This window comes from Stenotrophomonas sp. AG209 (genome assembly GCF_003550055.1).
In the GTDB taxonomy this organism is placed as follows: Bacteria; Pseudomonadota; Gammaproteobacteria; order Xanthomonadales; family Xanthomonadaceae; genus Stenotrophomonas.
The window spans coordinates 397,121-450,698 of record NZ_QXDB01000002.1 but is presented as its reverse complement, the minus strand read 5'-3'; the positions used below and the strand labels follow the sequence as shown (position 1 = coordinate 450,698).

Annotated in this window: 59 protein-coding genes (2 of these 59 cut by a window edge); 18 read left to right on the top strand and 41 right to left on the bottom strand. The window is 67.8% G+C overall.

Annotated features, from left to right (window positions below; genetic code table 11):
• The 5 genes from lptB to DFO63_RS13665 all read right to left on the bottom strand — a co-directional run.
• Positions 1-403, bottom strand: the 5' portion of a protein-coding gene (gene lptB, locus DFO63_RS13685) for an LPS export ABC transporter ATP-binding protein (protein ID WP_005415558.1). It extends 317 nt beyond the left edge of the window; 403 of the gene's 720 nt are visible here — the first part of the coding sequence; it begins with the start codon at positions 401-403; the stop codon falls past the left edge of the window.
• Complete coding sequence (lptA, locus tag DFO63_RS13680) at positions 403-969, bottom strand: lipopolysaccharide transport periplasmic protein LptA (protein ID WP_075675157.1); 567 nt, start codon at positions 967-969, stop codon at positions 403-405. The genes lptB and lptA overlap by 1 nt, the downstream gene beginning before the upstream one ends.
• A gap of 101 nt (positions 970-1,070) precedes the next feature.
• Complete coding sequence (gene lptC, locus DFO63_RS13675; protein WP_049442963.1) at positions 1,071-1,646, bottom strand: LPS export ABC transporter periplasmic protein LptC; 576 nt, start codon at positions 1,644-1,646, stop codon at positions 1,071-1,073.
• A complete protein-coding gene (locus DFO63_RS13670) occupies positions 1,643-2,191 on the bottom strand; it encodes an HAD hydrolase family protein (RefSeq protein WP_014036245.1) in 549 nt (182 codons plus the stop codon). Before DFO63_RS13670 ends, lptC begins: the two co-directional genes overlap by 4 nt.
• Positions 2,192-2,257: 66 nt before the next feature.
• The gene (locus DFO63_RS13665) at positions 2,258-3,259 is read right to left on the bottom strand and encodes a KpsF/GutQ family sugar-phosphate isomerase (RefSeq protein ID WP_049442962.1); all 1,002 of its coding nucleotides are present in this window, start codon (positions 3,257-3,259) and stop codon (positions 2,258-2,260) included.
• Between the two features lie 54 nt (positions 3,260-3,313).
• On the opposite strand from DFO63_RS13665, the gene DFO63_RS13660 reads away from it, so the two are divergent.
• The 3 genes from DFO63_RS13660 to DFO63_RS13650 are packed head-to-tail and all read left to right on the top strand — an operon-like array spanning position 3,314 to position 5,163.
• Complete coding sequence (locus DFO63_RS13660) at positions 3,314-3,544, top strand: BolA family protein (RefSeq protein ID WP_005408396.1); 231 nt, start codon at positions 3,314-3,316, stop codon at positions 3,542-3,544.
• Between the two features lie 21 nt (positions 3,545-3,565).
• Positions 3,566-4,837, top strand: a complete 1,272-nt coding sequence (murA, locus tag DFO63_RS13655) for a UDP-N-acetylglucosamine 1-carboxyvinyltransferase (RefSeq protein ID WP_014036247.1) — start codon at positions 3,566-3,568, stop codon at positions 4,835-4,837.
• Complete coding sequence (locus DFO63_RS13650) at positions 4,834-5,163, top strand: hypothetical protein (protein ID WP_014036248.1); 330 nt, start codon at positions 4,834-4,836, stop codon at positions 5,161-5,163. The genes murA and DFO63_RS13650 overlap by 4 nt, the downstream gene beginning before the upstream one ends.
• Before the next feature lie 115 nt (positions 5,164-5,278).
• On the opposite strand, the gene DFO63_RS13645 is transcribed toward DFO63_RS13650, so the two are convergent.
• The 7 genes from DFO63_RS13645 to purM all read right to left on the bottom strand — a co-directional run bounded on the left by DFO63_RS13645 (position 5,279) and on the right by purM (position 10,201).
• Positions 5,279-5,962 (bottom strand): DUF3108 domain-containing protein, encoded by a 684-nt coding sequence (locus DFO63_RS13645; RefSeq protein ID WP_014036249.1) that lies wholly within the window; start codon positions 5,960-5,962, stop codon positions 5,279-5,281.
• A 2-nt stretch (positions 5,963-5,964) separates the two neighbouring features.
• Positions 5,965-6,786 carry a DUF3108 domain-containing protein gene (locus DFO63_RS13640; RefSeq protein WP_049442960.1) on the bottom strand — a complete coding sequence of 274 codons (822 nt, stop codon included), beginning with the start codon at positions 6,784-6,786 and terminating at the stop codon, positions 5,965-5,967.
• A 67-nt stretch (positions 6,787-6,853) separates the two neighbouring features.
• Positions 6,854-7,513 (bottom strand): phosphoribosylglycinamide formyltransferase, encoded by a 660-nt coding sequence (gene purN, locus DFO63_RS13635; RefSeq protein ID WP_119007193.1) that lies wholly within the window; start codon positions 7,511-7,513, stop codon positions 6,854-6,856.
• Positions 7,510-8,172, bottom strand: a complete 663-nt coding sequence (locus DFO63_RS13630; protein WP_119007192.1) for a DUF2238 domain-containing protein — start codon at positions 8,170-8,172, stop codon at positions 7,510-7,512. Before DFO63_RS13630 ends, purN begins: the two co-directional genes overlap by 4 nt.
• A gap of 41 nt (positions 8,173-8,213) precedes the next feature.
• Positions 8,214-8,636 (bottom strand): hypothetical protein, encoded by a 423-nt coding sequence (locus DFO63_RS13625; RefSeq protein ID WP_087921762.1) that lies wholly within the window; start codon positions 8,634-8,636, stop codon positions 8,214-8,216.
• The gene (locus DFO63_RS13620; protein WP_049442956.1) at positions 8,633-9,121 is read right to left on the bottom strand and encodes a hypothetical protein; all 489 of its coding nucleotides are present in this window, start codon (positions 9,119-9,121) and stop codon (positions 8,633-8,635) included. The genes DFO63_RS13625 and DFO63_RS13620 overlap by 4 nt, the downstream gene beginning before the upstream one ends.
• A gap of 21 nt (positions 9,122-9,142) precedes the next feature.
• On the bottom strand, positions 9,143-10,201 hold the full coding sequence (gene purM, locus DFO63_RS13615) for a phosphoribosylformylglycinamidine cyclo-ligase (protein ID WP_049442955.1): 1,059 nt from the start codon (positions 10,199-10,201) through the stop codon (positions 9,143-9,145).
• Positions 10,202-10,300: 99 nt separating this feature from the next.
• Here purM and DFO63_RS13610 point away from each other — a divergent pair, with 99 nt between their 5' ends.
• Genes DFO63_RS13610 through hda form a run of 3 tightly spaced genes read left to right on the top strand, consistent with a single transcriptional unit; the run spans position 10,301 to position 13,313 of the window.
• Complete coding sequence (locus tag DFO63_RS13610; protein ID WP_049442954.1) at positions 10,301-11,440, top strand: DUF2066 domain-containing protein; 1,140 nt, start codon at positions 10,301-10,303, stop codon at positions 11,438-11,440.
• Positions 11,437-12,606: an AI-2E family transporter gene (locus tag DFO63_RS13605; RefSeq protein ID WP_049442953.1), complete on the top strand. Its 1,170-nt coding sequence runs from the start codon at positions 11,437-11,439 to the stop codon at positions 12,604-12,606. Before DFO63_RS13610 ends, DFO63_RS13605 begins: the two co-directional genes overlap by 4 nt.
• Positions 12,606-13,313 (top strand): DnaA regulatory inactivator Hda, encoded by a 708-nt coding sequence (gene hda / locus DFO63_RS13600; protein ID WP_014036258.1) that lies wholly within the window; start codon positions 12,606-12,608, stop codon positions 13,311-13,313. The genes DFO63_RS13605 and hda overlap by 1 nt, the downstream gene beginning before the upstream one ends.
• A gap of 529 nt (positions 13,314-13,842) precedes the next feature.
• Here the strand turns inward: hda and murU are convergent.
• The 4 genes from murU to DFO63_RS13575 all read right to left on the bottom strand — a co-directional run bounded on the left by murU (position 13,843) and on the right by DFO63_RS13575 (position 17,472).
• Positions 13,843-14,553: an N-acetylmuramate alpha-1-phosphate uridylyltransferase MurU gene (gene murU / locus DFO63_RS13590; protein ID WP_119007191.1), complete on the bottom strand. Its 711-nt coding sequence runs from the start codon at positions 14,551-14,553 to the stop codon at positions 13,843-13,845.
• Complete coding sequence (locus tag DFO63_RS13585) at positions 14,550-15,575, bottom strand: phosphotransferase (RefSeq protein ID WP_119007190.1); 1,026 nt, start codon at positions 15,573-15,575, stop codon at positions 14,550-14,552. The genes murU and DFO63_RS13585 overlap by 4 nt, the downstream gene beginning before the upstream one ends.
• A gap of 64 nt (positions 15,576-15,639) precedes the next feature.
• On the bottom strand, positions 15,640-15,909 hold the full coding sequence (locus DFO63_RS13580) for a GlsB/YeaQ/YmgE family stress response membrane protein (RefSeq protein WP_005415577.1): 270 nt from the start codon (positions 15,907-15,909) through the stop codon (positions 15,640-15,642).
• A gap of 69 nt (positions 15,910-15,978) precedes the next feature.
• Positions 15,979-17,472: a M20 family metallopeptidase gene (locus DFO63_RS13575; protein ID WP_101765060.1), complete on the bottom strand. Its 1,494-nt coding sequence runs from the start codon at positions 17,470-17,472 to the stop codon at positions 15,979-15,981.
• 199 nt (positions 17,473-17,671) lie between these two features.
• On the opposite strand from DFO63_RS13575, the gene DFO63_RS13570 reads away from it, so the two are divergent.
• From DFO63_RS13570 to DFO63_RS13555, 4 genes are all read left to right on the top strand, one after another.
• Positions 17,672-17,998 carry a helix-hairpin-helix domain-containing protein gene (locus DFO63_RS13570; RefSeq protein WP_014036262.1) on the top strand — a complete coding sequence of 109 codons (327 nt, stop codon included), beginning with the start codon at positions 17,672-17,674 and terminating at the stop codon, positions 17,996-17,998.
• A gap of 351 nt (positions 17,999-18,349) precedes the next feature.
• Positions 18,350-19,435, top strand: a complete 1,086-nt coding sequence (locus tag DFO63_RS13565) for a L,D-transpeptidase (RefSeq protein WP_049442949.1) — start codon at positions 18,350-18,352, stop codon at positions 19,433-19,435.
• A 17-nt stretch (positions 19,436-19,452) separates the two neighbouring features.
• Complete coding sequence (locus DFO63_RS13560; RefSeq protein WP_049442948.1) at positions 19,453-20,178, top strand: murein L,D-transpeptidase catalytic domain family protein; 726 nt, start codon at positions 19,453-19,455, stop codon at positions 20,176-20,178.
• Between the two features lie 34 nt (positions 20,179-20,212).
• Positions 20,213-20,818, top strand: a complete 606-nt coding sequence (locus DFO63_RS13555; protein ID WP_049442947.1) for a HutD family protein — start codon at positions 20,213-20,215, stop codon at positions 20,816-20,818.
• A 156-nt stretch (positions 20,819-20,974) separates the two neighbouring features.
• On the opposite strand, the gene DFO63_RS13550 is transcribed toward DFO63_RS13555, so the two are convergent.
• The 13 genes from DFO63_RS13550 to DFO63_RS13490 form a co-directional block, all read right to left on the bottom strand.
• Positions 20,975-22,579: a sulfite reductase subunit alpha gene (locus tag DFO63_RS13550; protein WP_101765061.1), complete on the bottom strand. Its 1,605-nt coding sequence runs from the start codon at positions 22,577-22,579 to the stop codon at positions 20,975-20,977.
• Complete coding sequence (locus tag DFO63_RS13545; RefSeq protein ID WP_101766382.1) at positions 22,576-23,547, bottom strand: FAD:protein FMN transferase; 972 nt, start codon at positions 23,545-23,547, stop codon at positions 22,576-22,578. Before DFO63_RS13545 ends, DFO63_RS13550 begins: the two co-directional genes overlap by 4 nt.
• 52 nt (positions 23,548-23,599) lie before the next feature.
• A complete protein-coding gene (locus DFO63_RS13540) occupies positions 23,600-24,403 on the bottom strand; it encodes a DUF4198 domain-containing protein (RefSeq protein WP_119007189.1) in 804 nt (267 codons plus the stop codon).
• Positions 24,404-24,525: 122 nt separating this feature from the next.
• Positions 24,526-25,044, bottom strand: coding sequence for a DUF2271 domain-containing protein (locus tag DFO63_RS13535; RefSeq protein WP_004147429.1), 519 nt, complete (start codon positions 25,042-25,044; stop codon positions 24,526-24,528).
• Between the two features lie 40 nt (positions 25,045-25,084).
• Entirely contained in the window at positions 25,085-25,723 is a 639-nt protein-coding gene (locus tag DFO63_RS13530; protein WP_101765062.1) for a PepSY-associated TM helix domain-containing protein, read from the bottom strand.
• A gap of 210 nt (positions 25,724-25,933) precedes the next feature.
• Complete coding sequence (locus DFO63_RS13525; RefSeq protein ID WP_119007188.1) at positions 25,934-28,354, bottom strand: TonB-dependent receptor; 2,421 nt, start codon at positions 28,352-28,354, stop codon at positions 25,934-25,936.
• A 145-nt stretch (positions 28,355-28,499) separates the two neighbouring features.
• Positions 28,500-28,901 (bottom strand): hypothetical protein, encoded by a 402-nt coding sequence (locus DFO63_RS13520; RefSeq protein ID WP_049442942.1) that lies wholly within the window; start codon positions 28,899-28,901, stop codon positions 28,500-28,502.
• 164 nt (positions 28,902-29,065) lie between these two features.
• Positions 29,066-29,743, bottom strand: coding sequence for a Fe2+-dependent dioxygenase (locus DFO63_RS13515; protein WP_119007187.1), 678 nt, complete (start codon positions 29,741-29,743; stop codon positions 29,066-29,068).
• Between the two features lie 10 nt (positions 29,744-29,753).
• Complete coding sequence (locus DFO63_RS13510; protein WP_101765066.1) at positions 29,754-30,473, bottom strand: tetratricopeptide repeat protein; 720 nt, start codon at positions 30,471-30,473, stop codon at positions 29,754-29,756.
• Positions 30,474-30,541: 68 nt separating this feature from the next.
• On the bottom strand, positions 30,542-32,830 hold the full coding sequence (locus DFO63_RS13505) for a TonB-dependent siderophore receptor (protein WP_119007186.1): 2,289 nt from the start codon (positions 32,828-32,830) through the stop codon (positions 30,542-30,544).
• Positions 32,831-32,981: 151 nt separating this feature from the next.
• The gene (locus tag DFO63_RS13500; RefSeq protein WP_119007185.1) at positions 32,982-33,386 is read right to left on the bottom strand and encodes a hypothetical protein; all 405 of its coding nucleotides are present in this window, start codon (positions 33,384-33,386) and stop codon (positions 32,982-32,984) included.
• 206 nt (positions 33,387-33,592) lie between these two features.
• Positions 33,593-33,925 (bottom strand): non-heme iron oxygenase ferredoxin subunit, encoded by a 333-nt coding sequence (locus DFO63_RS13495; protein ID WP_014036275.1) that lies wholly within the window; start codon positions 33,923-33,925, stop codon positions 33,593-33,595.
• Entirely contained in the window at positions 33,922-34,461 is a 540-nt protein-coding gene (locus DFO63_RS13490; protein ID WP_075675136.1) for a GNAT family N-acetyltransferase, read from the bottom strand. Before DFO63_RS13490 ends, DFO63_RS13495 begins: the two co-directional genes overlap by 4 nt.
• Positions 34,462-34,568: 107 nt before the next feature.
• Here DFO63_RS13490 and DFO63_RS13485 point away from each other — a divergent pair, with 107 nt between their 5' ends.
• Positions 34,569-35,021, top strand: a complete 453-nt coding sequence (locus DFO63_RS13485; protein WP_049447236.1) for a hypothetical protein — start codon at positions 34,569-34,571, stop codon at positions 35,019-35,021.
• Positions 35,022-35,075: 54 nt separating this feature from the next.
• On the opposite strand, the gene DFO63_RS13480 is transcribed toward DFO63_RS13485, so the two are convergent.
• The 5 genes from DFO63_RS13480 to DFO63_RS13460 form a co-directional block, all read right to left on the bottom strand.
• Entirely contained in the window at positions 35,076-36,332 is a 1,257-nt protein-coding gene (locus tag DFO63_RS13480; RefSeq protein ID WP_049447235.1) for a cysteine desulfurase, read from the bottom strand.
• Positions 36,329-37,591, bottom strand: coding sequence for a Fe-S cluster assembly protein SufD (gene sufD, locus DFO63_RS13475; RefSeq protein WP_119007184.1), 1,263 nt, complete (start codon positions 37,589-37,591; stop codon positions 36,329-36,331). The genes DFO63_RS13480 and sufD overlap by 4 nt, the downstream gene beginning before the upstream one ends.
• Entirely contained in the window at positions 37,591-38,355 is a 765-nt protein-coding gene (sufC, locus tag DFO63_RS13470; RefSeq protein ID WP_032957818.1) for a Fe-S cluster assembly ATPase SufC, read from the bottom strand. Before sufC ends, sufD begins: the two co-directional genes overlap by 1 nt.
• Before the next feature lie 74 nt (positions 38,356-38,429).
• Positions 38,430-39,905 (bottom strand): Fe-S cluster assembly protein SufB, encoded by a 1,476-nt coding sequence (gene sufB / locus DFO63_RS13465; RefSeq protein ID WP_049447231.1) that lies wholly within the window; start codon positions 39,903-39,905, stop codon positions 38,430-38,432.
• Positions 39,906-39,922: 17 nt separating this feature from the next.
• Positions 39,923-40,378, bottom strand: a complete 456-nt coding sequence (locus tag DFO63_RS13460) for an SUF system Fe-S cluster assembly regulator (protein WP_005408436.1) — start codon at positions 40,376-40,378, stop codon at positions 39,923-39,925.
• A gap of 209 nt (positions 40,379-40,587) precedes the next feature.
• On the opposite strand from DFO63_RS13460, the gene DFO63_RS13455 reads away from it, so the two are divergent.
• Together DFO63_RS13455 and DFO63_RS13450 are read left to right on the top strand one after the other, a co-directional pair.
• Positions 40,588-41,055 carry an SET domain-containing protein-lysine N-methyltransferase gene (locus tag DFO63_RS13455; protein WP_049447248.1) on the top strand — a complete coding sequence of 156 codons (468 nt, stop codon included), beginning with the start codon at positions 40,588-40,590 and terminating at the stop codon, positions 41,053-41,055.
• 130 nt (positions 41,056-41,185) lie between these two features.
• Complete coding sequence (locus tag DFO63_RS13450) at positions 41,186-41,728, top strand: type 1 glutamine amidotransferase domain-containing protein (protein ID WP_014036281.1); 543 nt, start codon at positions 41,186-41,188, stop codon at positions 41,726-41,728.
• 38 nt (positions 41,729-41,766) lie between these two features.
• Here the strand turns inward: DFO63_RS13450 and DFO63_RS13445 are convergent, their stop codons facing one another.
• The 4 genes from DFO63_RS13445 to DFO63_RS13430 all read right to left on the bottom strand — a co-directional run bounded on the left by DFO63_RS13445 (position 41,767) and on the right by DFO63_RS13430 (position 44,003).
• Entirely contained in the window at positions 41,767-42,363 is a 597-nt protein-coding gene (locus DFO63_RS13445) for a DUF1439 domain-containing protein (protein WP_014036282.1), read from the bottom strand.
• A gap of 82 nt (positions 42,364-42,445) precedes the next feature.
• Positions 42,446-42,985 (bottom strand): hypothetical protein, encoded by a 540-nt coding sequence (locus tag DFO63_RS13440; protein WP_049447226.1) that lies wholly within the window; start codon positions 42,983-42,985, stop codon positions 42,446-42,448.
• A 56-nt stretch (positions 42,986-43,041) separates the two neighbouring features.
• Complete coding sequence (locus DFO63_RS13435; protein ID WP_049447224.1) at positions 43,042-43,350, bottom strand: DUF3861 family protein; 309 nt, start codon at positions 43,348-43,350, stop codon at positions 43,042-43,044.
• A gap of 254 nt (positions 43,351-43,604) precedes the next feature.
• Positions 43,605-44,003, bottom strand: a complete 399-nt coding sequence (locus DFO63_RS13430) for an HU family DNA-binding protein (RefSeq protein WP_010483539.1) — start codon at positions 44,001-44,003, stop codon at positions 43,605-43,607.
• Positions 44,004-44,374: 371 nt separating this feature from the next.
• Here DFO63_RS13430 and DFO63_RS13425 point away from each other — a divergent pair, with 371 nt between their 5' ends.
• Positions 44,375-44,806 (top strand): OsmC family protein, encoded by a 432-nt coding sequence (locus DFO63_RS13425; protein WP_014646276.1) that lies wholly within the window; start codon positions 44,375-44,377, stop codon positions 44,804-44,806.
• A gap of 182 nt (positions 44,807-44,988) precedes the next feature.
• Here the strand turns inward: DFO63_RS13425 and DFO63_RS13420 are convergent, their stop codons facing one another.
• On the bottom strand, positions 44,989-45,867 hold the full coding sequence (locus tag DFO63_RS13420) for a PhzF family phenazine biosynthesis protein (protein ID WP_119007183.1): 879 nt from the start codon (positions 45,865-45,867) through the stop codon (positions 44,989-44,991).
• Positions 45,868-45,998: 131 nt separating this feature from the next.
• The gene (locus DFO63_RS13415) at positions 45,999-46,871 is read right to left on the bottom strand and encodes a PhzF family phenazine biosynthesis protein (protein ID WP_049447220.1); all 873 of its coding nucleotides are present in this window, start codon (positions 46,869-46,871) and stop codon (positions 45,999-46,001) included.
• Between the two features lie 75 nt (positions 46,872-46,946).
• Between DFO63_RS13415 and DFO63_RS13410 the strand changes: the two genes are divergently transcribed.
• The 3 genes from DFO63_RS13410 (at position 46,947) to murD (ending at position 52,360) form a co-directional block, all read left to right on the top strand.
• Positions 46,947-49,541: a bifunctional aspartate kinase/diaminopimelate decarboxylase gene (locus tag DFO63_RS13410; RefSeq protein ID WP_049447218.1), complete on the top strand. Its 2,595-nt coding sequence runs from the start codon at positions 46,947-46,949 to the stop codon at positions 49,539-49,541.
• Between the two features lie 76 nt (positions 49,542-49,617).
• Positions 49,618-50,970 (top strand): UDP-N-acetyl-alpha-D-muramoyl-L-alanyl-L-glutamate epimerase, encoded by a 1,353-nt coding sequence (murL, locus tag DFO63_RS13405; protein WP_049447216.1) that lies wholly within the window; start codon positions 49,618-49,620, stop codon positions 50,968-50,970.
• The gene (murD, locus tag DFO63_RS13400) at positions 50,951-52,360 is read left to right on the top strand and encodes a UDP-N-acetylmuramoyl-L-alanine--D-glutamate ligase (RefSeq protein ID WP_119007182.1); all 1,410 of its coding nucleotides are present in this window, start codon (positions 50,951-50,953) and stop codon (positions 52,358-52,360) included. The genes murL and murD overlap by 20 nt, the downstream gene beginning before the upstream one ends.
• Before the next feature lie 60 nt (positions 52,361-52,420).
• Here murD and DFO63_RS13395 read toward each other — a convergent pair whose 3' ends face one another.
• Positions 52,421-53,008, bottom strand: a complete 588-nt coding sequence (locus tag DFO63_RS13395) for an SMI1/KNR4 family protein (protein WP_049443878.1) — start codon at positions 53,006-53,008, stop codon at positions 52,421-52,423.
• 133 nt (positions 53,009-53,141) lie between these two features.
• Here DFO63_RS13395 and DFO63_RS13390 point away from each other — a divergent pair, with 133 nt between their 5' ends.
• Positions 53,142-53,578, top strand: partial view of a dienelactone hydrolase family protein gene (locus DFO63_RS13390; RefSeq protein ID WP_049443876.1) — the 5' portion only. It continues 355 nt past the right edge of the window; only the first 437 of its 792 coding nucleotides appear in the window; its start codon is at positions 53,142-53,144; its stop codon lies off the right edge, out of view.

Sequence of the window (53,578 nt, the reverse complement as noted above, 5' to 3'; positions counted from 1 at the left end):
TGGCGCCGAGCTGGTCGGCAACATGGCCCAGCTGCAGTTCGTCGAGCAGGCTGTTCAATTCGCGTTCGCGGCCGGCCGAATCCAGGTCTTCGCGCAGCTCCAGTACCAGGCGGAGGTTGTCGGCCACGGTCAGCTTGCGGAACACCGACGGTTCCTGCGGCAGGTAGCCCACGCCCTGCTTGGCACGGGTGTACATCGGATCGCTGGTGATGTCCTTGCCGTCGAGCACGATGCTGCCGGCATCGGCGGCGACCAGGCCGACGATCATGTAGAAGCAGGTGGTCTTGCCGGCGCCGTTGGGGCCGAGCAGGCCGACCACTTCGCCGGCGTCGAGGGTCAGCCCGAAGTCCTTGACGACTTCGCGCTGCTTGTAGCGCTTGCGCAGGCCCTTGGCGACGAGCATTACTTCTTGCTCCCGGCCGGCTTGGCCGGCGTGCTGGCCGGCGCCGCCGCTTTGGGCGTGGCAGCCGGCTGTGCCGCCGGGTTCTTGTTCTTCGGCGGAATGACGGTGCGCACGCGGCTGCCATCGCCACCGGAGTTCATCTCGCCGCTGCGGGTGTTGTAGACCATGCGCTGGCCGGCGTTGGTGCCGCGCGCGCTGGTGACCTTGTAGTTGCCGGTCAGGGTGATGATCTCGGTCTTGATGTCGTAGTCGATGCGATCAGCCACCGCGTCCATCCAGGTGCCATCGTCGAGCTGCTGCTTCATCGTGGCCTGCTTGCCGGTGAACACCGCACGCACCGCCTCGCCGTCCTTCAGGTAGATCTCGGCTTCGGACGAGCGGATGTCCAGCGAGCCCTGGGTGACGGTCACGCCCTGCGACAGCACGGTCTTGCCATCGCCGGTGAGCACGCCCGACTGGGCACCGGAGTCGATGTTCATGTTCTCGTTGCGGTCGGTGGACTTGGCAAAGGCGGCGCTGGGAACAAGCAGGCCGAGCGCGAGTACGGCTGCAAAGGGAATCTTCATCGGGGTCCGTTCTACCGGTGGGGCCGCCCGGGAAACCGGGGGCGGGTGGGTGGGCTGCCTGCCTTGCGCCTGTCCGGGGACGTCGCAGGAGGGCGGCGGAATCAGCGACGGGGCGTGTAACGGCCCTTGGACTGGCTGAGGAAATGATACGTGTTGTTCTTCGAATCCACCTCGAAGCCAACACCGGACTGTTCCATGCCGGGGCGGGTCATGGTGACCAGTGCATCGGTACGGGCACGGTTCTCCTTGGGGAACACGTCCAGGTGGTCGGTGCGGAAGGTGGTCGGCACCACGCCCGGGTCGGCCGGGCTGTCGCCGGCGACATTGCCGCGCAGCTTCATCTCGTCGCCCTTGGCGCTGAGCCAGCCGGTCTCGGCACGCAGGGTCCAGTGCTTGCCATCCTTGTCCGGCATCTCGAACAGCGGCGTGGCGATGTTGATGGTCTGGTCGCCACGCTGGCGCTCCAGCAACGGTGCGCGCAGGGTGGTCGATTCCTTGCCGTGCTCATCCAGGGCGACGATCTGGAAGTCGTGCAGGATGTAGTCCACGCCGACTTCCTGGCCGGCACTGGCCGGACCCTTGTCGCGGTTGCGCAGGGCCGCCCAGCTGCTGAGCAGGGCCGCCAGCAGCAGTCCGATGCCGAGCAGGGTGCGCCAGTTCACGGTCGGCAGGCTCATGCGCCGAACCTCGCCAGGACCGCGTCCACGTGGCCCTGGGCGGCCAGCAGGATGTCGCACAGCTCACGGGCAGCGCCACGTCCGCCATCGGCGCGGGTCTGCCAGTGCACGCGCTCGGCGATCCACGGGTGGGCGTTGGCCGGCGCCACCGCCAGGCCGACCGCGCCCAGCGGCGCCAGGTCCGGCAGGTCGTCGCCCATGAAGGCCACCTGCTCCAGGCCGATGCCGTGCTGCGCACACAGCGCCTGCACGCTGGCCAGCTTGTCGCCCACGGCGATCTGGGTGTCGATGCCGAGGTCGGCGCCGCGCCTGAGCGCGGACTGGCTGTTGCGCGCGGTGATCAGCACGGGGTGGATGCCGTGCTGCTGCAGCAGTTTCAGGCCCAGGCCATCCTGCACGAAGTACGCCTTGCTCTCGTTGCCGTCCTTGTCGTAGTACAGCCGACCGTCGGTGAGGGTGCCGTCCACGTCGAAGCAGGCCAGGCGGACGCGGGCCGCGGCGGCATGCAGGTGGGCGGGGAAGGCGGGCAGGGGGGACCAGGGCATCAGGGCGGCGGGCTCGGTAGGTTCGGGTGGGGCAGTACAGACTGAATGGGGTCTACGGACTGTCGGTTAAACCACCCGGGCCCGCAACAGGTCATGAATGTTCAGGGCGCCGACCGCGCGGCCCTGGCCGTCGATCACGATCAGGCCGGTGATCTTGTGGGTCTCCATCAGCCGGGCAGCCTCCACCGCCAGCTGGTCGGCACCGATGGTGCGTGGGTTGCGGGTCATCACATCGGCGATCTTCGCGGTGCGCACGTCCAGTGCACTGTCCAGCGCGCGGCGCAGGTCGCCGTCGGTGAACAGGCCGATCAGCACGCCATCGGCATCCACCACGGCGGTCATGCCCAGCCGTTTGCGGCTCATCTCCATCAGCGCTTCGCTGAGGCTGGCGTCGGCACCCACGCTGGGCAGGTCCTCGCCGGTGTGCATGACGTCGGTGATGTGCAGCAGCAGGCGACGGCCGAGGCTGCCGGCCGGGTGTGAACGGGCGAAGTCGTCGGCGGTGAAGCCGCGTGCGTCGAGCAGGGCCACGGCCAGCGCATCGCCCATCGCCAGCGAGGCGGTGGTGCTGGAGGTCGGTGCCAGCGCCAGCGGGCAGGCCTCGGCCGGAACGCTGACGTCCAGGTGGATGTCGGCGGCGGTGGCCAGGCTGGACTGCGGGCGGCCGGTCATGGAAATCAGCACGTTGCCCTGGCGCTTGAGCACCGGCAGCAGCATCAGCACTTCGTCCGACTCGCCCGAATAGGACAGGGCCAGCACCACGTCGTCCTCGGTGATCATGCCCAGGTCGCCATGGCCGGCTTCGCCCGGGTGCACGTAGAACGCCGGAGTGCCGGTCGAGGCCAGGGTGGCGGCGATCTTGCGGGCGATATGCCCGGACTTGCCCATGCCGGTGGCGACCACCCGGCCGCGGCTGGCCAGGATCGCCTGGCAGGCCTGCTGGAAGGCCTCGCCAAGGCGGTCGGCCACGGCATCCAGGGCCTGCTGCTCGATCTCGAAGACGCGGCGGCCACTGGCGACCAGGCTGGCAGGGTCGACGGAACGGGGGGGCAACAGGGATTCGGCCATGCGGACGCCACGCAGCGGAAGTAGAATGGAGGCACATTTTATTAGGAAAGCCCGTTGGACGCCGACACCATCCGCAACCTGATCGAAACCGGCCTGCCCGGCGCCCGCGCCGACGTGCAGGGCGACGATGGCGTGCATTTCGAAGCGACCGTGGTCTGCGAGGCCTTTGCCGGCAAGATGCCGCTGGCCCGCCACCGGATGGTCTATGCCACCCTGGGCGACCTGATGGGCGGCGCGATCCACGCGCTGGCGCTGAAAACCGTGACCCCGGCCGAAGCCGGCTGAACCGCAGAAGATCCCGAATACATGGCCAAGATCGTTGTGACCGGCGGCGCTGCGCTGCACGGTGAAGTGAGCATCTCCGGCGCCAAGAACGCCGTTCTCCCCATTCTCTGCGCGACCCTGCTGGCCGATGCGCCGGTGGAGATCACCAACGTGCCGCACCTGCACGACGTGGTCACCACGGTGAAGCTGCTGGGCGAGCTGGGCGCCAAGGTCACCATCGACCAGGGCACGCTGTCGCGCGGCAGCGCGATCGTGGTCGACCCGCGTTCGGTGAACCAGCACGTGGCGCCATACGAGCTGGTCAAGACCATGCGCGCCTCGATCCTGGTGCTGGGCCCGCTGCTGGCCCGCTTCGGCGCGGCGGAAGTGTCGCTGCCCGGCGGCTGCGCGATCGGTTCGCGTCCGGTCGACCAGCACATCAAGGGCCTGCAGGCGCTCGGTGCCGAGATCGTGGTCGAGAACGGCTTCATCAAGGCCACCGCCAAGCGCCTGAAGGGCGGCCATTTCACCTTCGACATGGTCAGCGTCACCGGCACCGAGAACGTGCTGATGGGCGCGGTGCTGGCTGAAGGCACCACCATCCTCGACAACTGTGCGATGGAACCGGAAGTGACCGATCTGGCGCATTGCCTGATCGCGCTGGGCGCGAAGATCGAAGGCCTGGGTACTGCCCGCCTGGTCATCGAAGGCGTCGAGCGCCTGTCCGGTGGCCGCCATGAAGTGCTTCCCGACCGCATCGAGACCGGCACCTTCCTGGTGGCCGCAGCGATGACCGGCGGCAAGGTCACGGTCAACCGTGCGCGGCCGAACACCATGGACGCGGTGCTGTCCAAGCTGGTCGAAGCCGGTGCGAAGATCGAGACCACCGACGACACCATCACCCTGGACATGCAGGGCAAGCGGCCGAAGGCGGTCAACCTGACCACCGCGCCGTACCCGGCGTTCCCGACCGACATGCAGGCGCAGTTCATGGCGCTCAACTGCGTGGCCGACGGTGTGGGCGTGATCAACGAAACGATCTTCGAGAACCGTTTCATGCACGTCAACGAACTGCTGCGCCTGGGCGCGGACATCCAGGTCGAAGGCCACACGGCCATCGTGCGTGGCAGCGAACACCTGAGCGGTGCGCCGGTAATGGCCACCGACCTGCGTGCCTCGGCCTCGCTGATCCTGGCCGGCCTGATGGCCAGCGGCGAGACCACCATCGACCGCATCTACCACCTTGATCGTGGCTACGAGAACATCGAAGAGAAGCTGTCTTCGCTCGGCGCCACCATCCGGCGCGTGCCATGATCCTGCGCGGCAAGTTCAGCCCGCGTCGCAAGGCGCTGCTGGCGCTGGTGCTGATCGTGCTGGCGTGGCTGGGCTATGCCTGGTACGCCAATATCGCCATCACTCAGGGCATCGAGCAGAAGGACATGGACTGGAACGGCGATGGCACGGTCTCGCGTGACGAGATCATCGAGTCGTTCTATGCCGTTGCGGTGAATGACAGCCAGGACGGCAACCGCCATTGCCGCACCTTCGTCTGGCGCAGCACCGGCGAGCAGATCCGCGTGGACTGCCGCACCGAGTTCAAGGCGGCCGAGGAACAGAAGCCGGCTGAAGCGAAGAAATAAGAAAACGCCCGCGGAAGCGGGCGTTTTCTTTGGGGTACACCCATCCACGCATGGCGTGGATCTACTTCAGGTTTCCAGTAGATCCACGCCATGCGTGGATGACGTGGATCTCCGGTCAGTTCATCGCCTTGATGGTCAGGTCCAGCGCATCGCGGTCGTTCTCCCGCTGCAGCATGCGCGCCGGCACCGGGAATTCCGGCACGATCCAGGCGATCAGTTCCTTGTTGCCGTCGGCACGCGACACCTTGGTCGCTTCGTAGCTCTTGCCGCCCACGGTGATCGATTCCTTGCCGATCACGCGGTAGGTCATGTTCTTGATGCGGCCTTCGTCGACCATGCGATAGGTCAGCGGCTTGCCGGCGGCCAGGTCGCGGGCGATCGCCAGGTTGATCAGCAGTGCATCCATGTCACCGGACTTCAGTGCGATCGGGCCGGCGCGGTCCGGCTTGATGTCGCCGGTCCAGGTGGCCTGGTTGCTGGTCCAGTTGTAGTTGGCCTGCACGTTGCGCTTCTTCACCAGCAGCGCCGAACGGTCCTGGCTGCTGAGCGGGCGCAGCTGGCCGCGCACCTCTTCGAACACGGTGCTCTGGCTCAGGTCGGCCAGCTGGTTCTTCACCTGCAGCGTGTAGCGCCACTTGTTGGCTCCCTCGCTGCTCAGCGTCATGCTGCCATTGGCCTGCATGCCCATGTAGCTGGCCAGGTAATCGGCCTTGAACGGCTGCAGGGCCATGGCCGGCAGGCTGGCCACCGACAGCGCGGCTGCAGCGATCCAGGTGAGGGGACGGGTCAGGGTGCTCATGCTCAGACTCCTTGGTATTCGATCAGGCGCAGATCGACGCGGTCTTCGCCGTCTTCGCGTTGCAGGATGCGCACCGGGGTGGGGACACCGTTGGCGATCCAGAGGATGGTTTCGTTGTTGCCGCCGTTGGTCCGGTAGACCCGCAGCGCGTTGTAGGACAGGTCGCCGACCTCGACGTTCTCGGTCTGCGGCGCGGCCTGGTAGTCATGCTGGCGGACCTTGCCCATGTCCACGTAGCGGTAGTGCATGGTGGCACCCGGACGGGCATCCCGCATGATCGCCAGATTGATCAGCAGGGCGCTCTGGTCGCCCGGCTGCAGCGGAATCGGCTGTGCACGGTCCTTCTTGACGTCGCCGGTCCACTGCGCGGTGCCGGCCTGCCAGTTGTAGGTGCCAACCGCCTTCTTGCCGAGGAACAGGCCCTTGCGCACCGTGCTCTGGCTGAGCGGTGCATAGACGCCGTTGCGCTCCTCGAACACCGTGCTCTGTTCGATGTTCAGGCCTAGCACGCTGGCAAAGCCGCGGCGGCCGACCACCTGCATGTCCACCCGCCACTGGCTGCCGCCGGTGTGGGTGACCTGCATGCTGGCATCGCCGGCCTCCTTGCTTTTGTAGAAGGCCTGGTAGGTAGCGGTGAACGGCTGCAGCGGCGGCGGCTCCCAGGCCAGCGCCGGAGGCATCGGCACGGCCGGTTCCGCGGGCGGCTGTACAACGGGTGCCGGCTGCGCAGGGGCCGCAGGCGCTTGCACCTGGCCCCAGCCCACGCCGGGGAGCACGGCCAGCGACAACAGCAGTGAAGTGGACAGCAGGGTCGTGGTCTTCATGGAGGACAGGGACCGCAGGAGGGGGCAGGATGCCAGCCCCGCAGTCAGCGGGGCGTGTGCATGGGAGTTACCGGTTCAGGTTCCCGGCGGAATCTAGGGCCAGCGGGCTAAACAGGGGGTGACCGTCCAGTTGCGGCTGGCCCTCCCGTTCAGCCAGGCGGCCGGTGCACAACAGCTGCAGGGTGGCGATCAGCAGGGGGTGCTCCACCGCCAGTACGCGTGCAGCCAGGCTGTCCGCGTCATCGCCGGGCAGCACCGGCACCCGCACCTGGGCCAGCACGGCGCCGGCGTCCAGCTCGGGCACGACCAGGTGCACGCTGGCACCGTGCTCGGCATCGCCGGCGTCCAGCGCCCGCGCATGCGTGTCCAGCCCTTTGTGCAGCGGCAGCAGCGACGGGTGGATGTTGACCAGGCGGCCATCGAAGCGCTGCACGAAGTCTGCGCCGAGGATGCGCATGTAACCGGCGCAGATGATCCAGTCCGGTGCGACCGCGGCCAGTGCGTCGCCCAGCGCCTGCTCGTAGGCCGCGCGGTCGACGAATTCCTTCGGTGCGTGTGCCCAGCGCAGGTCGGCGCCGACCCGCTGCAGCGCGGCGGCGGCCGGGCGGTCGGAAAACACGCCGACCACCTCGGCGGGCAGGCGGCCCGCGGCGATGGCATCGAGGATGGCCTGCAGGTTGCTGCCGCGGCCGGAGGCAAGCACGGCAATGCGGGTGGGCGCGGTCATTGCCGGGTACTCCGGCGGATCAGCGGCCAGGTCAGCAGGCTGCCCACGGTGGCCATCAACATGTCGGCATGCGCGTCCCACATGTCGCCCTGCTGCCCGTTGTAGGCCTCGGCGGCATCCGGCGACAGGGCGAGCGCGATGGCCCACTCGAACCACTCGTAGACCAGGCTGGCGCACATCACCGTCATCACCGCCAGGGTGAAGGCCTGCCCGCGGCACAGCGCCGGCCACGCGTGGCGTGCCAGCTGCAGCAGCGCCGGCGTGAAGCAGGCGCCGAACAGGAAGTGGATGAGGCGGTCGAAATGATTGCGCTGCCAACCGAACGCCGCATTCGGCGACCAGCCGGTCAGCGCCTGCGTCCACGCATCGTAGGGAACGTTGGAGTACAGCCAGCGGGCGGCCACGCAGTGCAGGGCGATGAAGCCGCAGATCGCGATGAAGGCACCGTTGCCCAGCCAGCCACCGCGGCGGTCGACCCACAGCAGGGCGGCCAGCCCGATCACGGTCAGGGTGCTGTGCAGCGCCTGCTCGGTGGGCCACAGCGGGTGGACCCAGCTGATCGCGAACACCGTCAGTACGGCGGCGAAGGCCAGCTTCTTGGGGCCCGAGAAACGGAAGGCGGTGGGCGAGGCGGTCGTCGGGAAGGCAGGCGCGGACATGGGGAGTCGATCAGGGAAGGGCGGGGCGTCTGCCGGCAAGCTCAGACGCTGAGATGGTCGCCGCGGTCGAACAGTGCGGCCATGTCAGGCTTGGAAAGGAACACCCAGGCATAGGCGGTCAGGGCCATGCCCAGCGGTCCGGCCAGCACCGCCAGCCAGGCCGCGCGCTGGCACCAGGCCAGCCCGGTGCGACGTGACAGCAGGCGCGCGGTGTGCAGCTGCACGAAGCCAAGCGCGGCAGCCAGCAGTGAAATGACGCCATACACCGTGGCCAGCACCGCGCCATCGTCCAGCCCGCGCGAGCTGGCGACCAGACCGATGAAACCGAGGAAGGCCAGCGCGGCCACCCAGTGGAAAACCGCCAGCGCGTAGAACAGCACCTTCAGCGTCTGCAGGTGGCTGGCCAGCTGCAGGTGCGCCAGGGTCTGCTGCGGCAGCGGCGGAGGCGCGCCCGGGCTCGTCATGCCGCCGTGCCAGCGGTGTCGAACGCGGCCTTGACCTGCGGGCGCAGCAGCGTGATCAGGCTGAACACGCCCAGCACGGTACCGATCGGCGTGAACAGGCAGGCCAGGCCGGCCATGATCAGGCACAGCAGGTAACGGCGGCGGCGGGCCAGGCAGCGGCCGGCATAGGCGACGAACGCGCCCAGGGTCACGCCACCGAACACGATGACGCAGCCGATGAGGGTGAACATCCAGCCGAACAGGCGCTGTTCGGCCGGCGACGAGGGCTGGTCGCCGGAGTTCATCGGCAGATTGCCGGTGAGGGCGGTGATGCCCAGCACGATGTGGACGATGAAGATCAGCGAGAACAGCGCGATCAGGCCACCGACCACGTAGTGCGCAATCGACAGCATGCGCAGATGGTCAGCATCCTGGCTGCTGAACGCCGGTACCGCCGCAGTTGGCGGCGGCACGGGGGCGGGGGGCAGGGGGGGCGTTGCGTCCATGCGGGCTCCTCGGGGCCGGGTTCAGCCGATGTGGACGCGTTCGGCGCCTTCAGCAGTGACCACCTGGCCGATGGTCCAGTGTTCCAGGCCCTGTGCCTTGACCGCCTCGGACACGGCGGCGACCTGGTCGGCCGCCACGATCAGCACGAAGCCGATGCCGCAGTTGAAGGTGCGCCACATCTCGCTGTCGGCCACGGCGCCTTCCTTCTGCAGCCACTGGAACACCGGCGGCAGGGTCCAGGCCGAGGCCTGGATGTCCAGGCCGAGGCCGTCGGGCACCACGCGGATGATGTTCTCGGTCAGGCCGCCACCGGTGATGTGGGCCATGCCGTGGATGGCCTCGCCGTGCGACTTCAGCAGCGACAGGATCGGCTTCACGTACAGGCGGGTCGGCGCCATCAGCGCGTCGACCAGCTTCACGCCGCCTTCCAGCTCCAGGTCGGCCGGGCGGCCGGCACGGTCGTAGATGCGGCGCACCAGCGAGTAGCCATTGGAATGCGGGCCGGATGAGGCGATGCCGATCAGCACGTCGCCGGCGGCCACGCTGGCGCCGTCCTTCAGCTCGCTCTTCTCGACCGCAGCGACCGTGAAGCCGGCCAGGTCGTACTCGCCCGGGGCATACATGTCGGGCATTTCAGCGGTTTCGCCGCCGATCAGCGCGCAACCGGCCTCGGTGCAGCCATTGGCGATGCCGCCCACGACCGCCGCGGCGGTGTCGATGTCCAGCTTGCCGGTGGCGAAGTAGTCCAGGAAGAACAGCGGCTCGGCACCCTGCACCAGCACGTCGTTCACGCACATCGCGACCAGGTCGATGCCGATCGTATCGTGGCGGTTCAGCTGGTGGGCCAGCTTCAGCTTGGTGCCTACGCCGTCGGTACCCGACACCAGCACCGGCTCGCGGTACTTGTTGGACAGGTCGAACAGGGCGCCGAAGCCGCCCAGGCCGCCCATCACTTCCGGGCGGAAGCTGCGCTTGACCAGGGGCTTGATCCGCTCGACCAGCTCGTTGCCGGCGTCGATGTCGACACCCGCGTCACGGTAGGTGAGGGGGGAGGGGGCGGAAGACGGGGTGTTGGTCACGGGCGTCGGCGCTGGCAGGGGTTGAACGAGCGATTTTAACAGGCCGCATTGGCGCAAAGGCCGTATTCGGGCAACAATTCCCCCGGATTCGTCGAGCCAATGGATGTCCTGATGCGCCGCAGCCTGATTCTGACCCTGCTCCTTGCACTGAGCCTGCCGGTGGCCACGATGGCCCAGAGCGGCCTGCGCACCGAGGGAGATGTCGCCACCGCCTCCGGTGCCTACGAGGCCGAAGTGCCCGTCAACAGCCAGGCCGAAGCCGATCGCAACGGCGCCTTGGCCCGTGCCCTGAGCGTGGTGCTGGGCAAGCTGTCCGGCGACCGCAACGTGATGTCACGCCCCGGCGTGGTGCAGGCGCTGCGCAATGCCAAGGACTACGTGGCCAGCTACGACTACAAGCAGGACCAGAGCGTGGGCGCCAGTGGCGCACCGAGCTTCCGGACCCTGCTGGTGGCCCGCTTCCGCGAGGATGACGTCGATTCGCTGGTCTCGGCGCTGGGCCTGCCGTTGTGGCCGCAGCCGCGACCGAAGCCGGTGCTGTGGCTGGCCGTCGACGACGGCAGTGGCCCGCGCCTGGTCAGCGTGCAGCAGGCCAATGCCGCCCGCCCGCTGCTGAACCGCGCCATCGAGCGGGGTTACAAGCTGGGCCTGCCCAGCGGCGGTGCTGCCGAACAGGCCCTGGCCGGTGCCATCTGGCGCCAGGACAGTGCCGCCGTGGCCCGTGCTTCCTCGCGCTACTCGCCGCCGATGCAGCTGATCGGCAAGCTGTACCGCGCCAATGGTGGCTGGCAGGCGGACTGGGTGTTCGTCGACAACGGCCGCGAACTGAACAAGTGGACCAGCAAGGACGCCAACGCCATGCGCGCGATGGCCGCCGGTGCCGATGGCGCCGCCGATGCGCTGGTCAAGCGCTATGCCAAGGCCGGCGTGGCCACCGGCCAGGCCGGCACCTACCGCCTGGTGGTGACCGGCATCAACAGCGCCGATGACTACCTGCGCCTGGCCGCCGGCCTGCGCGAGGTGCCGGTGGTGCGCAATGTCACTCCGCTGCACGCCTCGGCCGGCCAGCTGGAGTTGAGCGTGGAGATGACCACCGGCCTGGCCGGCTTCAACCGCATGCTCGGCGACAGCGGCGTGCTGGTGCCAAGCGCGCCGCTGCCGGCCCTGCCGACCCCGATCGATGACAGCACCGGTGCCCCGGTGGCCGCGCCGGTCAGCAACGAGTATCGCCTGCGATGACCCTGACCCCGGAAGCTGAAATCGCGCAGTTCCTGCGCCGGCTGAAGTACATCCTGTTCGCCGGCCTGATCGGCTGGGTGGTGTGGCTGCTGGCGCCGATCCTGACCCCGTTCGTGCTGGCACTGGCGCTGGCCTGGCTGGGTGACCCGCTGGTGGACCGCATCGAGGCCACCGGCCGTTCGCGCATGACCGGCGTGGTGCTGGTGTTCGCCGCGATGGTGCTGGTGCTCGTGGCACTGCTGCTGGTGCTGGTGCCGATGATCGAGCGCCAGATCACCACGCTGATCGCGGTCGCGCCGCAGGCGCAGGCATGGCTTATGCAGACCGGCATTCCCTGGTTCGAGCACAAGACCGGCCTGGAAGTGATGCAGTGGCTGGATCCGGACCGCCTGATCGAATGGGTGCGCAGCCATTGGCAGCAGGCCGGCGGCTTCGCCACCACGTTCATGGGCTACGTCTCGCGTTCGGGCTTTGCGATGGTGACCTGGGTGGTCAACATCCTGCTGCTGCCGATCCTGGCGTTCTACTTCCTGCGTGACTGGGACAAGCTGGTCGAGCGGGTGGCCTCGGTGATCCCGCGCAACCAGATCGGCACCATCAGTGCGCTGGCACGCGAGTCCAACGAAGTGCTGGGGGCGTTCATCCGCGGCCAGTTCCTGGTGATGCTGGCGCTGGGCGTGATCTATGCCGGCGGCCTGTCGCTGGTCGGCCTCAAGCTGGGCCTGCTGATCGGCCTGATTGCCGGCCTGATCAGCTTCATCCCGTACCTGGGCGCGACCACCGGCATCCTGATGGCCATCGTGGCCGCACTGGTGCAGGCGCAGGGCTTTGACCTGAAGCTGCTGCTGCTGGTCGGCGTGGTGTTCACCGTGGGCCAGCTGCTGGAAAGCTACGTGCTGACCCCGCGCATCGTCGGCGACAAGATTGGCCTGCACCCGGTGGCGGTGATCTTCGCGGTGATGGCCGGCGGCCAGCTGTTCGGCTTCCTCGGCATGCTGCTGGCGCTGCCGGTGGCGGCGGTGACCAACGTGCTGCTGCGCTATGCCCACCAGCGCTACCGCCAGAGCGAGCTGTACGTGGGCGAGAAGCCGGCGATCGTGCTTGATGGCGTGGTCGACGCCCCCCATATCATCGTTCCGGACGACAAGGGCCCCGACCTGAAGTGATGGGTGTGCCGCAACTGCCGCTGGCCCTGCATTACCCGCGGGACCAGCGCCTGGAGACCTTCATCGGCGCGCCGGATGGCGCGCTGGCGCAGCTGCGCGCGATCGCGGTCGGCGCCAGCCACGACTGGGTCTACCTGGAAGGTGCGGCGGGAACCGGCAAGACCCACCAGGCGCTGGCGATGTGCTCCAGCGCCGAGCAGGCCGGACGCCTGCCGACCTACGTGCCGCTGGCCAGCGCCGCCGGCCGTGTCCGCGCGGCGCTCGATGGGCTGGAAGTGCGCGAACTGGTGGCGCTGGACGGCCTGGACGAGGTTGCCGGCAACCGCGAGGACGAGATCGCGCTGTTCGATTTCCACAACCGTGCGCGCGCTGCGGGCGTGACCGTGCTGTACACCGCGCAGAAGGCACCGGGCGAGCTGGGCCTGGTGCTGCCGGACCTGCGCTCGCGGCTGGGCCAGTGCGTGCGCGTGCTGCTGCAGCCGCTGGATGAGGAAGGGCGGGCCGCGGTGCTGCGTGAGCGTGCACTGCGACGCGGCCTCGCCATCGACGAGGCGGCCATCGAGTGGCTGCTGTCGCACACCGGTCGCGAACTGGGTGGATTGATCACCCTGCTGGACTGGCTGGACCGCGAATCACTGGCGGCGAAGCGGCGGATCACCGTGCCGTTCCTGCGCCAGGTGCTGGAAGAAGGCCGGCCGCGTTACTGAGGGTGGGGTTTGCTTTGCAGGGCTGCGCCCTGCACCCGCCGAAGCCGAAGCCGAAGCAACGTCAACGTCAAAAGCGGGCTATCCGTGGGATGGCGGGGTGGCTCAGGTTGCGGGGGACGGCGCAAGTACGTCCATGTAGCCTCGGTCGCGCCATCCATGGCGCTCACGCCCCCGCAACCTGAGCCACCCCGCCTTCGACAGTTGGCTGCGATCTGCCGGGACTGCGCACTGCACTGCTGTTGGTAGGTGTCGACCTTGGTCGACATGTGTCTTGCTTGTGGTAGGTGACGACCGTTGGTCGTCACCAGAGCAAGCGCAGCGAAGCGACCCGCTTTTGCTTTTCTTTCTTTCTTCCGTGGCTGGACGCCCACGGAAACTGTCAGAGGCCGGGCGGGGTGGGCTCGCGGGGGTGTCCGCGGCATGGATGCCGCGGCCAAGCCCCCAGGGACGGGTTCACGGCGTCCCCCGCGAACCCACCCCGCCCGGCCAAGCACGGCATCTGCTCTGAAAACGACCAGCCACGAGGGGCTCAGCCGTTCGCTGCCAACTCCGCATCCAGCGCGCGCAGGCGATCCACCGTCCCGACATCGGTCCAGCGCCCACGATGGTGCTGCCCGCTCATCAACCCCTGCGCCATGAAGTGCTTCTGCAGCGGCACCACCGAGAACTTCGGTGGCAGCCGCTCGCTGCCCGGTGCATCACCGATCACCGTGCGCCAGTCGGCCACGATCGAAGGACGGTACACGCCGATGCCGGCATAGGTCAGGCACGGCCCTGCACGGTCGTGATGCAGCAGGCCCTGCGCATCGAGTCGATAGTCACCGTCGGGGTGTTGCACCGGATTGTCGACCAGCACCAGGTGTGCCTGGCCCTGCGGCTCGCGCGGCAGCGTGGCGAAATCGAAATCGGTCCAGATGTCGCCGTTCACCACCAGGAACGGGGCGTCGCCCAGCACTGGCAACGCGTTGAGGATGCCGCCGCCGGTTTCCAGCGGGGTCTGCCCTTCGTACAGGAAATGCAGATGCAGGCCCCATTGGCTGCCATCGCCCAGCATCGCCGGAAACTGTTCGGCCAGCCACGCAGTGTTGACCACCACCTCGCGCACGCCGAGCGCCGCGAGGCGTTCCAGGTGCCAGACGATCAGTGGCTTGCCGGCCACTTCCAGCAGCGGCTTGGGCGTGTGCAGGGTCAGCGGGCGCATGCGCTCACCCAGCCCGGCGGCAAAGACGAGTGCCTTCATCGGGCCACGCGCATCGGTGCGGACAGTTCGGCCAGCGCCGGCTTGATGCGCTCGTCCAGCAGCTGCTGCAGCGGCGCCAGTTCGCGATAGCGCGGCAGCACTTCATCCAGGTAGGTGATGAAGCGCGGTGCGTCGTCCAGGTAGTGGCCCTTGTTGTCGCGGTAGCGCAGGCGGCAGAACAGGCCGAGAATCTTCACGTGGCGCTGGATGCCCATCCAGTCGGCATCGCGCAGGAAGGTGGCACGGTCGGGCACCGGCAGGCCGGCGCTGCGTGCGCGCTCGTGGTACTGCGCCAGCCACTCGTCCACGCGCTGCAGCGGCCAGCTCAGGAAGGCGTCCTTGAACAGGCTCACCGCGTCGTAGGCGATCGGGCCACGCACCAGGTCCTGGAAGTCCAGCACCGCGGGGCCGTCGTCGACCGGCATCAGGTTGCGCGGCATGTAGTCGCGGTGGGTCATCAGCTGGGCCTGGCCCAGCGCATTGTCCATCAGCCGGCGGTGCACCAGCTGCAGGCCTTCAATCTCGCCACAGTCCAGCTCCAGGTTCAGGTGGCGCTGCAGGAACCATTCGTCGAACAGGCCGGCATCACGCTGCAGCAGCGCTTCGCCGAACTGGCCGAAGTCGGCCGGCACCGGGATCGCCTGCAGGCGCAGCAGCTGTTCGATCGAACGGCCGAACCAGTCATCGGCGTTGCGCTCGTCGAGGATCTTCGCCAGGGTCGGGCCGCCGAGATCTTCCAGCAGCAGGAAGCCGGCCTCCAGGTCCTGGGCGAGCAGCGTGGGCACGCGCAGGCCGTGATCGTGCAGCAGGCGGCGCATGCGCAGCCACGGCCGCGGATCTTCCAGTCTCGGAGGAGCGTCCATCACGATGTGGCTGCCACGCGTGCTGGTGGTGCGCCAGTAGCTGCGCATGCCGGCATCGACCGAGGCGCGTTCGACCACCGCGTCGGCATCGTCGAGCTGGGTACGGGCCCACTGCAGGCGCTGCGCGCTGCGCTGGGGATCAGAGGCGGGTTCGGTCATGCAGGCATATCCGGGCGCGCCGGGCGCGCCAACGTCGGCAACAGGAAGGGAAGGGGGAGCGGCGTCAGCGGCGGCCGCTGAACAGGCGCAGGACGGCAAGAACGGCCACCGCGCCCACCACTGCACCGAGGAAACCAGCCGGTTCGCCAGGGGCGTACCAGCCCATGTACTGGCCGAACCAGCCGGCCAGCAGGGCACCGAGAATGCCCAGCACGATGGTCAGCAGGCAGCCCATGCGGTTGTTGCCGGGCATGAAGAACCGCCCGAGCAGGCCGACGAAGAAGCCAACCAGCAGGATGTACAGCCAGCTGCTGCTGCCGAACAGACCATTCATGCGCGCGGATTCCGCTTGAGTGTGGACGCAGCCTAGCAAGGCCAGGCTGCGTCCGTCACGGGTGCCGGATCAGCAGCAGCCGTGGTCGCCGTGGCGGGTGCCGCTGTCGGCAGCCACCGGCGAACCGCTGGTCTCGCCGCGCAGGCTGGCGGCGTAGTGCTCGCTGATCACCTTGGACACGCAGGCGGTGACCTTCTTGCCCATCGGGATGTGCAGGAACTCGTTCGGGCCGTGCGCGTTGGAATGCGGGCCGAGCACGCCGGTGATCATGAACTGGGCGCCCGGAAACTTCTCACCCAGCATGCCCATGAACGGGATCGAGCCACCTTCGCCCATGTACATCGCCGGCTTGCCGAAGAAGGCCTGGCTGGCGTCGTCGATGGCCTGGGTCAGCCACGGCGCCATTGCCGGGGCGTTCCAGCCGGTGGAGGCCTTTTCCAGGTCCAGGGTGACGTGGGCGCCGTTCGGCGGATCGCGCAGCAGCGCTTCCTTCAGCAGCTCGCCACAGGTCTTGCCATCGGCGGTCGGCGGCAGGCGCAGCGACAGCTTCACCGAGGTCTGCGGGCGCAGCACGTTGCCGGCCGATTCCAGCGCCGGCATGCCACCCACGCCGGTAACCGACAGCGCCGGGCGCCAGGTGCGGTTGAGCACCAGCTCGGTCAGGTCCTCGTTCATCGGACGCAGGCCGTCGACCATCGGGAACTTCTCGAAGATCTCGGTATCGACCACTTCGGCGGCACGCTTGGCCTGCGCCTGGCGCTCGGCCGGGATCTCCACGTTCATGCCGTCGATCAGGATGCGGCCGGTGTCCTGGTCCTCGATGCGCGACAGCAGCTGGCGCAGCAGGCGGAAGCTGGACGGCACCACGCCGGAGGCATCGCCGGAGTGCACGCCTTCGTTGAGCACCTTCACGGTGAAGTTGCCGCCGGTCAGGCCGCGCAGCGAGGTGGTGCACCACAGCTGGTCGTAGTTGGCGCAGCCCGAATCCAGGCAGACCACCAGCGACGGCTTGCCGATGCGGTCGGCCAGGTGGTCGACGTAGGCCGGCAGGTCATAGCTGCCGGACTCTTCACAGGCTTCGATCAGCACCACGCAGCGGGCGTGCGGCAGGCCCTGGGCCTGCAGTGCCAGCACCGCGGCCAGCGAGCCGAAGATGGCGTAGCCGTCGTCCGCACCGCCGCGGCCATACAGCTTGTCGCCGCGCAGAACCGGGGTCCACGGGCCGAGATCGTCGTCCCAGCCGGTCATTTCCGGCTGCTTGTCGAGGTGGCCATAGAGCAGGATGGTGTCGTCGCCGGTTTCGGCGCCGGTGGCCGGAATTTCCAGGAAGATCAGCGGGGTACGGCCTTCCAGGCGCACCACTTCAACCTTCAGGCCGGGCAGCTGCTGAGCCTTGGCCCAGTTCTCCATCAGGGTGACCGCCTGTTCCATGTAGCCGTTCTGCACCCAATTGGCGTCGAACATCGGCGACTTGTTGGGAATGCGGATGTAGTCGACCAACTGCGGGACGATTTCGCTGTCCCACTTGTCATTGACGAATTGGCCGAGCTTGGCGCTGTCCATCTGAAACTCCGGTTGCATGGGCTGATCCGCGCATTCTACGCCTGTGCTGAGGGTAGGGTTTTTCCTACATCACGTCGGGTATTTGGCTGGCTTACGGAAATCCGGGAAACCGATAGGCTGTGCACATGTGGTGACGGACACTGTTCCTACCGACGGGATTGCCGGTCGGGACGGCCAGAATCACAGGGAGATACACGTCGTGCCTTGGTTTGTCGTGTTGAGGGCACTGGTGCTGGTAGTGGGGATCGCTGGGGCGCATGCCGCCGAACCGATCGACATCAACCGCGCCGATGCCCAGGCGCTGCAGCAGGGATTGACGATGGTCGGAGCCGCCAAGGCCGAGGCGATCGTCGAGCACCGGCGCAGACACGGCCCGTTTCATCGCGTCGAGGACCTGACGCAGGTGAAGGGGATAGGGAAAGCGATCGTCGAACGGAATCGACAGCGGATCACCGTAGGCAACAGGTTGTTGCCGGCGGATCCGGTACCCGGATCGGTACCGGTGCGGACCGTACCCAGGCGCTGACAGCAGGAATCGTCGGAACCGGCAGGAGGCTGGTTCACCGGACACGGACAGGAAGGCCGTGACCACCGACCGCCGCAGGACGCGGCACCAATCACCAGGATGGTGGCATCACAGACCTGTGGAAGGGGCTGAGATACAAACAGGACAGACGCGGCCGCGTGCAGGATGCAACGCTACCCCCACAGCGCAGGATGCGAGGGGGCGGCAGCAGGCCGACAAGGACGTAACGATTGCCCGGTACGACACATGGCTGTGTCGCCGGGCAGTTTCATTTCCGGCGCCTGGTTTTGCCGCGGCCACTACGGGCCGATGGTGTACGGTGGCCGCTCTGCATGGAAAGGACACCGCTGGATGCTTCCGCATCGCCCCACGACCCTGATGCTCGCCCTGGCGCTGGCCCTGCCGCTGCTGGCCCACGCCGCTGCACCGGCTGCGGCTGCCAAGCCGACGGCCGCTGCTGGCAACACCGCGGAGGTACGCGGGCCGACCGACCTGAAGCCGGGCGAGTACCTGTGGCATCCGGAAATCTCGCCGACCGGACCGATCGTGCTGGTGGTCAGCCTCGATGAACAGCGCGCCTACGTCTACCGCAACGGCATTGCCATCGGCCTGACCACGATCAGCTCGGGCAAGGCCGGGCACGAGACACCGACCGGTGTGTTCACCATCCTGCAGAAGGACAAGGACCACAAGTCCAATCTCTACAACAGCGCGCCGATGCCCTACATGCAGCGGCTGACCTGGGACGGCATCGCCCTGCATGGCGGCAGCCTGCCCGGGCACCCGGCCTCGCATGGCTGCGTGCGCCTGCCGCAGGCGTTCGCGCAGAAGCTGTTCAGCGAAACCCAGCGCGGCGATACGGTGGTGGTGGCCGATGCCAAGAGCTCGCCGATGACCCTGGCCTATCCGTCGGTGCTGGCACCGGTCAACGCACGTGGCCAGGCCCTGCCGGAGACCGAGGGCGGGGCGCCGGCGCAGGCCTGGTGGGACGACAGCGCAGCCCCGGCCGGGCAGGTCGGCATCCTGGTCAGCCTGCATGACCAGCGCCTGTATGTGCTGCGCGATGGCGTGATGATCGGCGAGTCTCCGCTGAAGGCCGACGCCCTGCCGGCATTCCAGGGCACCACGCTGTTCGTGATGGGGCAGGGCTACAGCGATACGCCCAGCCCGTTGGACGTGAACCAGCGCCTGCACCAGTGGACGGCCTATCCGCTGCTGGGCCAGGACCGTGCCCAGGCCACCCCGGACCTGCTGGCCACGCCCTCGTTGCCGATGGCACTGCCGGCCGATTTCGCCCGCCAGCTGTACCAGGTGCTGGTGCCGGGCACGACCCTGCTGGTCACCTCGCTGCCGGCGGTCCGCCCAAGCCCGGCTGAATCCGGAATGCAGCCTGTCTTGGAATCCGAGCCGCCAGGGTCCACCCTCAAGGGCAACTGAGTCCCCTCGTTGTGCCCATGACTGCATCCCGCCTGTGCCGGCTGGCCGCGTTCGGCCTGCTGGCGACCTCCGCCAGCGCCCCGGCGCTGGCACAGACGCCCGCCCTCGCCACCAGTGCCGATGATCTGGCTGCCTTGTTGTCGCGCAGTGCGCCCAAGGCCGATCGCCACGTGTTGCAGCTGGCGGCGCATGCCATGCGCTGTGCGCTGCAGCGGCCGGAGCTGGGCATCAATGGTGATCGCCTGAGCGTGATCGACTATTCGCGGCCGTCCACCGAGCCGCGCCTGTGGGTGTTCGACCTGGCCCACCAGCGTCTGCTGTTCGAGGAATGGGTGGCGCATGGCCGCAACAGCGGCGAGAACCGCACCGAGCACTTCTCCAACCGCGATGGCAGTTTCATGTCCAGCCTCGGCGCGTTCACTGCGCAGGAGACCTACATGGGCGGCAACGGCTATTCGCTGCGCCTGGCCGGCCTGGAGCCGGGCTTCAACGACCGCGCGCGCGAACGCGCGATCGTCATCCACGGTGCGCCGTACGTGAACCCGGCTACCGCGCAGCTGCAGGGGCGGCTGGGCCGCAGCCTGGGTTGCCCGGCGGTGCGGCTGTCGGTGGCCAAGCCGCTGATCGATGCGTTGCGTGGCGGCACGATGGTGTTTGCCTACTACCCCGATCAGGATTGGCTGAAGCACTCGCAGTTGCTGGGCGGCGAGTGCGGTAGCCAGGGCACGCTCGCCACGCGGTGATGCACGACGGCGCGCGGCGTGATGCAATGCGCCGATGAACATCAACTCCCTGCTGCACACTCCGAGCCAGGTGATCTCCCGCCTGGACTATCGCCGCGAACGCTGGCGGAATGGACTTGGCTGGACCCGCGAGATCCTGCGCCTGCCTGCACAGGGTGATGACTGGGCGCTGCGCCTGTCGGTGGCCGAGATCGAGCAGGACGCTGCGTTTTCCGCCTTCCCCGGCGTGGAGCGCGAACTGGTGCTGCTGCAGGGCAATGGCGTGCGCCTGCGTTTCGAGGATGGCCGAGTGGCCGAGGTGCTGCCGCCGCACGGTCGGGTGCGCTTTGCCGGTGAGGAAGCGCTGCACGGCGAACTGGTCGATGGCACCACCCACGACTTCAACCTGATGTGGAAGCGCGACCTGCTGCAAGCCGAACTGCTGCACCGGCCGCTGGTGGGCACGATGTTCTTCTTCTGCGAACCGGGCGTTGCGTGGGCGCTGCACCTGCTGGCCGGACAGGCGGAGTTCGGTGCCGACAGCGGCCTGCCGGCGCTGCAGGCGGGAGACACCGCGTGGTTGGCGGCGGGCGAGAGGCAGCGTCATGCGTTGCAGGGCGGTGGCGAATTGCTGGCGATACGGGTAACGAGCGCCGGGTAGCGCCGGGCCACGCCCGGCGTCATGGGGCGCCATCCACGCATGGCGTGGATCTACTGCTGTGCGGTTGCCATCATGCCTGGACACGCCGTCATGGTGCGGCTGTGGTTGGGGTCAGAGCCCTTTCCTGCGGAAAGGGATCCGACCCCGATGGTTCGTTCAATACACATCGCGCCGGTAACGTCCGGCCAGCAGCAGCGCTTCCTTGCCTGCGGTACCCAGCACCTGCTCGATCACTGCATCCACGGCCGGGGCCATGCCCTGCAGGCTGCCGCAGACCAGGATCGCCGCGCCTTCATCGACCCACTGCCGCAGCGTTGCCGCTTCGGCCAGCAGCCTGTCCTGCACATAGCGATGCGTACCGCCGTCGCGGCTGAACACTGCATCCAGCCGCGTCAGCGCGCCGTTGGCCAGCATCGCCTGCAATTCTTCGCCGAAATGGAAGTCGTGCGCGGCGGTGCGCTCGCCGAACAGCAGCCAGGTACGACGCGCGCCACGCTGGGCACGTTCGTGCAGGTGCGCGCGCAGGCCGGCGATGCCGGTGCCGTTGCCGATCAGCAGCAGCGGTACATCGGCGGGCGCGCCATGGAAATTGTCGTTGCGGCGAAGTCGCAGCTGCACCGGTTCGCCGAGTGCGGCGTGGTCGCACAGCCAACCGCTGCCGATGCCGGGTGTGCCATCGGTGCGCAGCTGGCGACGCAGCAGCAATTCCACCGCGCCGTCGGCCATCACCGATGCGATGGAATACTCGCGATGGGGCAGCGGTTGCAGGGTTGCCAACAACGCGGGCAGATCACCCGGAGGGACCAGCGAGGGCAGATGCGAGCGCTCGATACGGGCCAGCAGCGCCTGCCCGTCATCCAGCACGGTGTCTGCATCGAAGCCCTGTGCATCGAGCCAGGCGCGCGCGCTGTGGCGTGGGTGCTGCGGGCCGATCTCGGCGATGTCGCCGGCCTGCCATTGCACATCGACGCCAGGCGGTGGCTGCAGGCGCAACCAGTACACCGGGCCGCCGGGGCTGCCCGGATTCAGATGCTCGCGTTGCAGCAGCGTCCACGGCTGATACTCGGCCGGGCTCCAGTCGGGCAGTTCAGTGGCGCCGCCGCCAAGTTGTCCCAGCAACTGCTGCCAATGTCGCAGCGCCGCCGGATCGGCATTGTCGACCTCGATCGCATCGAACAGCGGATGTGCACCGTGCTGGCGCAACCACTGGTCCAGCTGGTGGCCGAATCCGCAGAAGTGGCCATAGCTGCGGTCGCCCAGCGCGAGCACGCCGTACTGCAGATGCTGCAGCGGAGGCGGCGTGGCCATCACCCCGCGCAGGAACGGCAGGGCGTGGTCGGGCGGATCGCCTTCGCCGGTGGTGCTGGCAATGAACAGCGCGCGCTGGCTGTCGGCCAGCAACGCGGCATCGACCTCATGCAGTCCGCGCACACGCACCGGCACGCCGGCACCGCGCAGGGCCTCGGCACTGCGTTCGGCCAGTTCGCGGGCAAAGCCGGTCTGGCTGGACCAGACCAGCAGGATCGGGGGCGTGTCACCGGTTGTGGCATCGTCGCGCGGACGACTGCGCCACCACAGTGCTGCGCAGGCCAGCGCGTACAGCGCGGTGGTGATGATGGCGATCTGCGATTGCCGTGCCGGCGGTGCGCCCTGCCACCAGGCTTCGCCGAGGTGAAGTCGCAGCAGCGCCCAGGCGATCAGCGCCAGTACGATCAGTACAAGTGCGTTGCCGAGCAGTGCGCGCGATGGCCGAGTGCTCATGCGTCCTGCCCGTCGAGCAGGCGCTGGAAGGCGCTGCTGAGGAATTCGCGGGGGCCATCCGCTGCGCGTTGCAGGTAGCGTGCGGCCAGTCCTTCGCGTTCGGCCAGCGCCATGCCCTGTTCGCGACCCAGCACGGTCAGTGCGGTGGCCCAGGCATCGGCGTGCATGGCGTCGTCGGCTACCACGGTTACTGCCGCGGCGACCTGCCGCACCGGTCTGCCTGTACGCGGGTCGAGGCTGTGACTGTAGGCCTCGCCATCGGCCTGGTACTGGTGCCAGCGATCGCCGGAAGTGGCCACCGCCTTGCCGTCCAGCGCCAGCACCCGTGGCGGGGCATCGGTGTGCGCATCCTCTTCCGGTGCGGATTCCACCAGCACGCGCCACGGCTGGCCGTCCGGTTTGCGGCCGTAGCCGGCCAGCTCGCCGCCAACTTCGATCAGCGCCGCGGCGATGCCCTGCGCGCGCAGCCAAGCGGCGACATGATCGACGCCGAAGCCCTTGGCGATCGCAGAGAGATCCAGTTCCAACCCGCCCGGTTGCAGCAGCGCATCGTCCTGCCACTGCAGGCGCTGCCAACCGCATCGGTCGCGGGTGGCCTGCAGGGTGTTGGCATCGGGCAGGTGGCGATCGCCTGCGTGTGCACCGAACCCCCATAGCGCCACAAGCGGGCCGACGGTGGGATCGAAGGCGCCGTCACTGGCGGCAGCGATGGACTGTGCGCAGGCCAGGACGTGGCGCGTTTCGGCGGGCAGCACGCACCATTGGCCGGCGTCGGCGCGGTTGTAGCGGCTCAGATCCGAACCGCGCTCCCAGGTGCTCATCTGCGCGACCACCTCATCCAGCCGCGCCTGGATGCCAGCGTGCAGCGGGTGTAGGTCGCGCTGGCGCGACGCGACCAGCGACACACTCCAGGTGGTGCCCATGGTGGTGCCACCGAGGCGGGCGATGTCGAGCAGGGAATCGGTCATGGTGATGCGTTGCGGCGGCGATGCCGGGGATTGCCCGGCATCGCGGTCCACATTACTGCGGCAGCACTTCCAGCGTGGCGACGTAGCTCAGGCGGCGCTTGGCGGCCTGCTTCACCGACGTCTTGTTGTCCTCGGTGCCGGTTTCCAGCCAGTACATGCCGGCTTCCGGCCAGGTCACCTTGATCTCGCCCTTGGCGTCGCTGGTCAGCTTCAGCTCGTCCTGCGCGTTGCGGTAGCGGGTGGCGCCACGCACGATCTCGAACTCCAGGCCGGCGGTCGGCTTGCCATCGACCAGCACGCGGAAGGTGGCTTCCTCGCCGGCGAACAGGTCATTCGGGTGGCCGACGGCGACCAGTTCGATGCCACGGTTGGTCGGCTTCAGCGCGGTATCGTTCGGCGCGCCGTTGGTGACGAAGGTCTCCACGCGGCCGACCGACTGGCTCACTTCCAGCTTCTTCGCGTCCTTCGGCAGTTCACCGAAGGTAGCCACGCTGCCGCGCCAGCGCTTGCGCTCGCCGTTCTGCTCGTAGGTGGCGAACAGCCCGTCATTGACCGAGGCAATGCGGTAGGTGCCGGGCTGCTTCAGCTCAACGTCGAACACGCTGCGGTACTTGCCGGTGGCGGCGTTCTGCGGCTGTAGGGTGCTGCCATCCGGGGCGGTGATCACCACCGACTCCAGGCGCAGCGGCACGTGGTTGAAGTAAAACAGGTCGTTGGAGACCGCACCGTCGACGGTGATCCACGGCGCGTTGCCGGCGATCACGGTCTGCGAGGGCAGCAGCCAGGCCTTGTGGGCCAGGGCGGAGAAGGGAAGGGCAGCGGCCAGGGCGGCGGCGAGGACGAGCGTGCGCTTCATGCGGAAGACTCCAGTTGGAAGGGGTCGGATCCCTTTCCAACGGAAAGGGCTCTGACCCCGAAGGATAGGGCGATGGGGTCAGAGCCCTTCCTGCGGAAGGGATCCGACCCCGGCTCAGGCAGTTACGGTTTGACGGCGAGGGTGACCTGGCCGAGTTCGGTGGCGCCCTGCGCCTTGCCGTTCTGCGCGGCGGTGGCCGGCCAGGTGAAGGGGATCTTCAGCAGTTCACGGCCACCGACTTCGCGCACCGCTTCGACCACCAGGGTGTAGTTGCCCGGGGCCAGCTGCTTCAGTGCCGGCTGCTTGTCGTTGAACGACAGCGCGTGCTTGCCGGCCGGGCGGGTCGGGCCGGTCACGCCGTCCACCGGTACCTGCAGGGTGCGGCCGCTCTTGCGCCACCACTGGCGCAGGTCGGGCAGCCACTTGGTGCCGTGGCCTTCGCTGTTGCTGGTCTGCTGATACCAGACCGACAGGTTGGCCGCGACCTTCTGGTCGGCGCCTTCCAGCCACACTGCCACGTACGGGCGGTGGTACTCGGCCACGTTGAGCTTGGGCACTTCGACGTTGATGTCGAGGGTGGTGGCATAGGCCGGCGAGGTGGCCAGCAGGCCGCTGAGGGCGATGGTCAGGGTGACGCGCATGGGGCGGCTCCGGGGAAACGGATGGAATTCATGGGGGACGTCAGTGGATCAGCAGCAGGGCGATCAGCAGCGGAATCATCAGGCCGAGGCCGACCAGCGGCCAGGTCATGCGCCGCTGCCGCGCATGCAGGTGCAGCAGGAACAGGCCGGTGATGCAGAACACCAGGCAGGCCACGGCGAACAGGTCCAGGAACCAGCCCCACGCCGGGCCGGCATTGCGGCCCTTGTGCAGGTCATTGAGGTAGGACACGACGCCGCGCGAGGTCGATTCGTATTCCACCGCGCCGGTCTCGCGATCGATGCTCAGCCAGGCGTCGCCGCCGGGGCGCGGCAGCGACAGGTAGATCTCTTCGGCCGACCACTCGGCCGGGCGTCCACCGATGGCGATGCCCAGCTGCGTGTCCAGCCATTGCCGGGCCGGGCGCGGGATCGGTGCGTTGCCGTCTTCGCGCGTGCCGAGCTGGCCGAGAAGTTCGGCCGGCAGTTCCAGCTGCTGGTTCTGCACCTGGGGTTTGGCTTCGATCTTCGCCGCATGGTTGAGGGTCAGACCGGTCACCGCGAACAGCAGCATGCCGATCAGGCACACCGCCGAGCTGATCCAGTGCCACTGGTGCAGCGTCCGCAGCCAGAAGCCACGGTTCTGTTGCTGCTGCACGGTGGAGGAGGCAGGACGGCTCACGGCACGGTTCGGGGCGGACGGGGACTGCCCATTACATCATTGATGAGAATAGCTCGCAATTGCGTATCGTTCTGTATCCCTGGAGGGGAGTGCCGGCGGCGGTCAGCTGCCGGCACCATCACTGATCAGTAGATCCACGCCATGCGTGGATGAAGCGGTGCCGACCAAGGTCGGCACCCACCGGGGCAGGGCAATGCCGGTGCGCAGAGGTCAGAACTTCGCGTTGAGCGAAATCCAGTAGCTGCGGCGCTGGTCCTTGGTCGCATAGTCGTCCACGCAGTTGAACTCGCTCTGGCTGATCAGCAGGCACGACTGCGAGACGAAGTCCTTGTCGAACAGGTTGTTGACCCGCGCGTTCACCGTCAGCCATGGCGTGGCCTTCCAGCTGCCGCCGAGATGGAAGATGGTGTAGTCCTCGTAATAGCGGGTGTGGCTGGCGCCGTTGGCGTCCAGCAGCGTGTCGCGGTAGCGGTCGTAGCGGCCTTCGCCGATCAGCGACAGGCTGACCGCTTCGTTGACCTGCCAGTTGAGGCTGGCGTTGGCCATGTGCCTGGCCGGCATCGTGCCGCTGATCGGCAGGCCCTTCTGCGCGCCGCTGGTCTGCTCGCTCTTGGTCCAGGTGTAGTTGCCGCGCAGCTGCAGGCTGTCGAGCAGGTCGACATGCGCGGCCAGTTCGGCGCCACGGGTCTCGGCCTTGTCGATGTTCACGCTCTGGGTGAAGGTGCTGTAGCCCAGTGCCGCCCAGCCCGGGCCGATGTCCACGCAGTAGCCGCTGCCGGCGCGGGCCACTTCGCAGTTCGGGAAGGTGCCGCCGCTGGCGATCTTGTCCTCGAACTTGTTGAAGAAACCGGTGACGTTGAAGCCCCAGCGCTGACCCTCGTAGTAGGCGGCCAGCTCGTAGTTGGTGCTGGTTTCCGGCTTCAGGTTGGGCGAGCCCACCAGCGGCAGCACGCCCTGGCCACCGAAGCCGGTGATGCCCGGGAACAGCTGGTCCGGACGCGGGGTCTTGTAGCCGGTGCTGACGCCACCCTTGAAGGTCCATGCGTCGCTGGCGTTCCACACCAGGTAGCCGCGCGGGCTGACATGGCTGCCGAACACGTTGTGGTCGTCGTAGCGCAGGCCGAAGGTGGCGGTGAGGGTGTCGGTCAGCGCCCAGTTGTCCTCGGCGAACAGCGCCCACATGCGGTGCTTCTGCTTGACGTTGCTGCGGTAGCCGGCGCCGTCCATGCCGAACACACCGTCGACCATGTCAGTGTCGTTGTACTGGCCACCCACGGTCAGCTTGTGCGCGCCGAAGTCCAGGTCGAGCATGGTGTCGAGCACGTAGCCTTCCAGCTCCATGGTGCGCAGCGGACGCGGCAGGAATGCCTGCAGGCGCGCCATCTCGCTCGGGTTGAGGGCTGCAAGCGCATTGCCACGGCCGGCCGCGCAGTTGTTGGCGGCACCGGTGCGGCGGCAGACGTCATTCCACAGCGTCTGCAGGTTGGCGCGCTCGTCCAGGGTCAGCGGCAGCGAGCGGCCGAGGTTGCTGCTCTTGCTGTGGGTCAGCGAGGTCTGCCAGGTGCCGAAGCTGTAGCGGCCCTGATGGGTCAGCGACAGCTGGTCGCGCTCGTAGCGCTGGTAGGCGGTGTAACCCACGTGCGGCTGCACCACGCGACGGGTGACGGTGCCGCTGCCGTTCGGGTTGGGAATGACGGCATTGCCGACGCGCCACAGGCTGGCCAGGCTGTCGAGGGTGCCGGTCTGGCCTTCGCTGTTGTCGAACTTCTGCCGCGACACGTCATAGTCCAGCCACAGTTCGTGGTCGTCGCTGATGCGGAAGTCCAGGCGCACCCCGGTGTTCCAGTTGGTGTTGGCGACCGACTTGCCGCCACCGCCGAAGCCGATGCTGCGCTCCCACAGGGTGCCGTCGGGCAAGGGCAACGCATCCCATTCCGGGTTGGAAGCCTTGGCATCGTAGTAGCTGCCGCGTACCGCCATGCTGAGGCGATCCTTCAGCAACGGGCCGCTGAGGTAGAGGTCGGTGGTGCGTGCATCGCCGAACTGGTCGTCCTGCTGCACGGTGAAGCCCTGGCTGAGCGAGCCGTGCCAGCTGTCCTGGTTGCGGCGGGTGATGATGTTGATGACGCCGCCCATCGCGTCCGAGCCGTACAGCGTGGACATCGGCCCGCGCACCACTTCGATGCGCTCGATCGCATCCAGCGGCGGCAGGTAGGCGAACTGGCCGCCGCCGAAGTTGTTCGGATAGATCTGGCCGACATTGCTCTGGCGGCGGCCGTCGATCAACACCAGGGTGTACTCGGACGGCAGGCCGCGCATCGAGACGGTGGCGCGGCCGTTCTTGTCGGTCGCTTCCAGGCCGACATCGATGCCTTCGACGTCGCGCAGCGCGTCGACCAGGCTGGTATACGGGCGCTTGCTCAGTTCCTCGCGGCTGACCACGCTGATGCTGGCCGGGGCGTCGACCACCTTCTGTTCGAAGCCGGAGGCGGTGACCACCACCTTGTCCAGCGTCTGTGGCGCGCCGGCGGCGTCACCGTGGGCGAAGGCAGGGGCGGTCATGGCTGCCAGCACGGCGCTGGTCAGCAGGGCGCGGGACAGGGACGAACGGACACGATGGCGCTGGGCCATGGCAGTTACCTCGAAGGATGCAGGGTGGTGCGACGCCGTGCGCGAAGGGCGCGGCAGGCACGGAAGGCCCGGTCAGGGGCGGCAGGGATGAAGCAGGCAGCGGCGTGCGGGCGCGACCGCGCGGGCGGTCACGTCGGACCGTGGATCAGGCGAGCGGCGGCGCTTGGCCGCGTTGCTGGCGACGCCCGGGCGCATCGGCCCAGGGCGTGTCCGGAGCGGCCAGCGGCCAGTCCGGGCGCACGCCGGGCATGGCCGGCGTGGCGGGTACGAGTTCGAGTTCAGTGCGCAGCCATTGGCTGGCCAGCAGCAGTGGCGGATGTGCCTTCTCGGCCGACTTCACCGGAGCGGACGCGCAGCGGCGCAGCTTGGCTGGCGCCTCTTCCTGCAGCGGCGCTTCGCCCCCGCGATCTTCCACCGGCATCTGCACGGCCATTCCGGCGTGGGCCTGTGGCAGCAGTGGCAGGGTGCCCAGCAGCAAGGCCAGCATCGCCACCCACGCCAGCAGGCTGGCCAGCGCGGGACGCTGGCCGCGCATGGCGGTGCCCATCTTGCGATGGATGAGTGGACGAGGGCGAAGCGGGCGCAACAAGCGGGGGTCCCCAAGGGTCTGCCGGCAGCGGCCGGCATCAACGGGGCGTGATTGTAATGAGAGCTGTTAGCCGTTGCAAATGAGAATGATTGCCAAAATGTCGCAGGCCGCCCCGACGGGGCTCAGACTTCGCTCCAGCGCCGCAGCAGGTTGTGGTACACGCCGGTCAGCTGCAGCACCGCCTCGGCGTCGCCGCCGGTCTGCCGCAGGCGCTCGATCGAGCCATCCATTTCCCACAGCAGGCGCCGCTGCACGTCGTCGCGGATCATGCTCTGCACCCAGAAGAACGAGGCCACGCGCGCGCCGCGGGTGACCGGCCGCACCTGGTGCAGGCTGCTGGACGGATACACGATCAGGTCGCCGGCCGGCAGCTTTACCTCGTGCTCGCCGTAGGTATCGCTGATGATCAGCTCGCCGCCCTCGTACTCCTCGGGCGCGGACAGGAACAGAGTGCAGGAGATGTCCGAGCGCAGCTGCTCACCGTTGGCCAGGTTCATCACCGCACCATCGACGTGGAAGCCATAGGTGCCGCCCCCGCTGTAGCGGTTGAAGCGCGGCGGCAGGTACTTCAGCGGCAGCGCTGCGCTGAAGAACAGCGGATGCCGGGCCAGCGCGACAAGGATGGTCTCGCCCAGTTCGCGGCGCAGCGGCGAGGCCTCGGGCAGCTGCTGGTTGTGCTTGGCCTGTGCGCCCAGATGCCCCACGGTTTCGCGGCCATCGGTCCAGTCGGCGGCGTCGAGGCGGCGCCGGAAATCGGCCACCTGGTCGGCGCTGAGAATGTCGGGGATGTGCAGCAGCATGCGGAACTCCTCAGAGGGACGGCGGTGCGACCAGGGCGCGCACCTGCGGATGCGGCGACGCGGCCAGTTCCGGCACGATGTGCGCCATGAACGCTGGGCTGCCGTGGGCCAGTGCGAGCCGCAGCCAGTGCACGGCCTGTTCGATCTGGCCGGCCTGCAGCAGGATCGAGGCGTAGTTGGCCTGGCCGCGGAAATCACCGGCTTCGGCCGCGCGCTGGTACCAGGCGAGCGCCGCCTGCGGATCGGGTGCGATATCCAGCCCGTCTTCGAGGTGGCGGGCCAGCAGGTTCATCGATTTGGCGTGGCCCAGGTGCGCGGCACGGGTGTACAGGGCCAGTGCCTGCGCGCGGTCCTGCGGAATGCCGCGGCCGGTGGCCAGCAGGTTGGCCAGGTTGTACAGGCCCCAGTCCAGCCCGGTGTCGGCGGCGCGCCGGTACCACACGGCCGCCAGCGTCGGGTTGGCCGCGGTGCCGTGGCCCAGCTCATGGCAGCGGCCGAGCATGTTCATCGCCATCGGCGCGCCGTTGTTGGCGGCGGTTTCGTACCAGAGCAGCGCGGCCAAGGCGTCCTGCGCGGTGCCTTTGCCTTCCATGTGCATCTGCGCGAGCAGCAGTTGTGCATCGACCTGTCCAGCCTGCGCGGCGTCGCGCACGCGTGCGAACGCGGCCTGTGGATCGTGCTGCAGCAGCTCGGCCAGGGCGTCGCTGTCGATGGGGGTACGGGTAACCATGGGGTGAGTATCGCCGGAAACAAAAACGGCGGCAGGAGAGCCTGCCGCCGTGGTGGAGCGAAGTTACATCAGAACTTCACGTTCAGTGCCAGGGTGGCCGAGCGACCCGGGGCGATGCTCGCGTAGTGCGAGGCATAGGCCTTGGTGAAGTAGGTCTTGTCGGTCAGGTTCTGCACGTTGAGCTGCAGGCTGATGTTGTCCTGGATCGCGTAGCTGGCCATCGCGTCGAAGCGGGTGTAGCTCGGGATCCACTTGGTGTTGGCGACATCACCGTACTGCTTGTCCGAGTAGAACGCACCGGCGCCGATGGTCAGGCCGATCGGGAAGCGGTAGGTGGTCCACAGGTTGGCGCTGTGCTTGGCGGTGTTCGGGAACACGTTGCCGTTGTACGGCGACGGCACGTAGACGTTGGACGGGCAGGTGCGGCCGGACACGGCGCACACAAAGCCGTTGTCCTTCAGTTCCGAGTCCAGGTAGGTGTAGCCGCCATACAGGCTCCAGGCGTCGGTCAGCTGGCCGGTGAAGCCCAGCTCGAAACCGTTGATTTCCTTCTTGCCGGCGTTCTGGCTGGTGCCGTTGTCGACGGTCACGCGTGCGTTGTTCATCACGGTGTGGAAGATCGCGGCGGTCAGGTTCAGGCGCTTGTCGAACAGGTCCCACTTGGTGCCCAGTTCGAGGTTCTTGGTGTCCTGCGGCTTGAGGTCGGCCACGGCGGCGCTCAGGCCGTCCGAACCGTCACCACCGTCCATGCCCGGCGGGGTCGAGGAGGTGCCCCACGACAGGTAGATGCTGCCGTTCTCCAGCGGCTTGAAGACGACGCCAGCCTGGTAGTTCAGGAAGTCGTTGTCATTGCGCACGCGGGTCGGTGCCGCACCGGCCACCGGAGTGGTCAGGGTGGTGCTGTAGTCGTCGTAGCGCAGGCCGACGTTGAAGCTCCACTGTGCATTGAGCTCGATGGTGTCGAACAGATAGGCGGACTTGGTCTTGGTGCGCTGCTCGACGTCCAGTGCCTTGTCGCTGCGGTACACCGAATGAGTGGCCGCCCACGGATCACGCGGGTTCGGGTTGGCGAAGTCGGTGCAGTTGTAGCCGGTGGCCGCGCCCGTGGTCGGGCACTTGCTGTTGCCGGTCAGCGGGTTGCTGGTGCCCGGGGCGATCAGGTAGCTGCCGCGGGTCATCTTCTCGTCGCTGTATTCCACGCCAGCGCTGTAGCTGTGCTTGAGCGCGCCGGTCTGGAAGGCACCGGTCAGGCCGAGCTGGTCGGCGAAGCTCTTGACGTCGACGGCGCGGCTGTTGGTACGGCGCCACAAGGTGCCGTAGTTATTCGGGTTGCCCTGGCTGTCGTCCGGCTGGGTCCACAGGTAATCATTGCTGGTGTTGCCCAGGCGCGCGATGTTCCGCAGCTTGTGGCCGCCGAAGTCGAAGCTGGCATCCAGGGTGCTGATGTCGGCACGGGTGCGCTGGAAGTCACGATCGACCAGGCCGTAGTAGTTGTTGCGGTCCGGCACCATCGGGCGGCCGTCGACCCACTTCGAGGCCGGTGCACCGTTCGGGTTGCCATACGGGAAGCCACCCGCGTCCGGCAGGTCATCGCTCTGCATGTGGTAGTGGCTGGCGATCAGCTGCGCCGGGCCGTTCAGGCCGAACGCGATCGACGGTGCGATGCCCCAGCGGCTGACATTGGTAGCGTCACGGCCAGGGATGTCCGACTCGTGCTTCATCAGGTTCAGACGGGCGGCGATGCCATCGCCCAGCACGTAGTTGGCATCCACGGTGCCGCGCGCGTAGCTGTCGGTGCCGATGCCCATGCTGGCGCTGGTCTCGTTCTTCAGCTTCGGCGTCTTGCTCACCAGGTTCAGGCTGCCACCACCGGAATCACGGCCACCGTAGGCCGAGCTCGGGCCCTTGACCACTTCCACCTGCTCCAGGTCGAAGATTTCGCGGGTCTGCGAGCCGACGTCACGCAGGCCGTCGACGAAGATGTTGCTCTGCGAATCGAAGCCACGGATGAAGGGGCGGTCGCCGGTCGGGTTGCCGCCTTCGCCGGCACCGAAGGTGATGCCCGGCACCATGCGCAGCGCATCCTGCAGGTTGGTCGCACCGGTTTCGGCGATCAGCTTCTCCGAGACGATCGACACCGACTTCGGGGTGTCCAGCAGTTCAGCGGTGAACTTCGGCGAGGACGGATTGAACCAGCTGCCGCGCACCTGCACCTTGTCCAGGTCGGTGGCCTTGTTATTGCCGGAGGCGGCGCTGTCGGCGGCCTGCGCGGCCAGCGGCGCGAAGCCGGCGGCCAGTGTGGCGGTGGCGAGCAGGGAAACGCGCGGGGCGCGCTTGCGGGACGTGATGTGGGTCATGGCTTGGGTGGTAGTGGCTGGGATCGGGAAAGGGCGAGGGCCGAAGCGCAGGCAGCGCGACGGCACATAGGGGGCTTCTTCTGTAGAGCCGAGCCGATGCTCGGCTACGCGGCGGACGACTTCAGGCGCACGGCAACGGCCGCAGGGCGCCTCAGCTGGCGTGCGGTGCGGGCGGTGCGTGGCCGGGGTTCAACCGCAGTGCGGGATCGCGCAGCTGCCAGCGCAGCGCGTCGGAGCGCCACAGCGGGATATGCGCGACCAGGGTGACGCGCGCGGGGGCCATGCCGGTGCAGGGCGAGGAGCCCTCGCCATCAAGCGGGGGCTCCGGTGCCGGTACGGCGTGCTGCGGGCATTCGTCCGCCGGCGGGACAGGCAACGGCATCGCCTGGTGAAGATCTTCGGCGTGTGCCTGCCAGCCGTGGGTGGCAGGCCCGTGGCCGCGTCCTTCGTGCAGGGCCGACCAGCCCAGCAGCAGCGTCAGCAGCACGGCCACAGCCAGCGGCCACCCCTGGCGGGCGAGCTGGCACAACGTGGCGGTGGGCGCGGGCGAAGCCATGGCGCAGGGGGCCGGATCGTTACGAAGATGTTACGTAGGATAACATCAACGATAATGATTCGCATATGCGCAATCAGGCGGGCCAACTGGAGGGCCCGGAAGGGCCCTGGGGCGCCGCTCAGGACGCTCTGGTAGATCCACCCCATGGGTCGAGATGCGCCTCGGCAGGGACGCCCTGGGGCGATTCCTGCAAGCCGTGCGCGACCTCAATCGCGGTCGTCGCGGGTCCAGACGGCGTCGTGCTCGCGCTTCACCGGGAACTTGGGCACCGGGGTATAGGCCGGTGCGCACAGGGCGCGGCCATCGCGTACGTCGAAGCGCGCGCCGTGCAGCACGCACTCCACGCTGCCTTCGGCGGTGTTGAACTCACCCGAGGACAGCTCGAACTCCTCATGTGTGCACTGGTCTTCCAGCGCGTACAGCTCGCCGTCGAGGTTGAACACCACGATCGGCGTGCCGGTCACTTCGTCGAACACGCTCTTCATTTCACCGGGCAGCAGTTCGGCGCCGGCACAGACAAAGGTCCAGGCCTCGCTCACGCGGCGGCTCCGGCCAATGGCTTTTCCAGGACCTCGAAGCGCAGGTCGTCGCGCTTGGGAATGCCGAAGCGCTCGTCGCCATACGGGAACGGCTTCTTGATGCCGGTGCGCTGGTAGCCACGACGCTCGTAGAAGGCGATCAGTTCGTCGCGCACGTCGATCACCGTCATCTGCATCACCGGCACCTTCCATTCGTGCGCGGCGTGCGCTTCGGCGGCGTCCATCATCTGCTTGCCGACGCCGCCGCCCTGCTGGGCCGGGTCGACCGAGAACATGCCGAAGTAGCCCTTGCCCTCGACATCGGCGACGTGGGCGCAGGCCACCAGCTGGCCCTCGCGCTCGGCCAGCAGGATGGTGGAGCGCGGGCGGTCGAGGTCGGCCTGGATGCCTTCGGCGTCGATGCGGGCGCCATCCAGCAGGTCGGCTTCGGTGGTCCAGCCGACGCGGCTGGCGTCGCCACGGTAGGCCGAGGTGACGAGGGCGATCAGGGCGGGGATGTCGGCCGGCGTGGCGGCGCGGAAGGTAAGGGTGGTCATGGCCCCATTCTAGGTGGGGCGGGGGCGGGCGCAAATGGGGGAGGGCCCTCGGCGGTCCTAGCAACCGCTATGCTCGCGCTTGATCAAATGCCAGGCGGAGTGCAGGGGTGGGCATATCGAAGGGAATCGCGCTGGCAGCAACTGCCCTGCTTGTGGCTCTTCTGGCTTGCCTGCCGGCGCGCGAGGAGGGTGGCGGCATCGCGCCCAACGGCCTGGGGTGCCCGGGTTTCAGTGCGTCCCGTGCGTTGCCGGTCACGCTGGAGGCGCTGCGGGCCGATCCGAGGCGCTATCACGGGAGGCTCGTGCGCGTACGTGGGGCCTACGTTGAGAGCTTTGAAATGTCCGCGCTGCACCCGGGGCCGCCGGTGCAGGATCCATGGGCGGCCGAGGGCGTGTGGGTGAATGGAGTTCCCATCATGGCGCTGCCGTCGGAGCAGGCGGTTGAACTCACCGGAATCGTAGAGGCGGGCCGGCCCGCTTTCCCTTATGGCAAGGGGCACCTTGGGCAATGGCCTGCGGCGCTCTGCGTGTCTTCGATCCAGCCCTTGCCGACGCCATGAAAAACGCCGCGGTTTCCCGCGGCGTTTCCGTTGCTTCCGGCTGCGCTGGGAGTCTTACCCCAGCAGCTTGCGTACCTTGGCCAGCGCGGTCATGAAGCGCTCGATCTCGGCGTGCGTGTTGTAGAACGCCAGCGAGGCACGGCAGGTGGCGGCGACGCCGAAGTACTGCAGCAGCGGGTGCGCGCAGTGCTGGCCCGAGCGCACGGCCACGCCTTCCAGGTCGAGCAGGGTCGCCAGGTCATGGGCATGCGCGCCATCGATCAGGAACGAGACCACGGCGGCCTTCTCCGGCGCTTCGCCGATGATGCGCAGGCCGTCGACGCGGCGCAGCTCTTCGGTGAAGTGCGCCAGCAGTTCGGCTTCGCGCGCTTCCACGTTCTCCTGGCCAAGCTGCTGCAGGTAGTCGGCAGCCACGCCCAGGCCGATGAAACCGGCGATGTTCGGGGTGCCGGCTTCGAACTTGTGCGGGGCATCGTTGAACACGGTGCCGTCGAAGCTGACTTCCTTGATCATCTCGCCGCCACCAAGGAACGGCGGCATCGCGTCCAGGTGCTCGCGACGGGCCCACAGTGCGCCGGTACCGGTTGGCCCGCACATCTTGTGGCCGGTGATGGCGTAGAAATCGCAGCCGATCGCGGCCACGTCGACCTTGCGGTGCGGTACCGCCTGCGAGCCATCGACCACGGTGATGATGCCGCGCTTGCGCGCTTCGCGGCAGATCTCGCGCACCGGATTGACCGTGCCCAGCACGTTGGAGACATGGGTGACCGCCAGCAGCTTGACCTCCGGGGTCATCGCCGCGCGCAGCGCATCCAGGTCCAGCGCACCATCGGGGGTGATCTCGGCCACGCGGATGGTGGCGCCGGTACGCTGCGCGACCAGCTGCCACGGCACGATGTTGGCGTGGTGCTCCATGCGCGTGATCAGGATCACGTCACCGGCCTTCAGTCGCGGCAGCGCCCATGAGTACGCCACCAGGTTGATGGCGAAGGTGGTACCGCTGCACAGCACCAGGTCGCCGGGGCGCACGTTGAGGAAGTGCGCCAGCTTGTTGCGCGCACCTTCGTAGGCATCGGTGGCTTCGCTGCCCAGTGCATGCACCGCGCGGCTGACGTTGGCGTTGTAGCGACGATAGAACTCGTCCACCGCGCCGATCACCTGCACCGGCTTCTGGCCGGTGTTGGCGTTGTCGAAATAGACCAGCGGCTTGCCGTGCACTTCACGCATCAGCAGCGGGAAGTCGAGGCGGACGCGATCCCAGTCGGGGGCGCCGGTGCGTTCTTCGATCGGGCGCGGCGTGGACAGGTTCATGCCACACCCGCCTCGGCCAGGGCCTTGTCCAGGCGGCGAGCCAGTTGCGCACGCAGCGCATCGGGCAGGATCTTCAGCGGTTCATGGCAGAACGCAGCGCTCAGCAGTGCCTGCGCCTGGGCCTGCGGCAGGCCGCGCGAGCGCAGGTAGAACAGCGCATTGGCATCGAGCTGGCCGACGGTCGCACCGTGCGCGGCCTTCACTTCATCGGCGTCGATCACCAGCGTCGGCTGGGTGTCGATCTCGGCATCGGCCGACAGCAGCAGGTTCTTGTTGGACAGGTTCGCGTCGGTGCCGTCGGCGCCTTCGCGGATCTGGATGCCACCATGGAACACCACGCGGCTGCGGTTGGCCGCAACGCCGCGCCACAGCAGTTCGCAACTCGTATCGCGTGCGATGTGGTCGATGCCCAGGCGGGTTTCGACGTGGCGGCGGCCATTGCCGAGCAGCACGCCGTTGGCGGTCAGCTGGGCGTTGTCGCCTTCCAGGCGCACGTTCAGTTCATGGCGGCTGAGCGCGGCGCCCAGTTCCAGGTCGACGCGGTGGTACTGCGCGTCGCGGGCCAGCACCGCGTCGGTGCGCAGGAAGCTGGTCTGGCGCGCGCTGCCGGCCTGCACGCGGGCGTGCTTGAGCATGGCATCACGGGCGACGTGGGCATGCAGCACGGTGTTGTCCAGGTGGGCGGAGTCACCCACGCTGAAGCGGTGCTCGACCACGCCGAGGCTGGCGCCGGCACGCAGTTCGATCAGGTGGCGGTGGTGCCAGGCCAGGTCGGTCTCGCCGGCGACGCTGGCGAACACCAGCTGCAGCGGTGCTTCGACCTGCACGCCTTCGTCCACGCGCAGCACCACGCCTTCGTCGGCCAGTGCGGCGTTGAGGCGGGCGAAGACCTCTTCACTGCGCTCGTAGCGGCGGCCGAGGAAACGCACGGCGTCTTCACCGGCGGCCAGTGCGGCCGACAACGGCTGCAGCTGCACGCCGGCCGGCAGCGCCTGCACGTCGCTCAGCGCGGCATCCAGGCGGCCGTTGACGAACACCAGGCGCGGGGCCGGGATGTCTTCCAGCAGCGCGGCGTCCAGCGCCGGGCCCTGCAACGGTGCCGCGGCGAACGAACGGCGTTCCAGCTGGCGCAGCGAGGTGTACTTCCAGACTTCGTTGCGGGCGGCCGGCAGGCCGTCGCGCAGGGCCGCATCCAGCACTTCGCGGCGCGCATCGCTGCCGCAGAAGGCCTGGGCCATCGAATCAAGCAGGGCGCTCATCAGACCGCCGCCTCGGGCACGACCCGGTCCTTCAGGAAATCGTAGCCGTGTGCTTCCAGCTCCAGCGCCAGTTCCGGGCCGCCGCTCTTGACGATGCGGCCATCGGCCAGCACGTGCACCACGTCCGGCTTGATGTAGTCCAGCAGGCGCTGGTAGTGGGTGATGACCAGGAACGAGCGGTCGGCGCCGCGCAGTGCGTTGACGCCGTCGGCCACGCTCTTCAGTGCGTCGATGTCCAGGCCCGAGTCGGTCTCGTCCAGGATCGCCAGCTTCGGTTCCAGCACGGCCAGCTGGAAGATCTCGTTGCGCTTCTTCTCGCCACCGGAGAAGCCTTCGTTGACGCCACGGTGCAGCAGTTCGTCCTTCAGGTGCAGCACGGCCAGCTTCTGGCGCACCAGCTTGAGGAACTGCATGGAATCGAGTTCCTCCTCACCGCGTGCCTTGCGCTGGGCGTTCAGCGCGGCGCGCAGGAAGTAGGTGTTGTTCACGCCCGGGATCTCCACCGGGTACTGGAACGCCAGGAACAGGCCGGCGGCGGCACGCGCTTCCGGGTCCTGCTCCAGCAGGTCGACGCCGTCGAACTGCACGCTGCCTTCGGTCACTTCGTAGCCGTCGCGGCCGGCCAGGACATTGCCCAGGGTGGACTTGCCGGCGCCGTTCGGGCCCATGATGGCGTGCACCTGGCCGGGCTTCACATCCAGCGACAGGCCCTTGAGGATTTCCTTGTCGCCGATGCGGGCGTGGAGGTTTTCGATCTTCAGCATGGTGGGGGTTTCCGTGGGGCGGGCCGGGGCCCGCCGGTAAAGAGAATGCGTTTGCGAGGGGCAGGGGCGGGCGGTCAGCCCACCGAACCTTCCAGCGAGACTTCCAGCAGCTTCTTGGCTTCCACCGCGAACTCCATCGGCAGTTCGCGGAACACCTGCTTGCAGAAGCCGTCGACGATCAGCGACACCGCGTCTTCCTGGCTGATGCCACGGGCGCGGCAGTAGAACAGCTGGTCATCGGAGATCTTGGAGGTGGTTGCCTCGTGCTCGACGGTGGCGCCCGGGTTCTTCACCTCGATGTAGGGGAAGGTGTGCGCGCCGCACTGCTTGCCGATCAGCAGCGAATCGCACTGGGTGTAGTTGCGCGCGCCGTCGGCGTTGCGGTCGACCTTGACCAGGCCGCGGTAGGTGTTCTGGCCGCGGCCGGCGCTGATGCCCTTGCTGACGATCTTGCTCTTGGTGCGCTTGCCGACGTGGATCATCTTGGTGCCGGTGTCGGCCTGCTGGCGGTGATGGGTCAGCGCGACGGAGTGGAATTCACCCACCGAGTCGTCGCCCAGCAGCACGCAGGAGGGGTACTTCCAGGTGATCGCCGAGCCGGTCTCGACCTGGGTCCAGGTGACCTTGCTGCGCGCGCCACGGCATTCGGCACGCTTGGTGACGAAGTTGTAGATGCCGCCGACGCCGTTCTCGTCGCCCGGATACCAGTTCTGCACCGTGGAGTACTTGATCTCCGCATCTTCCAGCGCGACCAGCTCGACCACCGCGGCGTGCAGCTGGTTCTCATCGCGCATCGGCGCGGTGCAGCCTTCCAGGTAGGAGACGTAGGCCTTGTCCTCGCACACGATCAGGGTGCGCTCGAACTGGCCGGTGTGGCCGGCGTTGATGCGGAAATAGGTGCTCAGTTCCATCGGGCAGCGCACGCCCTTGGGAATGAACACGAAGCTGCCATCGGAGAACACCGCCGAGTTGAGCGCGGCGAAGTAGTTGTCGCCGACCGGCACCACGGTGCCCAGGTACTGGCGGACCAGCTCCGGGTGTTCCTTGATGGCCTCGGACATCGAGCAGAAGATCACGCCCTTCTCGGCCAGTTCCTTGCGGAAGGTGGTGCCCACGGACACCGAGTCGAACACCGCATCCACCGCCACGCCGGCCAGCTTGGCGCGCTCGTGCAGCGGCACGCCCAGCTTGTCGTAGGTGTCGAGCAGTTCCTTCGGCACGTCATCCAGCGAGGCGTACTTCGGGCCCTTCGGCGCGGAGTAGTAGCTGAGCGCCTGCAGGTCGATCGGGGCGATCTCCAGCTTGGCCCAGTCGGGCATCGGCATGGTCAGGAAGTGGCGGTAGGCATCCAGGCGCCACTGCGTCATCCACTCCGGCTCTTCCTTCTTGGCCGACAGGGCACGGATGGTGTCCTCGTCCAGGCCCGGCGGCAGGGAGTCCGATTCGATCTCGGTGATGAAGCCGGCCGAATACTTGCGGCCGAGCTGCTCGTGGATCTCGCGGTTGGGGGTGTCGTCGTGGGCGACGTTTTCGATGGTTTCGGTGGCCATGGGGGGCTGCCTACGGATCAGGAGACGACGTCGACAGCGATGGTGCGGCGCTGTTCGTCATCGGCAAGGGGGAGAGGGGGCAGGATCTGGGCGAGGGTGACATCGCGCAGGGCCTCGGAGACCACGTCGTTGATCAGCCGCCAGCTGCTGCGCGCGCCGCACTTGGGCGCCATGCCGCACTGATGGTGGTCGTGGCTGCATTCGGTCAGGGCCAGTGGCCCTTCCATCGCTTCGACCACTTCGAACAGCGAGATCTCGATGGCCGGGCGGGTCAGCCGGTAGCCGCCACGGACGCCGCGCAGGCCTTCGACCAGGCCGGCCTGGGCCAGCGGCTTGAGCACCTTGCTGACGGTGGGCGGCTCCAGACCGGTGAATTCGGCCAGCTCTGTCGCGCTCAGCACTTCGCCCGGACGGGCGGCGAGCACGGTCAGCACGACGGTGGCGTAATCGGTGAGTTTGGTGACGCGCAACATGGGGATGCGAGTGGTTCTTAAAGCGGACTGAAATTGTACGCTTTTATTCGCCGCCATCCAACCCGGGCATTCAGCCGGCGCTGGGGCCGGGCCGGGACGACACACCGGGGCCGTTGCCAGGGCGCAATGCTGCGCCAACGGGATGATTTTCGCAATCACCCGGAATGGGCGAGAATCCCCGTTCCATCCGCTGCAAACAGCCCGTGCCGATGCCGAAGAAGATCCAAGCCCGCAAGTCCGCCATCCATGGCAACGGCGTGTTCGCCGTGGCCCCGATCGAGCAGGGCGAGCGCGTGATCCAGTACAAGGGCCTGCTGCGCAGCCACGGCGATGTCGATGCCGATGACAGCGGCGACGTCGAAAGCGGCCATACCTTCCTGTTCACCCTCAACGATGACTGGGTGATCGATGCCAACTACAAGGGCAACGACGCGCGCTGGATCAACCACAGCTGCGACCCGAACTGCGAGGCGGTGATCGAGGAAGACGAGGACGGCGACAGCCGGGGCGACAAGGTGTTCATCGAGGCACTGCGCGATATCAAGGCCGGCGAGGAGCTGACCTACAACTACGGCATCACCCTGGCCGAGCGCCACACGGCCAAGCTGAAGAAGATCTGGGAGTGCCGTTGCGGCTCGCCCAAGTGCACCGGCACGATGCTGCAGCCCAAGCGCTGACCCGCAGCGGGTAGTGCCGGCCGCTGGCCGGCACTACGTGGAGGCTCTCCACCTGCCGTGCACGACAGGGTCACCGCCGCGCAAGGGGGGGGCTTCCATTCTGTGGGCTCCCCCAAACCGGAGTGCATCCATGGCAGAGCGATTGAAGGGCAAGCAGATTGCCATCCTTGCCACCCACGGCTTCGAACAGTCCGAGCTGACCGAGCCCAAGCGTTTGCTGGAAGCGGAGGGGGCGCGCGTCAGCGTGGTCTCGCCCGCAAAGGAAGCGACGATCAAGGGTTGGAAGGAGAAGAACTGGGGCGACGCCGTCGCGGTGGATATTCCGTTGGATGAGGCGGATCCTGCACGCTTCGATGCCGTGGTTCTACCCGGAGGGGTCATCAATCCGGACACGCTGCGCACCGATGATGCCGTACTGGCCTTCATCCGTTCAGTGGATGAAGCCGGCAAGCCTGTGGCGGCGATCTGTCATGGCCCGTGGCTGCTGATCAACAGCGGCCTGGCTGAGGGACGCGAGGTCACGTCCTGGCCGTCCCTGCAGCAGGATCTGTCCAACGCAGGTGGCAAATGGCGCGACACCGAGGTCGTGGTCGATGGCAACCTGATTACCAGCCGCAAGCCGGACGACATCCCAGCCTTCAGTGAGGCGGTGGTCAAAGCACTGGCCGCGTGATGTTCTGCCGATAGTGCCGGCCAGCGGCCGGCACTACCTTATTTGCCCAGCACGCCTGCCGGCACCAGGTTGCCCAGGTTCTGGTTGAAGGTGACCACCAGCTTGCCGTTCTTCACCTGTGCCGACTGCACCTGCAGGGCGCCGAGCACCCCGGCCACGGCCGGGTCCAGCTTGTAGATCGGTTCGCGCTGGGCGTAGTCGCTCAGCCATGCGTTGAGCAGGCCACGGGTGCGTGAGTCGAGGCGGCCGCCCTGGTTGGCCGGGGTGAAGTCATCCACGCTCGGCTGCTGCAGGTGGAAGCCCTGGGTCTGCGCGTCGTAGCGGAGGCCGCTGCTGAGCTTCACCGTGCCCAGTCTGGCCGGGTTGCCGCCGGCGGTGGCCAGCGCGACGTCCATGCCCAGGTTCAAGCGTTCGCCGGCCGGAAGGCTCAGCTGCGGATGGCTCATGGTCAGGGCGATCAGGCCGCCAAGGGCGTCCTGGGTGCGCGGGAAGCTGCCATCGAGGTACTGCTGCACGTCGCTGGCCCCCACCGACAGTTCGCGGCCGGAGATGGAGGGAGCCGCCTGTGCACCGATCGCAGCGGCGATCAGCACGGTGGAGGCCGCGAGGCGGGTCATCAGGGAACGCAGGCGCATGGCGGTGACCGGTGGGAAGCAAATGGATGGATCAAAGAGTAGCCGCGCAGGCTGAATCGCGCGTGCATGCCGCTGCAACGGTTCAGTCCAGCGTTGGACGCAGTTGTGCCGACTGGATCTGCCAGGCGCTGCCATTGCTGCTGGGCTGCACGCGGTACCAGCCGCCGAAGCGGAACGTGCCGTTGGCGGTTACTGCGCGGATCTGCACCGGCACCTCAAGCAGCTGCGGTGGCTGCCGCTCGTCGCGGGCGATCGGGGTATCGCTGTGCAGGCGCAGGGTGCGCAGGTCCTGCAGCTGCCGCAGCGCGGCGTCGTCGGCATGCCGTGGGTCGCCGGGCGGGATCGCCCAGGCGGCGTCGCTGGCGGCGCGGTCGTGGTTGAGCAGTGCCGCCACGTAGCGGTTGAGCATCGTCGAGGGTGGCTCGGCATCGTCTGCGACGGCGGACAGCAGCGGCACGTCGCTCGCCTGCAGTGCTGCGGGATCGGGGCCGGTGCCGGTGTCCGCTGCTGCGGTGGCGGCGACGGGAGCGGACGCTGCCGCGATACCCTCAGTCGTCTGTGCCGCCGGACGCGAACAGCCCAGCAGCACCAGTGGTGCGATCAGGAACAGGATCCTGCGCATGCCTGCCTCCTCCCCGAGGCAATCTGGAGGGCGGCAGTGTAGCGGTTGCGCCGGTGTCAGCGGGAGGAGGGCAGCTGCTCCAGCGCGTCCAGTGCAGGCAGCACCTGGACGGCGATGGCGGCCAGTGCGTGGCCGTCGGTCTCGGCGTGGCGCTGCACGATGTCGCGCAGCAGCTGGGCGGCGATCACCAGGGTCGCCCGCTCGTCGCCACTGATGCCGGCGGTACGCGGGGCCGCCTCCAGCAGGCGCATCAGGTCGCGGCTGGCGCGGTGTTCCAGTTCGATGGTGCAGCGCCCGGTGCACTGCAGCCCGTCCTTTTCAATCGGGGTCACCGAGATCCGGTAGCGGGTGGAGGGGCTGGCCATGAGGGTGTGCTCGCCGTAGCTGTGGAGGATGTGCCCACCATAGGCAAGGCCACGGCCTGCGGCGACGGCCGGCGCTGCACGCAGTGTTCCACCCGGTACGTTCCGCGCCCTTTGCGGAGCGCCGGCAGCCAATGGCGGCGGGCCTGTACGGGGATATCCGGAGCTGCGGCAACGCTGTGTTGCGGGGGTGTGGTCCGTACAAAAAAACGGGACGGCCAGAGCCGTCCCGTCGGAATCCGCGTTGGGGCGCGCGCTTACAGCGCGGCGTCCTTCAGCTTCTTCAGCGGACGCACCTTCAGCTTGGTGGTGGCCGGCTTGGCAGCGAACCACTGCTCTTCCTTGGTGAACGGGTTGATGCCCTTGCGCTTCGGCTTGGCCGGCACATTGACGGTGGTGATCTTCAGCAGGCCCGGCAGGGTGAACGAGCCAGCGCCCTTCTTGTGCACCGAGGAGGCGACGGCGCTTTCCAGCGAGGCCAGCACAGCGCGGACGTCCTTGGCGATGACGCCGGAGGCTTCAGCGATGTGTGCAACCAGGCCGGACTTGGTCAGCACTTCCTTGATCGGCTTCGGAGCGGCCGGCTTGGCGGCTGCCTTCGTCGCGACTTTCTTCACTGCCTTCTTCGGGGCAGCCTTCTTAGCGGTCTTTGCCATGGTTTCCTGTTCCGTGAACGGTTGGTTGTTTGGTCGGCGCCGAACCCCGTCGGCAAGCGCAATGTAGGGCAACTCTCGGGCGCCGCCAATAGCCCGAAGCGCGGAAAGTGCATGTTTTTTCATATCCAGGCCGATTCAGTACATGGCCGGTAGTGGGGAAAGGGGGTGTGGCAGCGCACGCGATGGCCGGCGCCGGCCCATCGGTGGAATGCGCGAAACCACTGAAAACAAGGGGAAAATGCGTGCCGGCCTGGCGAAGAAGTGACCAGTTGTCCGGTTTCCGGCGGACGCGCGGCATGCGGCGGAGCGACGCAGGGCTAACGCGTCCCGTGCGAGGGTGACCCTTCATCACCGCCACGCAGGAGCAGCACATGGGAATCTCGCGACACGCCACCGCGCACTGGGAAGGCGATCTGAAGTCGGGCAAGGGACAGTTGAGCACGCCGCAGAGCGGGCTGCTGGACAAGACCCGCTACGGATTCAACAGCCGCTTCGGCGACGAGAAAGGCACCAATCCGGAGGAGCTGATCGCTGCCGCGCACGCCGGCTGTTTCACCATGGCGCTGTCGGCCAAGCTTGGTGAGGCCGGCTTCACCCCGACCTCGCTGGATACCGAGGCCAAGGTCGATCTGTCCCTGGAGGGCGGCCCGCAGCTGTCGCAGATCCGGCTGAAGGTGAAGGCCGTGGTGCCGGGCATCGACGCCGCACAGTTCCGTGCCATTGCCGATGACGCCAAGCAGAACTGCCCGGTCTCCAAGGCGCTGAGCGCGGTGCCGATCAGCCTGGAAGCCGAACTGGGCTGAGAAATCGCGGGCCGGGATGGTCACGGTAGTGCCGGCCGCTGGCCGGCAACCGCATGATGCCAGTGTCCAGGTGGCAGCCAGCCAGCGTTATCGCGGCCTTCCTGACCGCCCCCCCTCGGCCGCCGCGCGCGACGTTGGCAGCGGCTCCTGCCGCTGCCTTCGGCTCTACCCTCCAGCAGCAATCACCAATCGATGGTGCCGCTGATCACCGTCTGCACCTGGCCGCCCGACCAGACCTCGCCGTCTTCATCGACCCGCAGGGTCAGGCGCGCGTCGTGGCCGACTTCGCGGCCCTGGCTGACTTCGAACGGTGCACGGCCTCGGGGCAGGGCGTCGCGCAGGTCCAGCCATGCGGCCAGCACCGCATTGGCAGCACCGGAGGCGGCGTCCTCGAAGCGGCGGCCATTGCCGACAAAGGCGCGCACCGCCAGATCGAAGCCCTCGCTGCCATCGCTGAAGGCGTAGGCAAACACGCCCATGCTGTCGGTGGATTCGGCCAGAGCCGCGACCGCGTCCCAGTCCGGGCGCAGGGCGCGCAGTGCCGCTTCATCGGCCACCTGCACCACCCACCAGCTGCGCCCGCCCTGCATGCGTGACGGCGGCAGCGAGCCCAGCGGCCAGCCCTTCAGTACGGCCTGCAGGCGAGGATCGGTGGCCTCGACGGTCTCGGCCAGCTGCGCGCGCGGGGTGCGGATGGCGATACGCCGCTGCGCGCCCTCACCGCTGACGCGCAGCGGCAGCGCACCTGCAATGCCATCCTGCACCAGCACGCCATCGACCGGCGCGGCCAGGCCCGCCTGCAGCACCGCATGTGCGGTACCGACGCTGGGATGGCCGGCGAACGGAACTTCCTTCTGCGGACTGAACATGCGCAGCCGGTAGCTGGCGCCTGCGACCTGCGGCGGGAACACGAAGGTGGTCTCGGGCAGGCGCGTCCAGCGCGCAATGGCCTGCATGCTGGCATCGTCCAGGCCTTCGGCATCAAGCACCACGGCCAGCGGATTGCCAGCGCCGGCGCGCGGGGAGAACACATCCAGCTGCAGGAAACGGCGGGTGGACATCAGGCAGGACTCCAGTAAACAGGCGGCATAGCGTAGCGCGGGGCAAAAAAAAGGGGACGGAGGGAACTAGGTCGCTTGTGCCCCATGTGCCATAAGCGACTTAATTCCCTCCGTCCCCTTTGTTTCGTGCGCTACCAGCGGATGTGGCCGTCGATGACCGGCTGCACCTGGCCGCCGATCCAGACCGTGCCCTGCGCGTCGACCTGCACCTGCACGCGGCCATCGCGGCCGACTTCGCGGCCCTGGCTGGCCACGTAGTGGCCCTCGCGGCCGGGCAGGGCGTTGCGCTGCCGCAGCCAGGCACCGATCAGGGCATTGGCGCTGCCGGTGACCGGATCTTCCGGCACGCTGGCCGCATCGGCGGGGCAGAAGGCGCGCACCACACGCGTGTGGTCGCTGCCGGCCTCGTCGGCGAATACGGCCACGCCGGTGGCATCGGTGGCAAGGCTCCAGTCGGCCAGCGCGGCCATGTCCGGCGCCAGGTTGCGCACGGCGGCGGCGTCGCGCATCGGCAGCAGCCACCAGCGTGCGCCGTTGTCCCAGAGTTCGGGCACGTGCCCGTTGGCGGCGAGGGCCAGCAGCGCTTCGGGCGCTCCGTCCGCGGCTGTGTCCAGTTGCCGCGCCGCTGGGCTGGCCAGCTGGATCTCCAGCGCCTCGGCTGGGCCGCTCACCCGCACCGGCAGCAACCCCGCCGCGCACTGCTGCAGCAGGGCGCCGTCGCGAGGCTGGGCCAGGCCGCAGCTCACCGCCGCCCAGGCCGCGCCGACACTGGGGTGGCCGGCGAAGGCCAGCTCGCGGGTCGGGGTGAAAATGCGGATGTGGTAATCGGCGCCGGGCGCGCTGGAGCGCAGGAAGAACACCGTCTCGGACAGGTTCAGCCAGGCGGCCAGGGCCTGCATCTGCTCGCCGGAGAGGTCGTCGGCATCCAGGAGGGCGCCCAGCGGATTGCCGGTGCCGGGGCGGGGGGCGAAGACATCGAGCTGCAGGTAACGAAGGACGGCCATCTACGGGGATATTGCGCTTAGAATCAAAGGTTCCGCCCCCAGGGGCGGCTTCCCCACATTCTACATAGCCAATCCATGTCAGCTTCCCCCCTTGTCGATCGTTGGATCGTACTGAAGTTCGGCGGCACTTCGGTGTCGCGTCGTCACCGCTGGGACACGATCGGGAAGCTGGCGAAAAAACGCGCGGAAGAGACCGGCTCGCGCGTGCTGGTGGTGGTGTCGGCGCTGTCCGGGGTCACCAACGAACTGACCGCGATCGCCGATGGCGCGCCGGACAGCCGTGATCGCGTGGCCGCGCTGGTCGAACGCCATGAAGGCTTCCTGGTCGAACTGGGCCTGGGCCGCGAAGTACTGGCCGAGCGCCTGGCGGCGCTGCAGGGCCTGCTCGACGACCCGCGTGCGGCCACCCGTCCGCTGCAGTGGCAGGCCGAAGTGCTGGGCCAGGGCGAGCTGTTGTCGTCCACGCTGGGCGCGGCCTATCTGCACGCTTCGGGCCTGGACATGGGCTGGATGGATGCCCGCCAGTGGCTGGACGCGATGCCGCCGCAGCCGAACCAGAGCGACTGGTCGCAGCGCCTGTCGGTGAACTGCCAGTGGCGTGCCGATGCGGAGTGGATGCAGCGCTTCCGCGCGCAGCCGACCCGCCTGCTGATCACCCAGGGTTTCATCTCGCGGCATGCCGATGGCGGTACCGCCATCCTCGGCCGTGGTGGCTCGGATACCTCGGCGGCGTACTTCGGCGCGCTGCTCGGCGCCAGCCGCGTGGAGATCTGGACCGACGTGCCGGGCATGTTCAGTGCCAACCCGAAGGATGTGCCGGACGCGCGCCTGCTGACCCGCCTGGACTATTACGAGGCGCAGGAAATCGCCACCACCGGCGCCAAGGTGCTGCACCCGCGCTCGATCAAGCCGTGCCGCGATGCCGGCGTGCCGATGGCCATCCTCGATACCGAGCGCCCGGAACTGCCGGGCACCAGCATCGACGGCAGTGCTGCACCGGTACCGGGCGTAAAGGCGATCAGCCGCCGCAACGGCATCGTGCTGGTGTCGATGGAAGGCATCGGCATGTGGCAGCAGGTCGGCTTCCTGGCCGATGTGTTCAACCTGTTCAAGAAGCATGGCCTGTCGGTCGACCTGATCGGTTCGGCCGAAACCAACGTCACCGTGTCGCTGGATCCGTCCGAGAACCTGGTCAACACCGATGTGCTGGCCGCGCTGTCGGCCGACCTGTCGCAGATCTGCAAGGTGAAGGTGATCGTGCCGTGCGCGGCGATCACCCTGGTTGGCCGTGGCATGCGTTCGCTGCTGCACAAGCTGTCGGACGTGTGGGCCACCTTCGGCCGCGAGCGCGTGCACATGATCTCGCAGTCGTCCAACGACCTGAACCTGACCTTCGTCATCGACGAAGCCGATGCCGATGGCCTGCTGCCGATCCTGCACGCCGAGCTGATCGACAGCGGTGCGATGCCGGTGGAAGAAACCGAAGTGTTCGGCCCGCGCTGGCGCGAGATCGCCGGCACCGTGCGCCCGCGTGGCACGCCGTGGTGGCGGGGCCAGCGTGCGCACCTGCTGCAGCTGGCCGACGCCGGTACGCCGCGCTACGTCTACCACCTGCCGACCGTGCGCGCCCGTGCCCGCGCGCTGGCAGCGATCAAGCCGATCGATCAGCGTTACTACGCGATCAAGGCCAACAGCCACCCGGCCATCCTGCAGCTGCTGGAAGCCGAGGGCTTCGGCCTGGAGTGCGTCTCGCACGGCGAGCTGAAGCATGTGTTCCAGCACCTGCCGGAACTGTCGCCCAAGCGCGTGCTGTTCACCCCCAGCTTCTGCCCGCGCAGCGAGTACGAAGCCGCGTTCGCGCTGGGCGTGACCGTTACCGTCGACAATGTCGAAGCACTGCAGCGTTGGCCGGACCTGTTCCGCAACCGCGAGCTGTGGCTGCGCGTGGATCTGGGCCGTGGCGAAGGCCACCATGCCAAGGTCCGTACCGGCGGCAAGGACTCCAAGTTCGGCCTGCCGATCGCCCGCGTCGATGAGTTCGTGCGCGCGGCCACCGATCTGGGCAGCCGCGTGGTCGGCCTGCATGCGCACCTGGGCAGCGGCGTGGAAACCGCGCAGCACTGGCGCCTGATGTGCGATGAGCTGGCCGGCTTCGCCCGCCGCATCGGCAGCGTGCACACCATCGATATTGGCGGTGGCCTGCCGATTCCGTACAGCGACGAAGACGAGCCGTTCGACCTGGACGCCTGGGCCGAGGGCCTGGCCGAGGTCAAGGCGCTGCATCCGGCGTTCCGGCTGGCGATCGAGCCGGGCCGCTACCTGGTGGCCGAGTCCGGCGTGCTGCTGACCCATGTCACCCAAGTGGTGGAGAAGGATGGCGTGCGCCGTGTTGGCCTGGATGCTGGCATGAACGCACTGATGCGGCCGGCCCTGTACGACGCCTGGCACGACATCGAGAATCTCAGCCGCCAGGGCGGCTATGCCGAAGCCGCGTTCGACGTGGTCGGCCCGATCTGCGAATCCAGCGATGTGTTCGGCAAGCGCCGCAAGCTGCCGGTGTCGACCGCGCCGGACGATGTGATGCTGATCGCCGACGCCGGCGCCTACGGCTATTCGATGGCCAATACCTACAACCAGCGGATGCTGCCGCGCGAAGACGTGATCGAATGACCACCGCGCGCGCCCTGCACCCGCCCACCGACACGCCCCGCGCCATCGCGCGGGCCCGTGCCTGACCGGATACACCATGACTGCTTTCGACAAACACCAGGTTTCCCGCTTCCGCTTCGTCCGCTGCGAATTCGCCGCGGATACCGGCGTGGCCAGGCTGGTTTACGCCTTTGATGACGGCCCGGAGATGGTGGAAACCATCACCGTGCCGGGCGCCCCGTTCGTGCTCGACGAAGCGCGTAGCGCCGCCGTGCAGCGCGCGCTGCAGCTGCTGCACCTGATCGCCGGTGTCAGCTACTACAAGGCGGGCGTGCCGGAGACGGTCAGCATCGACAGCTATGCCATCGATGCCGATACCGCTGCGCTGGTGGAGACGGTCTACCTCAACGGCCTGGGTGAGTTTGCGTACCGCAACGGCCTGAACCTGCGCGGGCGCTTCCGCCTGCCGGTGCAGGGCGACGCGGTGCAGGCGCCGGTGCTGGGCCTGCAGCCGCACGCGCTGGTGGCCATCGGTGGCGGCAAGGATTCGCTGGTCAGCATCGAAGCGCTGCGCCGTGCCGGCGTGGACGAGACGGTGACCTGGATCGGTGGCTCACAGCTGATCCGCGCCTGTGCCGAGCGTACCGGCCTGCCGACGCTGAACCTGGGTCGCGCGCTGGCGCCGGAACTGTTCGAGCTCAACCGCCAGGGCGCCTGGAACGGCCATATCCCGGTCACCGCGGTGAACTCGGCGATCATGGTGCTGGCCGCGCTGCTGCAGGGCGTGGACCAGGTGGTGTTCTCCAATGAGCGTTCGGCCAGTTACGGCAGCCAGATTCCGGGCACCGGCGAAGTGAACCACCAGTGGTCCAAGGGCTGGGCGTTCGAGCAGGCGTTCGGCAGCCATGTGCAGACGCACGTGGCGGCGGACCTGCAGTACTACTCGCTGCTGCGCCCGATGTCCGAGCTGGCGGTGGCCCGCCAGTTCGCCAAGACCGATTTCTACGACGCGCACTTCTCCAGCTGCAACCGCAACTTCCACATCCTCGGCGAGCGTCCTGTGAACCGCTGGTGCGGCGTCTGCCCGAAGTGCCATTTCGTGTTCCTGGCGCTGGCCCCGTTCATGCCCAAGACGCGCCTGGTGCGCATCTTCGGCCGCAACCTGCTGGACGATGCCGAGCAGGCCGGCGGCTTCGACGCGCTGCTGGAGTTCCAGGACCACAAGCCGTTCGAGTGCGTGGGCGAAGGCCGTGAATCGCGCGCGGCGATGGCGACCCTGGCGCAGCGCCCGGAGTGGAAGGAAGACGTGCTGGTGAAGCGCTTCTGCAATGAGATCCAGCCGCAGCTGGATGCCGCCGAACTGGAACTGGCACCGCTGCTGCAGCTGCAGGGCGAGCACCGCGTTCCGGCTGCGCTGTGGGAACGGGTGCGTGAAGATTTCGAAGCTTGAAGGAAAGCGCGTCGCGCTGTGGGGCTGGGGCCGTGAGGGCCGCGCCGCGTTTGCGGTGCTGCGCGAGCGCCTGCCCACGCTGCCGCTGAGCCTGTTCTGCCCGGCGGCCGAAGTGGAGGCCGCGCGTGCGGAAACACAGGGCGTGCTGGACGTGCGTGGCGAGCCTTCCGCTGAAGCGCTGGCCGCGTTCGACGTCGTGATCAAATCGCCCGGCATCAGCCCCTACCAGCCGGTCGCGCTGGCGGCGGCGGGGCAGGGCACCACCTTCATCGGTGGCACCGCACTGTGGTTTGCCGAGCATGCGGGTGCCGATGGCATCGTGCACGACACCGTGTGCGTGACCGGCACCAAGGGCAAGAGCACCACCACCGCGCTGGTCGCGCACCTGCTGCGTGCGGCCGGCCACCGCACCGGCCTGGTCGGCAACATCGGCCTGCCGTTGCTGGAAGTACTGGATCCGCAGCCCGCGCCCGAGTACTGGGCGGTGGAACTGTCCAGCTACCAGACTGGCGAAGTGGCGCGCAGTGGCGCCCATCCGCAGGTGGCGGTGGTGCTGAACCTGTTCCCGGAGCACCTGGACTGGCACGGCAGCGAGCAGCGTTATATCGAGGACAAGCTGCGGCTGGTGACTGAAGCCGCACCGCGCATCGCCGTGCTCAACGCCGCCGATCCGCACCTGGCCGCGCTGTCGCTGCCCGACAGCGAAGTGGTCTGGTTCAACCAGCCGCAGGGCTGGCACATGCGCGGCGACATCGTGCATCGCGGTGAGCAGGCCGTGTTTGATACCCGCAACACGCCGCTGCCGGGCCGCCACAACCGTGGCAACCTGTGCGCGGTGCTGGCCGCGCTGGAAGCGCTGGGGCTGGATGCCGCGGCGCTTGCGCCGGCGGTGCAGGACTTCCGTCCGCTGCCCAACCGCCTGCAGCGCATCGGCGTGGCCGATGGCCTGACCTACGTCAACGATTCGATCAGCACCACGCCGCATGCCAGCCTGGCCGCGCTGGAGTGCTTCGCCGGCCAGCGCATCGCGCTGCTGGTGGGGGGGCATGACCGTGGCCTGGACTGGACCGATTTCATGCAGCACATGGCGCACGATGTGCCGCCGGTGGAGATCGTGACCATGGGCAGCAACGGCCCGCGCATCCACGCGATGCTGCAGCCGCTGGCTGATGCCGGCCGCTTCGGCCTGCATGCAGCCGCTGACCTGCCCGAAGCGATGGCGCTGGGACGTGCCGCGTTGGGCGCGCAGGGCGGGGTGGTGCTGCTGTCGCCGGGTGCGCCGAGCTTCGGCGCTTACCGTGACTACGTGGCGCGTGGCCGTCATTTCGCCGAGCTGGCCGGGTTTGACCCGGACAGCATCAGCGCGATTCCCGGGCTGGGTATCGTTTGAAGGTAGTGCCGGCCGCTGGCCGGCAACCTCCGGAGAAATTCATCCACGCATGGCGTGGATCTACTGTTCCTCGTCGATGAACGCGTAGTCGCCGTCAATCAGCTGCTGCAGGTACGCATCGAAGCTGGGCGCGATGACTACGTAGCTGTCTGGATCGTGCAGGTAGCGCACCACCTGGCCGACCGTGCCGCCCGGTGCCGGGTCGAAATCCAGGTACAGCATCGACGTGCCGCCGTTGTTCATGCAGTGCGAGAAACACAGTCGGCGGTTCATCGGCAGATCGGCGTCGATGCCGGCGCCGAGAATGTCCGGCTCGTCATCCAGCCACTCTTCGTAGATGGAACGAATGCTGTCGTCCCACTGCTGCTGGTCCTCGAAGATCTGCGCGACCGAGCGCAGGTAGTACGGGTAATCGCCCACATCTGAACCCAGCATCAGCACGCAGACCTCACCGCCGGGATACTCGCGGAAATGGGTGCCATCCACGCGCGACAACAATTCCATCAGGCTGTCCGGCACCTGCGGCCACTGCGCACGCAGGCGCTGCAGGTCTTCGGCGCTGGCGCCCTGGATCCAGGCCCACTGGGCGGCATCATCGGCAGGCAGACGCGGAACAAGGCCAGACAGGAAGCGATCAACAAGATTCATGCGAAAAAAGGGGACGGAGGGGATTAAGTCGTATCCAACCACACCTGCGTCACGCCGCCAATGCAGAATGCGACGCGGGAGGGGCGAATACGGCTTAATCCCCTCCGTCCCCTTTTTCTTGCGGAGCAGGCGCATGAATCGTTGGCGATGCGGTGTGGCGGTGATGCTGGGGCTGGCGGCAATGCCGGCGTGGGCGGCGATGAAGACGCAGCCGGTGGAGTGGAAGCACCAGGGCACGACCTTCAGTGGCGTGCTGGTCTATGACGATGGTGGGCACGACAAGCGCCCGGGCCTGGTGATGGTGCCGAACTGGAAGGGCGTGAACGAATCGGCAGTTGAGAAGGCCAAGCAGCTGGCCGGCGATGACTATGTGGTGCTGGTGGCCGATGTGTACGGCAAGGGCGTGCGGCCGAAGACCGATGCCGAGGCCGGGCCGGTGGCCAGCAAGCTGCGCAATGATCGGCCGCTGCTGCGTGCCCGCGCGCTGGAAGCGGTGAACGTGCTCAAGGCGCAGGCCGGCAAGGCGCCGCTCGATGCCAGCCGGATCGGTGCAGTGGGCTTCTGCTTCGG

Coding starts and splice junctions, on each gene's coding strand:
- DFO63_RS13665 (WP_049442962.1), bottom strand. CDS start 3,259: ATGGCCGAATCCCTGTTGCCCCCCCGTTCCGTCGACCCTGCCAGCCTG.
- DFO63_RS13630 (WP_119007192.1), bottom strand. CDS start 8,172: ATGTCCGCGCCTGCCTTCCCGACGACCGCCTCGCCCACCGCCTTCCGT.
- murA (WP_014036247.1), top strand. CDS start 3,566: ATGGCCAAGATCGTTGTGACCGGCGGCGCTGCGCTGCACGGTGAAGTG.
- DFO63_RS13435 (WP_049447224.1), bottom strand. CDS start 43,350: ATGGCCAGCCCCTCCACCCGCTACCGGATCTCGGTGACCCCGATTGAA.
- DFO63_RS13525 (WP_119007188.1), bottom strand. CDS start 28,354: ATGGCCCAGCGCCATCGTGTCCGTTCGTCCCTGTCCCGCGCCCTGCTG.
- DFO63_RS13460 (WP_005408436.1), bottom strand. CDS start 40,378: ATGTTGCGCGTCACCAAACTCACCGATTACGCCACCGTCGTGCTGACC.
- DFO63_RS13505 (WP_119007186.1), bottom strand. CDS start 32,830: ATGACCCACATCACGTCCCGCAAGCGCGCCCCGCGCGTTTCCCTGCTC.
- DFO63_RS13535 (WP_004147429.1), bottom strand. CDS start 25,044: ATGCGCGTCACCCTGACCATCGCCCTCAGCGGCCTGCTGGCCACCTCG.
- DFO63_RS13480 (WP_049447235.1), bottom strand. CDS start 36,332: ATGAACCTGTCCACGCCGCGCCCGATCGAAGAACGCACCGGCGCCCCC.
- DFO63_RS13490 (WP_075675136.1), bottom strand. CDS start 34,461: ATGACCACCCTTACCTTCCGCGCCGCCACGCCGGCCGACATCCCCGCC.
- DFO63_RS13575 (WP_101765060.1), bottom strand. CDS start 17,472: ATGGACAGCGCCAAGCTCGGCCAATTCGTCAATGACAAGTGGGACAGC.
- DFO63_RS13565 (WP_049442949.1), top strand. CDS start 18,350: ATGCTTCCGCATCGCCCCACGACCCTGATGCTCGCCCTGGCGCTGGCC.
- DFO63_RS13640 (WP_049442960.1), bottom strand. CDS start 6,786: ATGAAGACCACGACCCTGCTGTCCACTTCACTGCTGTTGTCGCTGGCC.
- DFO63_RS13410 (WP_049447218.1), top strand. CDS start 46,947: ATGTCAGCTTCCCCCCTTGTCGATCGTTGGATCGTACTGAAGTTCGGC.
- DFO63_RS13395 (WP_049443878.1), bottom strand. CDS start 53,008: ATGAATCTTGTTGATCGCTTCCTGTCTGGCCTTGTTCCGCGTCTGCCT.
- DFO63_RS13515 (WP_119007187.1), bottom strand. CDS start 29,743: ATGCTGCTGCACATCCCCGACATTCTCAGCGCCGACCAGGTGGCCGAT.
- DFO63_RS13540 (WP_119007189.1), bottom strand. CDS start 24,403: ATGAAGCGCACGCTCGTCCTCGCCGCCGCCCTGGCCGCTGCCCTTCCC.
- murU (WP_119007191.1), bottom strand. CDS start 14,553: ATGAAGGCACTCGTCTTTGCCGCCGGGCTGGGTGAGCGCATGCGCCCG.
- DFO63_RS13605 (WP_049442953.1), top strand. CDS start 11,437: ATGACCCTGACCCCGGAAGCTGAAATCGCGCAGTTCCTGCGCCGGCTG.
- DFO63_RS13450 (WP_014036281.1), top strand. CDS start 41,186: ATGGCAGAGCGATTGAAGGGCAAGCAGATTGCCATCCTTGCCACCCAC.
- murL (WP_049447216.1), top strand. CDS start 49,618: ATGACTGCTTTCGACAAACACCAGGTTTCCCGCTTCCGCTTCGTCCGC.
- DFO63_RS13625 (WP_087921762.1), bottom strand. CDS start 8,636: ATGACGAGCCCGGGCGCGCCTCCGCCGCTGCCGCAGCAGACCCTGGCG.
- DFO63_RS13420 (WP_119007183.1), bottom strand. CDS start 45,867: ATGTCCACCCGCCGTTTCCTGCAGCTGGATGTGTTCTCCCCGCGCGCC.
- DFO63_RS13645 (WP_014036249.1), bottom strand. CDS start 5,962: ATGAGCACCCTGACCCGTCCCCTCACCTGGATCGCTGCAGCCGCGCTG.
- DFO63_RS13670 (WP_014036245.1), bottom strand. CDS start 2,191: ATGCCCTGGTCCCCCCTGCCCGCCTTCCCCGCCCACCTGCATGCCGCC.
- DFO63_RS13555 (WP_049442947.1), top strand. CDS start 20,213: ATGAACATCAACTCCCTGCTGCACACTCCGAGCCAGGTGATCTCCCGC.
- DFO63_RS13520 (WP_049442942.1), bottom strand. CDS start 28,901: ATGGGCACCGCCATGCGCGGCCAGCGTCCCGCGCTGGCCAGCCTGCTG.
- lptA (WP_075675157.1), bottom strand. CDS start 969: ATGAAGATTCCCTTTGCAGCCGTACTCGCGCTCGGCCTGCTTGTTCCC.
- lptC (WP_049442963.1), bottom strand. CDS start 1,646: ATGAGCCTGCCGACCGTGAACTGGCGCACCCTGCTCGGCATCGGACTG.
- DFO63_RS13620 (WP_049442956.1), bottom strand. CDS start 9,121: ATGGACGCAACGCCCCCCCTGCCCCCCGCCCCCGTGCCGCCGCCAACT.
- DFO63_RS13500 (WP_119007185.1), bottom strand. CDS start 33,386: ATGGCTTCGCCCGCGCCCACCGCCACGTTGTGCCAGCTCGCCCGCCAG.
- hda (WP_014036258.1), top strand. CDS start 12,606: ATGGGTGTGCCGCAACTGCCGCTGGCCCTGCATTACCCGCGGGACCAG.
- DFO63_RS13585 (WP_119007190.1), bottom strand. CDS start 15,575: ATGACCGAACCCGCCTCTGATCCCCAGCGCAGCGCGCAGCGCCTGCAG.
- DFO63_RS13650 (WP_014036248.1), top strand. CDS start 4,834: ATGATCCTGCGCGGCAAGTTCAGCCCGCGTCGCAAGGCGCTGCTGGCG.
- DFO63_RS13455 (WP_049447248.1), top strand. CDS start 40,588: ATGCCGAAGAAGATCCAAGCCCGCAAGTCCGCCATCCATGGCAACGGC.
- DFO63_RS13430 (WP_010483539.1), bottom strand. CDS start 44,003: ATGGCAAAGACCGCTAAGAAGGCTGCCCCGAAGAAGGCAGTGAAGAAA.
- DFO63_RS13440 (WP_049447226.1), bottom strand. CDS start 42,985: ATGCGCAGGATCCTGTTCCTGATCGCACCACTGGTGCTGCTGGGCTGT.
- DFO63_RS13425 (WP_014646276.1), top strand. CDS start 44,375: ATGGGAATCTCGCGACACGCCACCGCGCACTGGGAAGGCGATCTGAAG.
- DFO63_RS13445 (WP_014036282.1), bottom strand. CDS start 42,363: ATGCGCCTGCGTTCCCTGATGACCCGCCTCGCGGCCTCCACCGTGCTG.
- sufB (WP_049447231.1), bottom strand. CDS start 39,905: ATGGCCACCGAAACCATCGAAAACGTCGCCCACGACGACACCCCCAAC.
- DFO63_RS13610 (WP_049442954.1), top strand. CDS start 10,301: ATGGATGTCCTGATGCGCCGCAGCCTGATTCTGACCCTGCTCCTTGCA.
- purN (WP_119007193.1), bottom strand. CDS start 7,513: ATGACCGCGCCCACCCGCATTGCCGTGCTTGCCTCCGGCCGCGGCAGC.
- DFO63_RS13510 (WP_101765066.1), bottom strand. CDS start 30,473: ATGGTTACCCGTACCCCCATCGACAGCGACGCCCTGGCCGAGCTGCTG.
- sufC (WP_032957818.1), bottom strand. CDS start 38,355: ATGCTGAAGATCGAAAACCTCCACGCCCGCATCGGCGACAAGGAAATC.
- sufD (WP_119007184.1), bottom strand. CDS start 37,591: ATGAGCGCCCTGCTTGATTCGATGGCCCAGGCCTTCTGCGGCAGCGAT.
- DFO63_RS13550 (WP_101765061.1), bottom strand. CDS start 22,579: ATGAGCACTCGGCCATCGCGCGCACTGCTCGGCAACGCACTTGTACTG.
- DFO63_RS13415 (WP_049447220.1), bottom strand. CDS start 46,871: ATGGCCGTCCTTCGTTACCTGCAGCTCGATGTCTTCGCCCCCCGCCCC.
- DFO63_RS13580 (WP_005415577.1), bottom strand. CDS start 15,909: ATGAATGGTCTGTTCGGCAGCAGCAGCTGGCTGTACATCCTGCTGGTT.
- DFO63_RS13560 (WP_049442948.1), top strand. CDS start 19,453: ATGACTGCATCCCGCCTGTGCCGGCTGGCCGCGTTCGGCCTGCTGGCG.
- DFO63_RS13545 (WP_101766382.1), bottom strand. CDS start 23,547: ATGACCGATTCCCTGCTCGACATCGCCCGCCTCGGTGGCACCACCATG.